This is a genomic window from Streptomyces sp. NPDC016640 (assembly GCF_043076215.1).
Lineage (GTDB): Bacteria > Actinomycetota > Actinomycetes > Streptomycetales > Streptomycetaceae > Streptomyces.
In genome coordinates, this window is record NZ_JBIBRG010000003.1 from 284,841 (window position 1) to 341,073 (window position 56,233).

The window sequence follows — 56,233 nt, forward strand, 5'->3', positions numbered from 1 at the left end:
TCACCGTGCCGATCTGGTACCAGTACGCGCCCGGCGGCGACGTGTGGATCATGACCGGTCTCGACTCCCGCAAGAACCGGCTGATCGGCGCGGCGGGCCGGTTCTCGCTCATGGTCGAGCGGACGGAACCCACCATCCGCTACGTCTCCGTCGAGGGCCCGGTCCTCGGCACCGCCCCGGCCACCCTCGAACAGCTCCGGGAGATCTCCGCCCGCTACCTCCCCGCCGGGAAGGTCGAGGGATACGTCGACTCCGCCTGGAAGAACCACGGCGAGCAGGTCGTCGTGCGCATGCGCCCCGAACGGTGGGTGTCGGCCGACCTCGGGTCGGTGTGAGCGGGCCGGACGCCCGACAATCGGTACATGGAACCCGATCTCCACGAGCTGCTGAGGTCCCTGCGGGTGTGGGACCCGGCGGTCACCGACCTTCCGCCGTTCGAGACGGACACGGCGCCCGCGGAGCCGCTGGCGCTGTTCACCCGGTGGTTCGCCGAGGCGGTGGCGGCCGGACAGGACGAGCCGCACACCATGACGCTGGCCACGGCGGACGCGGAGGGGCTGCCGGACGCACGGATCGTGGTGCTGCACGGCGCGGACGCGGACGGCTGGTCCTTCGCGACCCACGCGCACAGCCGCAAGGGCGGCCAGCTCACCGCCCGGCCGTACGCCGCGCTGGCCTTCTACTGGCCGGTGCTCGGCCGCCAGGTGCGGGTGCGCGGGCCCGTCGCCCCGGCGCCGGAGCGGGAGGCGCAGGCGGACCTGCACGCCCGCTCCACCGGGGCGCTGGCCGCCGCGCTGACCGGCAGGCAGAGCGCCCCCCTCGGCTCGGCCGAGGAGCTGGCCCGGGCCTCGGAGAGCGCCTGGGAGCGGGCGCGGCGGGAGCCGGGGACCCCGGCGCCGTCCTGGACCCTGTACCGGCTGCGGCCGCGGGAGGTGGAGTTCTTCCAGGGCGACGCCCGCCGGCGGCATGTGCGGCTGCGCTACCGGCGCGGGGAACGCGAGTGGGTCAGGGAGTTGCTGTGGCCGTGACCGGGGGCGGGCCGGGCTCCGGGTCGGTCGCGAGGCGGGCGTGCGGACGGGCGTCGCGGAAGGCGTCGCGGCGCCCGGCCGCGAAGACCGCCCCGTGCACGGTCCCCTCGTACCGGAAGCCGCACCGCCCGGCGATCCGGCAGGACGCCTCGTGCCCCGGCGCGTGGCTCGGCCCCAGCCGGTGCAGGCCGAGTCCGGTCAGGGCCCGGCGCGCGGCGAGCAGCAGGGCCCGGGGGGCGACCGCCCGGCCGCGCGCCTCGGAAAGGACCCGGTGGCCGGCCGTGGCGCGCCGCGGTACCGGGTGGATCTCGTCGACGCCGACGTGCCCGAGCGCCGCACCGGTGGCGGCGTCGGCGATCCGGAAGGACGCCCCCGTGCCGTCCGTGTCGCGCAGCGCGCCCCGGCGCAGCGACCGCCGGGCCCCGTCCGGATCCGTGACCGGCCGCAGCGGGGTGTTCCAGCGCCGGAACTCCGGGTCCGTGAGGCCGCGCAGCCACACCTGCGCGCCGGCCCGGGACTCCGGGTCCCAGGGGCGCAGGTGCAGGCCGTGACCGCGGAGTCCGGGGAGGGGCTGGGGCCGGGCGCGCCCGGGTGAGGAGGACATGGGGACATTCGAACCCGCGATCCTCACAGGCGTGATCAATCCGCAACCAATTCCGGTCTTGACCGAGACCCATCAACCAGGGGCGGGATTACGCTCGCGCTCATGGCCGACTCCTCCACATCAGCCCAGCCCACCCCGCCCCACCGGGCGGAACGCCCCGTCTACGTCATCGGCGGCGGCCCGGGCGGGCTCTCCGTCGCCCGCGCCCTGCGCGCCCGGGGGATACGGGCCGTCGTCCTGGAGCGGTCCGACCGGGTGGGGGACTCCTGGCGGCGCCACTACGACCGGCTGCGCCTGCACACCACCCGCCGGCTGTCCGCCCTGCCCGGTCTGCCGATGCCGCGCCGGTTCGGACGGTGGCCGGCCCGCGACGACGTGGTCCGTTACCTGGAGAAGTACGCCGAGCACCACCGCCTGGAGATCGTCACCGGCGTCGAGGTCTCCCGGGTCGAACGCGCCCCGGACGGCACCGGCTGGCTGCTGCACGCCACCGGGGGGCGCGAGCTGACCGGCGCCGCGGTCGTCGTCGCCACCGGCCACAACCACACGCCCCGCGTCCCCGACTGGCCCGGCCGGGACACCTACACCGGTGAGTTCCTGCACGCCTCCGCCTACCGCGACGCCAAGCCCTTCGCCGGCCGGGACGTGCTCGTCGTGGGCGTCGGCAACACCGGCGCCGAGATCGCCGTGGACCTGGTGGAGGGGGGCGCCTCCCGGGTGCGGCTGGCGGTGCGCACCCCTCCGCACATCGTGCGCCGCTCGACCGCGGGCTGGCCGGCGCAGTACTCCGCCGTCCTGGTGCGCCGTCTGCCGGTCGGCCTCGTCAACCGGCTGTGCCGGATCCAGGCGAGGGTCGCGCTGCCGGACCTGTCGGCCCACGGCCTCCCGCGCCCCGGATCCGGCCTCTACAGCCGGGTGCTGGAGGGTGCCATCCCCGTGCAGGACGTCGGCCTCGTCGACGCCGTGCGCAGGGGAGCCGTGGAGATCGTGGCCGCCGTGGAGGGCTTCGAGGACGGCGAGGTCGTCCTGGCCGACGGCGGCCGCGTCGGCCCGGACGCGGTCGTCGCGGCCACCGGCTACGTCCGCGGCCTGGAGCGCCTGGTCGGCCACCTCGGCGTCCTCGACGACCGCGGCAGACCGGCCGTCCACGGCGCCCGCACCCCCGGCGACGCCCCCGGCCTCTACTTCACCGGCTTCACCAACCCCATCAGCGGCAACCTGCGCGAACTGGCCCTGGACGCCGAGAAGATAGCCCGCGCGGTGGCCCGCTCCGGGGCGGAGTTCTCCCGGCTGCCCGGGTGACGGCCCCGCGCGGCGCCCCGCGACGGCCCCACGCGGCGCCCCCCACGGGGCTGACGGACTGCCGGCCTCAGGCGGCCGCGAGTGCCGGTGCGGCCGGCCGGCGGCGGATCACCAGGGCCATCAGGGCCGCCGCCGCGCACAGCGCTCCCGAGGCGTACCAGACGACGTCGTAGGAGCCGAAGGCGTCGCGCGCGGCGCCGCCGAGGAAGGCCACGAGGGCGGCGCCCACCTGGTGGGAGGCGAGGACCCAGCCGAAGACGATCGGGCTGTCGTCGCCGTAGTGTTCGCGGCACAGGGCGAGGGTGGGCGGCACGGTGGCGACCCAGTCCAGGCCGTAGAAGACGATGAAGAAGACCATCGGCGGGTGGACGCCCGGCGCCAGCAGGATGGGCAGGAAGAGCAGCGAGACACCGCGCAGGGCGTAGTAGACGGCGAGCAGGCGGCGGGCGTCGAAGCGGTCGGTGAACCAGCCGGAGGCCACCGTGCCGACGACGTCGAAGACGCCGATGACGGCCAGCAGGGAGGCGGCGGTCGTGACCGGCATGCCGTGGTCGTGGGACGCGGGCACGAAGTGGGTCTGGATCAGGCCGTTGGTCGAGGCGCCGCAGATCGCGAAGGTGCCGGCGAGCAGCCAGAAGGGGCCGGTGCGCACCGCCGACGACAGGACCTCGACCGTGCGCCGGGCGGCGCCCGGGACGGGCGCGGGCTTGGGCACGAACTCCCGCGCGCCGTACGGCTTCAGGCCCACGTCGGCCGGGTGGTCGTGCAGCAGCAGCCAGACGAACGGGACCACCGCGAGGGCGGCGAGCGCCACGGTGACGGCCGCCGGACGCCAGTCGTGCGTGTCGACGATCCAGGACAGCACGGGCAGGAAGATCAGCTGTCCGGAGGCGGACGCGGCGGTGAGGATGCCGGTGACCAGTCCGCGCCGCTCGGTGAACCAGCGGTTGGTGACGGTCGCGGCGAAGGCCAGCGCCATGGAACCGGAGCCGAGGCCCACCAGCAGGCCCCAGCACAGCATCAGCTGCCAGGCCGCGGTCATCCACACGGTCAGGCCCGAGCCGAGCGCGATCACGGTGAGGGCGACCGCGACCACCCGCCGGATGCCGTAGCGGTCCATCAGCGCCGCGGCGAAGGGCGCGGTGAGGCCGTACAGCACGAGGTTCACGGAGACCGCCGCGCCGACGGTGCCGCGGGACCAGCCGAACTCCTCGTGCAGCGGGTCCATGAACAGACCCGGTACGGAACGGAAGGCGGCGGCGCCGATGATCGTCACGAACGTGACGGCGGCGACGGACCACGCGCGGTGGAAGCGGGTGCGGGCCGGCCCGCGGCCGTCCGCGGGCGGTTCCACGGCGGCGGCTGTCTCGCTGGTCTGGGTCACGCCCTCGAGCTTCCGGGGCCGGGGCCCCCTTCATCGAGTGGCCCGGAGGACAGTATTCGTTAGGATCGGGCCATGGATCCGGTCGCGCCCACGCCCCCGTCCGCCGGTTTCCGGCCCCATCGCGTCGTCGTCCTCGCCCTGGACGGGCTGCTCCCCTTCGAACTGGGCATCCCGCACCGCATTTTCGGCCGCCCCCGGGACGGGCGGGGGCGGCGCCTGTACGAGGTGGTCACCTGTTCGGTCCGGCCGCCCGGACCGGTCGAGACCGACGCCGACTTCGCCGTCCACGTCGCCCACGGCCCGGAGGCCCTCGCCACCGCGGACACGGTGATCGTCCCCGCCTCCTACGAGCTCGGCCCGGTCTACGAGCGCGGCGAGCTGACCGACGACCTGGCCGCCGCCCTCGCCTTCGTCCGCCCCGGCACCCGGCTCGCCTCCATCTGCACCGGCGTGTACGTCCTCGCCGCCGCCGGTCGCCTCGACGGCCGCCCCGCGACCACCCACTGGGCCGACGCCGAGCGTCTGCAGCGGCTCTTCCCCCGGGTGGACGTCGACCCGGACGTGCTGTTCGTCGACGACGGCGACATCCTGACCTCCGCGGGCGTCGCGGCGGGCATCGACCTGTGCCTGCACATGGTGCGGCGCGACCACGGGGCCGCCGTCGCCAACGAGGTGGCCCGGCGCACGGTGGTGCCGCCGCACCGGGACGGCGGGCAGGCGCAGTACATCCGGCGACCGGTGCCCGATCCGCAGCAGGCGTCCACGGGCGGTGCCCGCGCCTGGGCACTGGGCCGGCTGCACGAACCGATCCAGCTGCGCGACATGGCCGCGCGGGAGGCGATGTCGGTACGCACCTTCACGCGCCGCTTCCGGGAGGAGTCGGGTGTCAGCCCTGGGCAGTGGCTGACGCAGCAGCGGGTGGAGCGGGCCCGGCACCTGCTGGAGTCCACCGACCTGTCCGTGGACCAGGTGGCCCGCGACGCCGGCTTCGGCACGGCCCAGTCGATGCGGCAGCACCTCCAGGCGGCGCTGGGGGTGACACCGACGGCGTACCGGCGGACCTTCCGGGAGCGGGCGGCGGCGGCCCGGCACCCCCGCGCCGACCGCGCCCCGAACCGCGCGACGGCCGGACCCCGAGTTCCGTGACCGCCGCACCCCGAGCCCCGCGGGCCGTGCCCGACCGCGCGGTCCGCCCCAGGTCGTCCACACGCTGTGGACAGACCGGGGTGCCGCGCGGGCCCACCGGTGGCGGTGCGGCGCCGACCGCCCCGAGCACGGCAGCGCCGCACCGCCCTTCCGGTTTCGGCGCTCCCGCCCGGGTTGCCCTCGGCCCTGAGGGAACCGACGCCGAATCACGACCCACACTCGCCGAGGACTCCCGTCGTCGAGCCCTCGCCGTCCCCTCGCGGCGAATCGTTGACGAACAGCGTGATCAAACAGTCACGGCGAGTCAACACCGGTTCGGGTGAGATTGCGGAGAGTGGGGCATATGCCCTGTTCGTCGGCACCGCGCACGGAAGCACACCCGGCGCATCGACGCATGCGCGGCCCCGCACGACCGGCCGGCCGTGCACCCCCTGCACCGGCGGGGCGCGGGGGACCGCGCGATCAACGGCGACCGACCCGCGCGCTCACACCACTTCGTACGCCAGCCCGTCGTACACCGTCGTGCCGCCGTCGCAGGCCGCCCGCGCGATCTTGGATGTGCGCGCGCAGCGGTCCAGTTCGCACCAGATGCGCTTGCCGGCTCCCTCGGAGCTCCAGCCCCAGCGGTCCGCCAGACCGTCGACCAGGGCGAGCCCGCGTCCGCCGGTCGCCTCGCCGTCCACGCAGCGCGGCACCGGCGCCCGGTCGCTGCGGTCGGCCACCTCCAGGCGCACGGTGACCTCCTCGGCCGCCTCCGTCCCCGCGCCCGGCAGGGACATCCGCAGCACGGCCGGACAGCCGGTGTGCACCACCGCGTTGGTGACGAGCTCCGAGACCAGCAGGACCAGCGTCTCGGCGAGCGGTTCGTCGGCCCCTATGCCGGACACGGCCAGGCGCGAGCGGACCCACCGCCGGGCCCGTCCCACCTCAGCGGGGTCGGGCCGGATCTCCAGCTGCACTTGAAGCACCTGCACCGCTCACACCATCCGAACCGGCGGACACTTGGGCTCGCGCCTCACGAGGGCCACGATCGTAGCCATTTTCTGCATGGCCGGAACAGCGGCCGGGACAGGAGTCACGGAACGTGAATTCCCTGCGGGAAAGCATGGTTGACGTACAGTCACGCCAACAAGCGCTTCGGGCATATTCCAGCGCGAAGAAGTGCCTGTGCGGCATACTGTGCGGCGCCCGCGCCGGGAAGTCGCACAGCCGACGGCATCCTGCCTGGTCACACGGCAAGCGACCGCGGACACCAGCGGATACGGAGTCGTCTCGGGGACGACTCCGCCGCAGTGCGCGCACCTGACGACTCGCATCCCGCACAAGGTACCGGAGGGGACGCCCGACTCCGGGCCGTGACGAGCCGCGCACAGGACACGAGCTGGTATCGACGCACCGTGATCATGGAAATGCCACAATGCGCGACCGGAGAGCCGTTCCGGAGCGGTCATTACCGGGCGGTCACTACGGAACGGCCATTCGGGAACGGCCATTCGGGAACGCCTATTCAGGGACGGTCATTCGGGGACGGTCATTCGGGGACGGTGAAGTAGCGGGCGAAGGCCCGCACGATCTCTTCCTCGCCGATCCTGCCGTCGCCGTCGGTGTCCAGCGAGGCGGCGGCCGCTCGGGCGGTGTCCCCGGGGACACCGAGCGCCCCGAGGACGCGGGCGGCGTCCTCGACCGTGGTCGTGTCGTCGGCACCGTCGCCGGCGACGGCGACCGCCGCGTGCAGGAAGGGGCGGGCGATCTCGGCGAACCGCTCCGGGTTGTCCCGCAGCCGCTTGAGCGCGCCGTTCACGAACTCCTCGCGCGTGATGCGCTGGTCGCCGTCCCGGTCCGCGATCCCCGCCATGCCCTGCCAGAACGCCTCGGCGCCGATGTACAGGGCCTGGCCCCGGTCGGAGCGGGCCGCGGTGCCGAACTCGGCGAGCAGGGCCTTGGCCGCTGCGCTGAAGTCCTCGCGGTCGATGTAGCCGTTGCCGTCCTGGTCGAAGGTGGCGAACCGGGCCGCGATCCTGCGCTCGTACTCGCTGGTGACCATGTCTTCTCGGGCCGCCTTAGGTCAGTGGGTCGTCTCGCTGGGAGCGTACGTGGTGCCGCGCCGCGCGGGGCGCGGAAGCGGCGCTTGTGCCAGGACCGGGGGAATTCCGGGACAAACGTGTGGCCCGTGAGGGGCGGGCGGCCCCTCACGCCGACAGGGGGCTGGAGTCCTCGCCGACCGCGGCCGTCACGTCCGGGTGTATCTCGAAGAGCCGGCGGACGCCGAGGGCGCCGAGCACCTTGTTGACGTGGCTGCCGTCGGCGGCTCCCCGCGCGGGGAGGATCAGCCGCAGGCTGCCCTGGCAGGAGCGCAGCAGCCGGCGCGCGGCGATGAGCACGCCGACCCCGCTGGAATCGCAGAACCACACGCCGGAGAGGTCGAGGACGAGGCGGTGCCCGCCCTCGGCCACCACGTCGTGCACCCGCTGGCGCAGCACCGGGGACGTCACCAGGTCGAGCTCGCCCGACACCTGGAGCACGGTCCATCCGCCGTGCTCTCGGTCGGTCACTGTGAAGGTCACCACCACGCCCTTCGCTCACCGAAACGGAAGCAGTGCCTACGCTTCCTTGCAGCGCGGCTGCCCACCGGCCGTTCCCTGAAACACGGCCCGAGAAACGGTTACCGACCGGAAAGGGCTTGTTTTAGTCGCCCTCGATCTAATTCGATCCAATTCGATCGGTTCCGATCGGCGTGCGGGTGGGTAGACCGGGTCCGGACGGCGTCCGACGTGCGCGGGTGGCCCTTTACCACCCGCGGCCCGGCCGGGGGCGCACATTGCCGCAAAGGGGCGTGCGTCGTGGTACGTGCCGACTACATTCGTGGGGTCGTCGGCCACCCGCCGGACCCGGACGGGCGGCCGGCCCGGGGCCTGGGGGACGAACAGGGGGTGAGGGGCCGCATGGCGCACAGGGACGTACCGGCCCGCTGGGACCGCAAGATGCAGCAGCGGCTCGCGCGGGGTGAGGCGGCCGCCCTCGGCGAGCTCTACGACCGGTTCGCCTCCCTCGTGCACGGCCTCGCCCAGCGGGTCGTCGACGACGAGCACGCGGCCGACGCCATCACCCGCGACGTCTTCGCGCACGTCTGGGAGCACCCGGACGCCTACGACCCCCGGCAGGGCGCGCTGCGCACCTGGCTCGCCGTGCTGACCAACCGGCTGGCCGTGCAGCGGCTGCGCACCACCGGGACGGCGGCCCTGGCGCGGGGCGGCCCCGGCACCGCGGAGGACCTCGAGCACAGGGCGCGCCACGCCTCGGTGGCCGCCCGCGCCGACTACATCGTCCAGGCGATGCCCGTGCCGCTGCGGGCCGCCCTGGAGCTGGCGTACTTCACGCGCCGGGACTACCACCAGACCGCCCGCGACCTGGGCGTCACCGACGACGAGGCCCGGCGCCGGCTCCGGCTGGGCCTGCAGTTGCTGGCCACCGCCCACGACACCGAGGCCCCGGACACCCCGCCCCGCGTCGGGGGTGCCGCATGAGCGGCCGCCCGCGCGAGCCGCACCAGGACGGCGTCCGGACGCACGACGGCCGCCCCGGACCCCACGACGGCCACGGGACGGCCGGGGAGCGCCACGGGCGCACGGCCACGGACACGCACCCCGCAAACGGGCCGGACGCCACGCCTCTCGTGCTGGAGCACCACGTGCTGAAGTCGCTGCTGGGCGCCTGGGCCCTGGCCGCCTGCGGGCCGGCGGAGGCGGAGGCCGTCGAGGAGCACCTCGGCGCCTGCGGACCCTGCGCGGACGAGGCGCTGCGGCTGCGCGAGGCGGTCGGTCTGCTCCGGCGGCCCGAGACCCTGGACCTGGACCCCGGCCTGCGCGCCCGCGTCCTGGGGACCTGCCTGAAGCGGCGCCCGCCGCGCATCCCCGTGCCGGAGTGGGCCGCCGCCTACGACGCCGAGACCGCCCGGCTGGACGCGCTGCTCCAGGACTTCGGCGACTCCGAGTGGCACGCGCCGGTGCGGCTGCGCTGGTACGAGGCCGACACGGCGAGCACCCGCCGGACCACGGTCGCCGGGGTCATCGCGCACCTGATGACGGTGGACGGGCTGGTCGCGGTCGCCCTCGGCCTCGACGACCCGCTCGGCGACGTGGCCCCCGCCCGGCCCACCCCGTGGGACCGCACCGAGGCGTACTGGCGGGCCGCCCACTCCCCGCCCACCCGCTCCGTGCGCACGCCCTGGCGGGAGCAGAGCCACGACCTGGTGCGGACCGTGTCCTTCACCAGCGGCACCGGGCGGCTGCCGGTGTCCTACGGCGACTGGGAACTGCCGCTGCGTGACGCCATGCTGGACCGGGCCTTCGAGTGCTGGGTGCACGCGGAGGACATCGCCGAGGCGGTGGACTACCCCTACGAGCCGCCCACCGGGCGGCACCTGCACGGCATCGTCGAGCTGGCCGCGCGCATGCTCCCGGCCGTGCTGGAGCACCGCCGGCTGCACGGGCTGGCCTCCCCCGTGGAGCGGCACCTGGTCCCCGCCGGCGCACCGGGGCGCAGCCTGCGGCTGGAGATCGAGGGATCCGGCGGAGGGGAGTGGCTGATCCCGCTGGACTCCCCCGCCGCGACGGGGTCCGAGGAGCACGAGGTGGCCCATGTGGCGCTGGACGGCGCGGAGTTCTGCCGGCTGGCCGCGGGCCATGTGCCGCCGATGGAGGCGGCCGCCGGCCAGGAGGGTGACCGCGAGGCGATCAGGGACGTCCTGCTGGCGGCGGCGAGCATGAGCCGGCTGTAGGGCGGCTGCGCGCGGGACGCCGGAGCGTCCACGGTGCGGGGCCCGCCGCGGGTGACCGGTGGTCGCCCGCGGACGCCCACGGGACGGGGCCCCGGCTTCTCAGGCGAAGACCACCGTCCGCCGCCCGTTCAGTAGGATCCTCCGCTCGGCGTGCCACTTGACCGCCCGCGCCAGCGCCTGGCACTCCACGTCGCGGCCGATGGCGACGAGCTGGTCGGGGGTGACGTCGTGGCCCACCCGCTCGACCTCCTGCTCGATGATCGGGCCCTCGTCGAGGTCGGCGGTCACGTAGTGCGCGGTGGCACCGATGAGCTTCACTCCGCGCGCGTGCGCCTGGTGGTAGGGCTTCGCGCCCTTGAAGCTCGGCAGGAAGGAGTGGTGGATGTTGATGATCCGCCCGGAGAGCCGCTTGCACAGGTCGTCGGAGAGGACCTGCATGTAACGGGCGAGGACGACGAGTTCCACCTCCTCCTCGCGCACGATCTCCAGCAGCTTCGCCTCGGCCTCCGGCTTGCTGTCCCTGGTCACCGGGATGTGGTGGAAGGGGATGTTGTACGAAGCCACCAACTCGGCGAAGTCGGTGTGATTGGACACCACGCCGGCGATCTCCACGGGCAGCGCGCCGATCCGCGCGCGGAAGAGCAGGTCGTTCAGGCAGTGCCCGAACCTGCTGACCATGAGCAGGATGCGCATCTTCTCGTCGGCCCGGTTGATCTGCCAGTCCATGTGGAAGGCGTCACCGATCGCCGCGAAGCTCGCCCGCAGCTTCTCGACGGTCACCGGGGCGTCCGCCGAGAAGTGGACGCGCATGAAGAACAGTCCCGTGTCGTGGTCGCCGAACTGCTGGCTGTCCTCGATGTTGCAGCCGGTCATGAACAGATAGCTCGACACGGCGTGCACGATGCCCTGCTTGTCCGGGCAGGACAGGGTGAGGACGTACTGTTCGGCCGGGACCGCGGCTCGGGTGGACTGCTCGCTCATGCTGAAAAGGGTCGCACACGCGGGGTCACGGCCGGCCGGCCGTTCCGCTAGGCGGACCGCGTCAGGATCTGCAACACCTCGAGGGTGCTCGGCGGGGCGTCGGGGTCGTCGCCGTCGCTCGCCGCCATCCGCACGTGCGCGTCCCGGGCGGCGCGCACCGCGTCCGGCCACCCGTCGCTCTCGAGATAGGCGGTCACCGGGGCGTCGGGGCCGACCTGGTGCATGATCCGCAGCACGCGCAGCACCGCGGTGTCGACGAGCGCCGCCTCCTGGGAGTCACGGAAGATCGTGCCGACGTACTTCTCGGCGGACCAGTTGTCCAGCCAGGTGTCCTCGACGAGCCGGTAGACGGCGTCGGTCACGTCACCGTAACCGGGCACCCCCGCCAGCCAGACGTCCCGCTGGAAGGCGGGATCGGAGAGCATGTGCAGCGCGGAGCGCACATTGCTGCGCCAGCGCCACCACGGCATGTCGTTGAGTGGCATGCCGCCCATGGTGAAGGAGCGACGGCCGCGACGGGAAGAGTTCTCCGAACCTTGCACGGTCGTCGATCGTACGTTTCCGCGTCCCGCCGGTCACACCGGGCCCCGTAATTCACCTCCACGCCACCGGTCATTGGCCGAGGGTCACACCGGGATTGACCATGTGACGGAATCGTGCGTGAGCATGACCGGCAGGCGACAGACCCGCAGCACGTTTCTCCTCCGCCTCCTCACCCGGCAGGTCAGAGCCGGCGCCCTGACCACGGGCGCGCTGGTCGCGTGCGCGTCGCTCGCGGCCGGCTGCGGTGTCGTCCCCGGTACCACGGGGGGTTCCGGGGACGGCGCCATCACGGTGATGACGTGGGCGCCCCAGGACACCGAGGCCACCAACAAGCCCGGGATGCCCGCGTTCGCCCAGGCCTACGCCCGCTGGGTCAACTCCCGGGGCGGCGTCAACGGCCGCCGCCTCAACGTGCTGACCTGCAACGACCGGAACGACCCCGTGGCCGCCGCACGGTGCGCCCGGCGCGCGGTGCAGGAGGACGCCGTCGCGGTCGTCGGCTCCTACAGCCAGTACACGGACTCCTTCATGCCCACCCTGGAGGGCGCCGGCATCCCGTACATCGGCGGCTACGGCATCACCAACGACGAGTTCACCAGCCCGCTGTCCTACCCCGTCAACGGCGGCCAGCCGGCGCTGCTGGCGGGTCTCGGCCGCGCCCTCGCCGACACCTGCGGCCCGGTCACCCTGGTCCGGCCCGACACCATCGCGGGCGACCAGCTGCCGCCGCTGCTCGACTCGGGCCTGCGGGCGGGCGGGCACGCGCTCTCCGGTGACCAGCGCGCGGCGGAGGACGCCACCTCCTACGACGGACAGGCCCGGCAGGCCCTGGAGCGCGCCACCGCCGACCCGGCCGCGCGGGGCTGCGTGGTGCCCACCCTCGGCGACCGCACGAACACCTTCATGGACTCCTTCCGGCGGGCTCGCGCCGACTACCCCGAGGTGCGGACCGCGACCGTGCTGGGCAGCGTCGACCAGTCGACGATCAACGCGGCCGGCGGGGCGTCCGGCCCCTACGAGGGGGCGTACGTCACCGGCTGGTACCCGGCGGCGAGCGACGCGCGCTGGGACCCGATGAAGAAGGTGATCAGGAAGGAGGCGTTCGGTGACAACCGGATCGACCCCGCCGACGCCGGGGTGCAGACCACCTGGATCGCCTACACCGTGTTCCAGCAGGTCGTGGAGTCGCTCGGCGACGGCGAGGTGAGCGCCGACACCGTGAGCGAGGCGCTGGACGGCGGGCTGGAGGTCGGCACGGGCGGGCTCACGCCCACCCTGCGGTGGAAGTTCCAGGACGAACTCGCCGCCGTCGGCTTCCCCCGGCTGGTCAACGCGAACATGACCCTGCAGGTGGTCGAGGACGGGCGGCTGGTGGCGGCCCGCAAGGGCTTCACCGACGTGACGAAGACGCTGCGGGAGGCGGACCTGGCCTGATCCGCCCGGCCCGGCGGCCGGGCGGGGCGGATCGGCCGGTCGTTCCCCGGCGCCGGGTCAGAGCTGGGTCGGCTGGCGTTCGGTCAGGCCGTACTGCCTGGCGATCGCGTTCCACAGCTTGGCGGCCTCGGCCTTCTCGGCGGTCGCGGTGCCGCTGGCCCGGTTGCCGGCCTGGGTCTGGCCGGTCGTGCGGGCCTGCCCCTTCTTGCAGTACTTGCCCTTGGCCCCGGCGACCTGGTCGGCCCAGGCCGCGTAGTGGTCGTCGGCCGAGGCCGACGCCTGCCAGGCCTTGGTGAGCGCGGTGGTCAGCGCCTGGTGGTCGGGCAACTTGTCCACCGACAGTCCGGAGAGGTCGGTCACCAGCTGCTTGCGCTGTCCGGCCGCGTCCCGCAGGTCCTGGGCCGCCTGACCGAGGTCGCGGCAGGCCTTCACATCGCCGACCGCGTTGACCACGGCGGTCCGGCTGTCGCCGCTGTCGGCCAGCAGCTTGTCCAGCTCGACGGCCTGCTGACGGACCGGGTCGACGGACGGCGAGGCGGAGGTCTCCCCACCGGCCGTCGCGCCGGCGGACACGGGCCGGTCGCCGCCGTCGTCGTCACCGCCCCCGCTGCCGAGCAGGGCACCCGCGCCGACCCCGAGGACGGCGATGGCGACGCCGACCGCGGCGATGAGCGGCACCCGCGAACCGGTACGGCCACCGCCGCGCCCGCCCCGGCCGCCGCCCGCGGCGGGCCGGGTGGCCGTGGGGGGCTGTCCGTGCCCCGCGGCCGGGACGGACCGGGTGGCCGCGGCCGGGCCGGCGGTGTCGCTGCGGAAGAGGTTGTCGAACTCGGCGGGGGGCTGCCGGTTGCCGTCGCCGGGCGGGGCGCCGTAGGGCTGCCCGGCGACGGGCGCCATGAACCGGGTGGCCTCGGCGTCGGGGTTGCCGGCGGGCGGCCGGGGCCCGGCGCCCGGGCCGGGCGCACCCTGCGCGCGTCCCAGGAAACGGGTCGTCTCGGAGTCGTGCGCGGCGGGCATCTCCGGCGGCAGCGCGCCCGGGCCCACCGGGGGTATGTACTGCGTCGCCCCCTCGTCGATGCCGCCGCCGGCCACCGGCGGCAGGAACTGGGTGGCGCCCTCCGGCCCGCCGGGGGCGGCGGGCGGCAGGGCTCCGGCGGACGGGGAGCCGTACGCGTCCCGGCCGGGTGCGCCGTAGGGGTCGTGGGCGCCGTGCGGGCCGTCCGGGCCCGGGTGGCCGCCGTAGGAGTCGTGGGCGCCGTGCCGGCCGTCCGGGCCCGGCTGGCCGCCGTACCCCGCGCCCGGCTGCGCGCCGCCGCCGACGTCGTACGGGCCGCCGTGGGCCGGGTCGGACGCGCCCTCGGGGGGCAGCGCGCCGGGGCCCGGCGCGGACGGGGCGGGCGCGCCCCAGGAGGACTGCTCCGGGGTGCCCCAGCGCGCGTCGGCGGGGGACTGCCAGTCCTGGCCGGGCGGCGGGGCCGGCGCCTGCTGGTCGGGGCCCCACGGGGTGCCCCAGGTCTGGCCGCCGGGCGGGGCCGAGGCGGGGAACCCGCTGCCGGAGGACCGGCCGTCCACGCCGCCGGCGGGGGCGACCGGTCCGGACGTCATGCCCGGCAGCAGGGGTTCACCACCGTCGGAGGGCAGCACGATGCCTTCGCGCGCGGGGCGCGCCGAGGGCTCCTCGCCCTGTCCACTCTGCGTCACCGGGACTCCTACCCATGGGGGACCTTGTGAATCGTCGGCTCACGCTACCGGGTCCCCGGAGCCCGGTGCCACGCAGCACAGAACCCGACCTCCTGCCCTGTGAGCGCGGTAACAAAACCGGGTCACCGCACGCTGCTTACGCCACCCCCTCCGCGCCGCCCCGGTCTCACGCCGCCGCCTGGAGCTCCATCCGCGCCCCGAACTCCCGTACCACCGACTCCTCCCGGTACGGTTCGAGGCGCTGCTGGAGGTCCTCCAGGTATTCGGCGCCCCGGTCGGACCGGAGGCCGTCGAGCAGTCCCACCGCCTTCAGGCCCGTGGCGCAGGCCTGTTCGATCTCGCGCTGCTGCACCTGCGCGGTGGCCAGCAGCACGTAGCCGATCGCCCGCCGCCGCGCCCGCGACCCGGGATGCCCGGCCAGTGCCTCCCGGGCGCACCGCGCGGCGTCCTCCGCCTGGCCGAGGTCCCGGTGGCAGTGCGCCAGCTCGTCGGCGAGGTAGGCCTCGTCGAAGTGCGCGATCCACGCCGGGTCGTCGCCCGAGCCCGGATCGGCCGCCTCCATCGCGTTCACCGCGCGCCCGGCCGCCGTGCGCGCCGCGTGCGCGTCGCCCATCAGCGCGTGGCCGCGCGCCTCCGCCGCGTGGAACATCGACTCCGCGCGCGGCGTCACCCGGCCCCGCGCGCCCTCCTGCGCCGCACGCGCCAACTGCGCGATCTCGCGCGGGTTTCCGAGCTGGGCGGCCAGATGGCTCATGGAGGCGGCGAGCACGTACCCGCCGTAGCCGCGGTCCCCGGCCGCCTGCGCCAGCCGCAGCGCCTGGATGTAGTAGCGCTGGGCCAGGCCCGGCTGACCGGTGTCGACGGCCATGTACCCGGCGAGTTCGGTCAGCCGCGCGACCGCCGCGAACAGATCACGCCCCACGGCCTCGCGGTACGACCCCGCCAGCAGCCCCGAGACGACGCTGTTGAGGTAGTGCACCACCACCGGGCGCACATGCCCGCTGCCGTACTGGTGGTCCAGGTCCACCAGCGCCTGCGTCATGGACCGGACGGCCCCCACGTCGGACTGTCCCACGCGCGGCCCGCCGGAGCGCGCCACCTGCCCGTCGGGCGCGGTGATCAGCCAGTCGCGGCTCGGCTCGACCAGCGCGGAGGCGGCGACGGAGGAGCCGGACAGGAAGTCCCGCCGGCCCACGTCGCTGCGCCACAGCTCGCAGACCTGCTCGACGGCGCCCGGCACCGTCGGCGAGAACTGGAGGCCGACGCCGGAGGCGAGGTTCTTGCCGTTGGCCATGCCGATCTCGTCGATCGTGACCGTACGGCCCAGCTTGCGGCCCAGTGCCTCCGCGATGATCGCCGGTGCCTGGCCCCGCGGCTGCTGCCCGCGCAGCCAGCGGGCCACCGACGTCTTGTCGTAGCGCAGATCGAGACCGTGTTCGACGCCGCACATGTTGACCCTGCGGGCCAGTCCGGCGTTGGAGCAGCCGGCTTCCTGGATGAGCGCCTGCAGCCGTTCGTTCGGCTGCCGCGCGACGAGAGGCCTTGCGGCCATGGCGTACCCCCTGAGGCTGCGGTGCCTGCCCACGCACCGGGTTGACGTTCTTCCGCGGCCGTACTTCTCACGTCCCGGCGAGAAAGATCCGGCCGTGAGGATCGATGCCCCGCCGAACTACCGACAATGCGGGACATGTGAGGATTGCCGGGGCGGCGACGGTCGCCGGCCCTTCTCCTGGCTACCCCGCGGCGGGTGCGGATCCTCTCGCGCGCCCCCGCGGATGCACCCATGCGCCCCGAACACGGAACCGGTGCCCCTCCCCCGCGCATACGCGCGGGCGTAACCCCTGGTGACGGCCGTAGTTGTGTTCATCGTGGAAGAGACGCTCGCGGGCACCGACGCCGTACAGATCCCGAAGCAGCGCGGGGAGTCGCTGCTGGACACCGCAGTTCGCTACGCCGGGGAACGGCACTGGGACGTCGTCCCGGGCACCTGGCTGGAGGCCGTCGGCGGAGTGCACCGCTGCTCCTGCGGTGACGCCGCGTGCCCGGCGCCCGGCGCGCACCCGGCCCGGCCGGACTGGGAGGCCCGGGCGACCGGCAGCGCCACCGTCGCCCGTCGCCTGTGGCAGGAGCGGCCGACCGCCTCGATCCTGCTGCCCACGGGCCGGACGTTCGACGCGATCTCCGTCCCGGAGTCGGCCGGGTTCCTGGCGCTCGCCCGGATGGAGCGGATGGGACTGACGCTCGGACCGGTGACGCTGACGCCGGACCGGCGCATGGAGTTCTTCGTACTGCCGGGCGCGCCGGTGAAGGTGCCGGAACTGGTGCGCAGGCTGGGGTGGTCGCTGCCGTCGCTCGACCTGACCGTGCGGGGTGAGGGCGACTGCGTCGCCGCGCCCCCCACGCGGTTCGGGTCCCGGGGGGCGGTGCAGTGGGTGTGCCGGCCCACGCGGGCGAACCGGTGGCTGCCGGACACGGAGGAACTGATCTCGCCGTTGGCCTACGCGTGCGGCAGGGACCGGTAGGCGCCCGCCGCCCCGCGGGGCTCGCGCGGTGCGGCGGCCGCGGGTCCGCGGCGGCCCGTCGCGCGGCCGACCGCGCCCTCGAGGCCTGCCGTGCTCCCCGTAGTGTTCGTGCTGACGGAGGGAGACGTGGTGATGACTGTCGCCGTGAGCGTTCGGGGGCTCTGGAAGCGGTTCGGACAGCAGGTCGCGGTGGGCGGGATCGATCTGGAGCTGCCCGCGGGGCGGTTCATCGGCCTGGTCGGTCCGAACGGGGCCGGGAAGACCACCACGCTGTCCATGGTGACCGGACTGCTGCGGCCGGACCAGGGCACCGTCGAGGTCGTCGGGCACGACGTGTGGCGCGACCCCGTGGAGGTGAAGGCCAGGATCGGGGTGCTGCCCGAGGGACTGCGGCTGTTCGAGCGGCTGTCCGGGCGCGAACTGCTCGCCTACACCGGCCGGTTGCGCGGGCTGCCCGGCTCCGAGGTCGACAAGCGGGCCACCCAGCTCCTCGACGTCCTGGACCTGGCCGGCGCCCAGCACAAGCTCGTCGTCGACTACTCGACCGGCATGCGCAAGAAGATAGGCCTCGCCGCCGCCCTGCTGCACAACCCCGAGGTCCTGTTCCTGGACGAGCCGTTCGAGGGCGTCGACCCGGTCTCCGCGCAGACCGTCCGGGGCGTCCTGGAGCGGTACACGGCCTCCGGCGCCACGGTCGTGTTCTCCTCCCACGTCATGGAGCTCGTCGAGTCGCTGTGCGACTGGGTGGCCGTGCTGGCCGGGGGCCGCATCCGTGCCCACGGTCCGCTCGCCGAGGTGCGCGGTGACGCGCCCACGCTGCAGCGGGCGTTCCTCGAACTCGTCGGCGCGGACGGCCGCGACACCGGCTCGGACCTGGACTGGCTGGGCGGGGGCTCCCGGTGAGCGCCCCCGCGATCACCCCTGTCGTCGTCCGGCTGAAGCTGTCCCTGCTGCGCAACGGGCTGCGGCAGTCGGGTGGGCGCAAGGCGGCGTACATCGCCTCCGCGGCCGTCGCGCTGCTGTTCGCCGCGCTCCAGCTCATCGGCCTGATCGCGCTGCGCGGCTTCGGTCACGTCGAGTCGCTGACCGTGCTGCTGGTGGCGGTGCTGGGACTGGGCTGGGCGGTGATGCCGCTGTTCTTCCCCGGCGGCGACGAGACCCTCGACCCGACCCGGCTGGTGATGCTGCCGCTGCGGCCGCGGCCCCTGGTGCGGGCCCTGCTCACGGCCTCGCTGGTCGGCATCGGGCCGCTGTTCACGCTGTGCCTGCTCGTCGGCTCCGTGATCGCCGTGGCGCACGGCGGGGCGGCGTCCGCCGTGGGCGTCCTCGCCGTCCCGCTGGCGCTGCTGGTGTGCGTGGCCCTCGCGCGGGCGGTCGCCGCCGCCAACGTACGGCTGCTGACCAGCCGCAGGGGACGGGACCTCGCGGTGCTCAGCGGACTGGTGATCGCGGTCGGCGCGCAGCTGGTCAACTTCGGCGCTCAGCGCCTGGGTTCCTCCGGCCTGGAGCAGCTCGCCCCGGCCGGGGACGTGCTGCGGTGGGTCCCGCCGGCGTCGGCGGTCGGCGCGGTGCACTCGGCGGGCGAGGGGGCCTACGGCGTCGCCGTGGCGCAACTGGCTTTGAGCGCGGCGGCGTTGGCGGGACTGCTGGCACTGTGGTCGCGGTCACTGACCCGGCTGATGACCTCGCCGGACGGTTCCACCCTGCGGGCCGGTGACACGGCGGTCCGCGACCGCGCGCCGGGCGGCCTCGCCCGGCTGCTGCCCCCGGGCCGCACCGGTACGGCCATGGAGCGCAGCCTGCGGTACGCCTGGCGCGACCCGAAGACGAAGGCCGCGTGGGTGACCTCGCTGGCGGTCGGTCTGATCGTGCCGGTGTTCAACGCCTGGCAGGGCACCGGCTCGGTCTACTTCGCCTGCTTCGCCGCCGGGATGCTCGGCATCCTGATGTACAACCAGTTCGGGCAGGACACCTCCGCGTTCTGGATGGTCGCGATGACGATCTCCTCGCCCCGGGACGCCTACGCCGAACTCCGCGCCCGCGCGCTGGCCCTGCTGCTGATCACCCTTCCCTACGCCACGCTCGTCACGGTCCTGACGACCGCCCTGCTGGACGACTGGTCCCGGCTGCCGGAGGCGCTGGGCCTGTCCTTCGCGCTGCTGGGGGCGATGCTGGCGACGGGCGCGTGGACCTCGGCCCGTTTCCCCTACTCGATCCCGCAGGAGGGGTACAAGAACGTCGCCCCGGGGCAGACCGGGCTGGCCTGGATCTCCATCTTCGGCGGCATGATCGCGGCGGCCGTCCTGTGCGCGCCGGTCATCGCCCTCACGATCTGGCTGCGGGTGCGCGGGAGCGGTGACGAGCCGCTGTGGCCGGTGCTGCCGGCGGGCGCGGCCCACGGGGCCGTCCTGGCCCTGCTGGGCCTGCGCCTCGCCGCCCCGCTGACCGCGCGCCGGCTGCCGGAGATCCTGACAGCGGTCGGCAAGGGCTGACCGACAGCGGTCGGCAAGGGCTGACCGTCCCGCCGCACGAGCGGCCCCGGAGCCGCCACACGGGTGGCTCCGGGGGCGCCGGGCGGGTGGCGCAGGGGCGCCGCGCGGATGACACCGGCCCCGCCGGGTGGGGCGGAAGGCGTCGCGCGCCGGGGGTCAGGAGTCGTCGAGGGTCTCCAGGAAGGGTTCGATGGCGGCCAGCCAGGTCTCCGGCTGGTCGTAGTGGACCAGGTGGCCCGCGTCGGCGACCTCCGCGTACCGGCCGTGGGGCAGGACCCGCACCATCTCCTGGGCCTCCGCGCGGCCCAGTTCGCCGTCGAGACCGCGGACCACCAGGGCGGGGCACCGCACCTGGGCCAGTTCCTCCCAGTGCGCGTCGTACACCCAGGCCTCGCGGGAACGGAGCATCTGGTCCGGGTCGAAGACCGGGCGCCAGCCATCGGGCGACTCGGCCATCACCTCGGCGTAGAACTCGCCGCGGACCGGGTTGGGCCGCTCCACCCAGGGGTCGTCCTCGCCGAACCACTTGCGCACGTCGGCGAGCGTGGCGAACGGAACCGGCCAGGCCTTGAACCACTCCGCCCACACGCGCTGCGAGGCCGCTCCGAGGGCGGAGGCCCGCATGTCGCAGATGACCAGTCCCCGGACCAGGTCGGGGCGCTTGGCGGCCAGCTGCCAGGCGGTCAGCGCGCCCATCGCGTGGCCGATGAGGACGGTGGGGCCGAGGTCGAGCTGTTCGAGGGCGGCCTCGGCGTCGTTCACGTAGGCGTCACGGGTGAAGGACGCCTCCGGAGGCTTGTCGCTGCGGCCGTGGCCGCGCTGGTCCAGGGCGACCGCGCGGTAGCGCGCGGAGAGCCGGCGGGCGGTGGGCGCCCAGTGCGAGGCGCGGCCCATCAGGCCGTGGAGCAACAGCACGCCCGGGGCGTTCCGCGCGGGGCCGCCCTCGGGGCCGGCGCCGTCCTTGGGCGGGTCGCCGAACTCCCAGGCGGCGAGCCGTACCCCGTCGTCCGCCCCGGTCACGTCGATGCGTCGCGCCATGTGCCTGGCCCCCCAAGCTCGCTGCCTGCCGCTGACTGACTGCTGCCTTCTGTCTTCTGCCTTCTGCCCGTGCTGGTTCTGCCTGTTGCTGCAATCCGCACATTATCGAATGCATATTCGAAGATGCGTTCTCGCCCGGAAACACCGCTCGTTCGAGTGACCCTCTTCGGGGATTGATCGCCGCGGCTCGGGGGAGATCTTCAGCGGGGGGCGGACCGCTCGGGGAAAACGGTCCGAGGGGAATGACCCTGAGAGCTCGGGGCTCCGGGTCAGCACAGGGGATGACGGGCCCCGGCGCCGTACGGCGCCGGGGCTCCTCACGTGGTCACGGCACATCGTCCCCGCCCCTCCCCGGCCGGCTGATCGCTGTCGGGACCGGCCAAAGACCCCTCAGGTCATATGCCCCACGCGACAGCGTCGCACGCGAACCGGGCGAGCGCTGCGATTCGGCGGACCGGGCGGTGGAACCGGCGCGTTCCGGTCACCGGTCAGGGCTTGGCCACGAACACGTGGGAGGCCACGTCCGTCCGCAGCTCGGCGGCCTCGCCGCTGCTGCCCACCAGCACACCGCCCGCCGACTCCGTCACGCTCACCACCGAGCCGGGCTGCACGCCGGCCCGGCGCAGCGTGTACATCAGCTGCGCATCCGTCTGGATCGGCTCGCCGATGCGGCGCACCACGACCGTCTTGCCCCCGGCGCCCGGATCGAGGTCGGCCAGCGACACCATCCCCTCGTCCAGGAACGGATGGGCGCCGTCCTTCTCGCCCAGCTCCTCCAGGCCCGGGATCGGGTTGCCGTACGGCGACTCGGTCGGGTGCCTCAGCAGCTCCAGCACGCGGCGCTCGACGGCCTCGCTCATCACGTGCTCCCAGCGGCAGGCCTCGGCGTGGACCTGCTCCCACTCCAGGCCGATCACGTCGACCAGGAGACACTCGGCGAGGCGGTGCTTGCGCATCACGCGCGTCGCCAGCCGGCGCCCCTCGTCGGTGAGTTCCAGGTGCCGGTCGGCGGCGACGGACACCAGTCCGTCGCGCTCCATCCGCGCCACCGTCTGGCTGACCGTGGGCCCGCTCTGGTCGAGACGCTCGGCGATCCGGGCGCGCATGGGGACCACACCTTCCTCCTCCAGCTCGAGGATGGTGCGGAGATACATCTCCGTGGTGTCGATCAGTCCGGACATACATGCCCCTTGATGAGATCTGCGGATGGCTCTGCCGGAGGCTGGACGGCTCACCGGCGCGTGCGCTGGCCCAGGCCTCAATTCTTACGCATGCGACCGGCAAGCGGGCCGCGCCGGGGAAACGGGGGCCGTACGGGGGCGGGCCGTGCCGCCGGGCGCCGTATTGACACGGCACTGGTCCAGACCGCACGGTGATCCGCGACACTCCACCCCGAAGGGATGCCGCATGAGCGACCGCACGCCGGCCGGTCAGTTCCTCGACGCCGCGATCGACCTGCTGCGGCGGATCCGCGACGAGGAGGCCGGGCCGATCGAGGCGGCGGGCACGCTGATCGCCGACACGGTCGCGGACGGCGGTCGCCTCTTCGCCTTCGGTGCCGGGCACTCCTCGCTCGCCGCGCAGGACGTCGTCTACCGCGCGGGCGGGCTCGCCCTGATGAACCTGCTGCCGGTGCCGGGCATGGTCGGGGTCGACGTGATGCCGGCCACGCTGGGCTCCGCGCTGGAACGCGTCGACGGGCTGGCGACCGTCGTGCTCGAGACGTCCCCGCTCCGCGCGGGCGACACCTTGGTGATCGTCTCCCTGTCCGGGCGCAACGCGCTGCCCGTGGAGATGGCCATGAAGGCCCGCGAGCTGGGCGTGCGGGTCATCGGCGTGACCTCGGTGGCGTACGCGACGCGGACGACGTCGCGGCACTCCTCCGGGACCTACCTGAAGGACCACTGCGATCTCGTCCTGGACTCCCGGATCGCGGTCGGTGACGCGGAGCTCACGCTCGACAACGTGCCGGCGCCCTTCGCGCCCGCGTCCACGGTCGTCACCTCGGCCCTCCTCCAGGCCGTCATGGCCACCGCCGCCGCCACCCTCGCCGACCGGGGCGTCGAGCCCCCGCTGCTGCGCTCCGGCAACGTGGACGGCGGCCACGAGTGGAACGCGCGCGTCCTGGAGCAGTACGGCGACCGGATCTTCTACCAGCGCTGAGCGGCACGGAACCCACCGCGGCCGGCGCACACCGGCGGGCCCGCGGTCACCACCCGGCGGGGCGGGCCGGCGGCCGGGGCGTCAAGCGACCGGGGACGAGCGGCCGGACGGTCAGCGGTCCGTGTCGAGGAGGGCCGACAGGTCGAGGGCCGTGGCGATGCGTATCGCGACGTCCTCCGCGTACACGGCGTCGGCGCGTTCGAACGCGGTGCGGCCCGCCCCGCGCAGAAACGTCACGGCACCCAGCGTGCGGCCCCGGCTGCGCAGCACCGTGCACAGGGCGTGCACGCTGTCCGCCGGCCACTGCCGCGACAGCGCCCACGTCCGCGCCGCCTCGGCGCCCACGGACCCCGCGCTCGCCCGCACCGACCCGGACCGCTGCACGCACTGCACCGCCGGGTGCCCCTCGCCGTACCGCACCGGCAGTCCCGCCCGCCCGACGAGCCGGCTGGGCCCCGGGGCGCCGGACGGGGTGGCGGCGATCCGCACCAGCCGCACCCGCGCGGCGCCCTCCGTCCCCGCGTCCGCCGCCACGTCGGCCACGCGGTCGATCAGCGCGTGGTCGGCGAACCCGGCGAGCGCGAAGTCCAGATGGACCGTCACCGCCTCCGCCGGGTCCTCGCACTCCGCCGCCGCGCGCGCCGCGCGGTGCAGCTGCTGCGCGCGGAACCGCAGCAGCGACGCCTCCTGCTCACCCTGACGGGACTCGGTCACGTCCTGGAACATCCAGCCGACCCCGAGCGGAACCGGTTCTTCCGCCAGTGGTGACGCCAGCCGCACGAAACCGCTGCGCCAGCACCGCCTGCGTTCGCCCTCCGGCGTGCGCACACTCACCCACAGCTCGGCGGGCGCGGGCGGCGCGCCCTCCGCGAGCACATGGGTGAGCGCGCTCTCCAGTTCCTCCACGCCCCGCGCCAGCAGCTCCCCCAGCGGCCGCCCCAGCACGGACGTCCGGCCCGCGCCCAGCGCCCGCGCGGCGTGCGCGTTCACGACCGCGGGCCGCAGATCGGCGTCGACCAGGACGACACCCCAGCTCGCGTCCTCCAGCAGCGCCTCGCTCAGCGCGATCGACCGCTCCAGGTCGATCTGCGTGTGCACCTCGCTGAACGCGCAGTACACCCCGGCCGGCTTCCCCTCCGGACCGCGCACGGCGGCGGACTGGGTGCGCACCAGCACCCGGCCGCCGTCCTTCGTCAGCAGCGCGAACTCCTCCACCTGCCGGCCCGGCGCGTCCATGGCCGACATCAGCCGCGCCTCGACCTCCTCGGCGTCCGCGCTGCGCACGGCCCACCCGGCGAACCCGGCCCGGCCCACCGCCTCGGCCGCGGTCCACCCGAGGATCCGCTCCGCCTCACGGTTCCAGTGCGTGACGACCCCGGCGGCGTCGAAGGCGCACAGGGCGGCGTCCATGCCGTCCAGCAGCGCGGCGAGGAGGTCGGAGCCGTCCGGGCCCTCCCGCGCGGGCTCGGGCTCGTCCGGCCCCAGCTCGTCGGTGATCCCACTATGCCGGGAAGCACTCACCTGGAACCCCCTGCAGGCTGCGTCCGCACGTACGGTACGACGGTTCACTCACGTGCAATCATTCAACTTGAACGTGACTCAGCGCACATCGAGTTCCCACAAGACGGAAAAAATCGTCGTCCGCCGCCCCGCGCGGGCGGGCCGGGCGCCGGCGCCTCCCCGCGCGGGGCTCAGCGGCTCTCGAGCCGGGTCCAGAAGCGGTGGACGATCTCGTCGACGTAGCGCCGTCCGTTCTCGCCGGAGGCGGCGCCGCCGGCCCGGCTGAGGGTGGCGGCCATGAGGGTCTGGTACTCGTCGTGCATGGCGCGCAGCGTGCTCTTCAGCTGGCGGCGCTCCATGGACAGCAGGTCGGCGATCTCGCGGATGTGGGCCTGCCAGCGGGTGGAGACCGCTTCGGTGAGCAGCCGGGCCAGTTCCGCCTCGCCGCCGGTGATGGACAGCAGGGCCCGGGGCGGCAGCTCGAGGGCGGCTCCGAGGAGGGCCGCCTCCCGCCGGCCGCCGCTCCAGTGGCCGGTCTCCTCCATGAAGAGGTAGGCGTCGAGGGTGAGACCGGCGGCGCGTGCGACGTCCTCGGGGGGGATCCCGCGCGCGATGCGGTACTCCCGCAGGGTGCGCGGGGCACCCATGAGGTCGCGGGGGGCGCACCACAGGGCACCGGCCAGGGCGGTGAGTTCGTGGGCGTCGGGGACGGCGAGGCCCCGTTCCCACGCGGTGATGTGGTCGGGGGTGATGTGGGTCATGCCGTAGGAGGCGCGCATGCCGTACGCGACGTGGCCGGGGGCCATCCCGACCTTCTCGCGCAGGATGCGGGCGGCGCGTGCGCTGAAGGGGAGTGGAGGATGCACGGTGGGAGAGTAGGGAGCGACGCAGGGTGAACACCACGGCCCCTGTCGTCTGCATCCCGTTATGGCGGGAAGGTCGCCGCCGATTCTGTAGGAAGCAACGGAGATCATTGCGCCCGCAACTGCCTTTTCCTGCAAGGGCGTTGACCTGGAGGCCCTGCTCCGTAGGATCCGCTCGCAGGCTGCCGCGGGTGGGACCGCGTTCCGGGTTGGCACGCTCCCCGGCGGCTTTGTGGTGCTTCCCTCCCCCGCGCACGCCCAGGAGATACCCATGCAGACCATGACGACCGGCCCGGTCGACCCCGCGCCGCCCAGAGACGGCGGCGCCCTCGACCGGTTCTTCCGCATCAGCGAACGCGGCTCGACCTACGGTCGTGAGATACGCGGCGGTTTCGCGACGTTCTTCACGATGGCGTACATCCTCGTGCTCAACCCGATCATCCTCGGCAGCACCGAGGACAAGTTCGGGGACAAGCTCGACGCCGCCCAGCTGGCGACCGCCACGACGCTGGTGGCCGCCGTGATGACCCTGATCATGGGTGTGGCCGGCAATCTGCCGCTCGCCCTGGCCGCGGGACTGGGCCTCAACGCCGTCGTCGCCTTCCAGATCGCCCCCCTGATGAGCTGGGACGACGCGATGGGGCTCGTCGTGCTCGAGGGCCTGCTGATCTGCGTCCTGGTGCTGACCGGTCTGCGCGAGGCCGTCATGCACGCCATCCCGCAGCCGCTCAAACAGGCCATCAGCGTCGGCATCGGCATGTTCATCGCCTTCATCGGCTTCGTCGACGCCGGGTTCGTCACGCGCATCCCGGACGCGGCGGGCACCACCGTGCCCGTCCAGCTCGGCACCGGCAGCCTCACCGGCTGGCCCATGCTCGTGTTCTGCCTCGGCGTGCTGCTGACGGTCGTCCTCATGGCCCGCAAGGTGCGCGGCGCCATCCTCATCAGCATCGTGGCGATGACCCTCCTCGCCATCGTCGTCAACGAGCTCGCCGACGTGAAGTCCTGGGGCCTGACCGCGCCCGAGCTGCCGGACAAGCCCGTCGCCGCGCCCGACTTCGGGCTCCTGGGCCAGTTCGACCTGCTCGGCGCGTTCGGCCAGGTCAGCGTGCTCACCGTCGTCCTGCTGATCTTCACGCTCATCCTGTCCGACTTCTTCGACACCATGGGCACCGTCGTCGGCGTCACGGCCGAGGCCGGACTGCTCGACGAGCGCGGACAGGTCCCCGGCCTGGGGCGGGTCCTGCTGATCGACAGCGCGGCCGCCGTCGCGGGCGGCGCGACCTCCTCCTCCTCGGCCACCACCTACATCGAGTCCGCCGCCGGTGTCGGCGAGGGCGCCCGGACCGGCTTCGCCAACCTCGTCACCGGCGGCCTGTTCGCCTTCGCCCTCTTCCTCACGCCCGTGCTGACCATCGTGCCGATGCAGGCCGCCTCCCCCGCCCTCATCGCGGTCGGCTTCCTGATGATGACGCAGGTCAGGCACATCGACTGGAACCGCTTCGACCTCGCCATCCCGGCCTTCCTGACCATCGTCGTCATGCCGTTCACCTACTCCATCAGCAACGGCATCGGCGCCGGCTTCATCGCCTACGTGGTCATCAAGGCCTGCCTGGGCAAGGCCCGCGAGGTGCACTGGCTGCTCTGGGGCACCGCGGCGCTCTTCCTCGCCTACTTCGCCATCGAGCCGGTCAAGCAGCTCCTCGGCATCTGACCGCGGTGGACCGCCTCCGGCGACCCGTTCGAAAAAAGTGGTTGATTCGGGGCGAGGCACTTCTTAGAGTGGCGGTACTTCGGAAAGGAGGTGGTTCGGCAGATGTACGCATACCGGACGGAAGAGGTGGCTGCGGGCTGACGGCCCGTCGTCGTACTCGGTTCGATGCCGGACCGGCGTGTGCGAGAAGCACGCAGCCGGCCTAATCCAACGCAGTCACCCGACCCGCGAGTCGCCGGTAACGTCCGGCCGGCTCCTCCCCAGGGAGGAACCAGACTCGCGGGTCGTCTGCGTTTTCCGGGGTCCCGCGCTCAGCGGGCGATGTCCGCGTAGCCCTCGATCTCGCGCGGGTCGCGGCTGCCCGGGCCGACGTAACGGGCCGAGGGGCGGACCAGACGGCCGGTGCGCTTCTGCTCCAGGATGTGGGCGGACCAGCCCGCCGTGCGCGCACAGGTGAACATCGAGGTGAACATGGGGGCCGGGACCTCGGCGAAGTCCAGCACGATGGCGGCCCAGAACTCGACGTTGGTGGCGAGCACCCGGTCGGGGCGGCGGGCGTGGAGCTCGGCCAGGGCGGCCTTCTCCAGGGCCTCGGCGACCTCGAAGCGCGGGGCGCCCAGTTCACGGGCGGTGCGGCGCAGGACGCGGGCGCGGGGGTCCTCCGCGCGGTAGACGCGGTGCCCGAAGCCCATGAGGCGCTCGCCCCGGTCCAGGGCCTGCCTGACGTACCCCTCGGCGTCCCCGGTGCGCTCGATCTCCTCGATCATGTGCAGCACGCGGGAGGGGGCTCCGCCGTGCAGCGGGCCCGACATCGCCCCGACGGCGCCCGACAGGGCCGCCGCGACGTCCGCGCCCGTCGAGGCGATGACGCGGGCGGTGAACGTGGAGGCGTTCATGCCGTGCTCGGCGGCCGACGTCCAGTAGGCGTCGACGGCCGCGACGTGCCGCGGGTCGGGCTCGCCGCGCCAGCGGATCATGAACCGTTCGACGACGGACTCGGCCCTGTCGATCTCGCGCTGCGGCACCATGGGCCGGCCCTGGCCGCGCGCGGACTGGGCGACGTAGGACAAGGCCATGACGGCGGCGCGGGCGAGGTCGTCGCGGGCCTGCCCCTCGTCGATGTCCAGGAGGGGTTTCAGGCCCCAGGCGGGCGCCAGCATGGCGAGCGCGGACTGCACGTCGACGCGGATGTCGCCGGAGTGCACGGGGATCGGGAACGGCTCGGCGGGCGGCAGTCCGGGGTTGAACGCCCCGTCGACGAGCAGTCCCCAGACGTTGCCGAAGGAGACGTGACCGACCAGGTCCTCGATGTCGACGCCCCGGTACCGCAGGGCGCCGCCCTCCTTGTCCGGTTCGGCGATCTCCGTCTCGAACGCGACGACTCCTTCGAGCCCGGGTACGAAGTCGGACATCTGGCGGCTCCTTGTGAGGTGGGTGACAGATGGTGGTGTGGGGTGGGACGACCATGTGCCGGCGGTCGGCGGAAGCGGCGGCGCACGTCCGGTGGATCCACGGTCCGTTCGAACGGACTCGCGGTCCGGGGCGTCACCCCTGTGATGCCCGGTCGGCGGTCACCCAACCGGATCAGTGCCAGCACGATATCCCCGGGTGCCATCTTTGGGGAGAGGTCGCGGCACTCAGTGCCACCACGTGACGAAGGACACCGCTCTCCCCAGGGCTTCGCGCATGCGGCAGGATGACGGCGTGACCGACCGAGACGCCGTCCCCCTCGATCCCGCCTCGATGCGCAAGCAGTACCGGACCGAGGGGCTCTCCGAGACCGACCTGGCCGCCACTCCCGTCGAGCAGTTCGCGCGCTGGTTCGGACAGGCCGCGACGGACGGTGGGCTGTTCGAACCGAATGCCATGATCGTCTCCACGGCGGACGCGGAGGGACGGCCCAGCTCGCGCACGGTGCTGCTGAAGCACTTCGACGGCGACGGGTTCGTCTTCTACACGAACTACGGCTCCCGCAAGGCCCGTGACCTGGCCGAGAACCCGCACGTCTCGCTGCTGTTCCCCTGGCATCCGATGGCCCGGCAGGTCATCGTCACCGGCACCGCGCGCCGCACCGGCCGCGACGAGACGGCCGCCTACTTCCGTACCCGTCCGCACGGCTCCCAGCTGGGCGCGTGGGCCAGCGGCCAGTCCTCGGTGATCGCCGGCCGCGCGGAGCTCGACGCGTCCTACGCCGACCTGGTGGCCCGCTACCCGGAGCACGAGCGGGTACCGGTGCCACCGCACTGGGGCGGCTTCCGGGTGACCCCGCGGGAGGTGGAGTTCTGGCAGGGCAGGGAGAACCGGCTGCACGACCGCCTGCGGTACGTCGCCGGGGCGGGCGGGGGCTGGCGGGTGGAACGGCTCGCCCCGTGACGCGGGCTCCCTCCCCGTGCGGGCGCACCCCGTGCGCCGGCGGCCGGCGGCCCGGGGGGCGCCTCAGTCCAGCGCTTCCTCCAGCAGCGCCGCCCACTGCGCCACCACCCGCTCCCGGCGGGCCCCGTCGTCGGTGAGGAGGTTGGCGAGGCCCAGGCCCCGGGCCATGTCGAGGAGGCCCTGGACGGTTTCGCGGACGCCGGGGCGGGACTCGTCGGCGCCGAGGAGTTCGACGGCGGTGCGGTGGGACTCGCGGCCGACGCGCAGCTCCAGCTCGGTCACGCGCGGGCGCAGCTGTTCCTCGTTGGAGGCGGCGACCCAGAGGTGGAGCGCCGCGCGGAAGACGGGGCCGGTGTAGAGGCCGACGAGGGCGGCGATCACCGCGCGGCGGTCGCCGGCCGCGGCGCCCTCCGGGAAGAGGGCGCGCAGGGCGGTGGAGCGCTCCTCGGCGACGTACTCGACGGCGGCCGTGAAGAGGTCCTCACGGGTCGGGAAGTGGTGCTGGGCGGCCCCCCGGGAGACGCCGGCGCGTTCGGCGACGACGGAGACCGTGGAGCCCGCCCAGCCGTGTTCCGCGAGGCAGGCCACGGCGGCCTCCAGGAGCCGCTGCCGGGTGGCCCGGCTGCGGTCCTGCTTGGGAACTCGTTCCGCACGGTCGGCCGTGCTCACACCACCCATTGCGGATCCCGTCGTTCGAGGAAGGCCGTCATCCCCTCGCGCGCGTGGGCGGAGGCGAAGAGGCGCGCCGAGAGCGCGGTCAGGTCGGCCGCGTCCCGGTCGAAGGTCTGCAGCACCTTAGCCGTGAGCAGCCGTTTCGTCTCGGCCAGGGCTTCGGGGGCGGCCCTGCGCAGCCCGTCGAGGATCGGCGCGAGGATCTCGTCCACGTCGTCGCCGGCAGCGGTGAGCAGGCCGATGCGGGCGGCCTCGGCGGTGTCGAGGCGCTCCCCGGTGAGGCAGTAGCGGGCCAGCGCGCGCGGGTCGGTGCGGGGCAGCAGCGGCAGCGAGATCACGGCGGGCGCGACCCCGATGCGGACCTCGGTGAAGGCGAACGTCGCCGCGCGGGAGGCGACGGCGACGTCGCAGGCCGCGAGCAGGCCGAGGCCGCCCGCGCGGACGTGCCCGGTGACCCGCGCGAGGACCGGTTTCGGCAGCTCGACGATCTGCCGCAGCAGGTCCGCCAGTGCCTCGGGGGCGGGGGGATCGCGCAGGTCCGCGCCCGCGCTGAAGGTGGTGCCGGTGTGGGTGAGGACCACCGCGCGGACGCCGGTGTCCCCGCCCGCGTCGCTCAGCGCGTCGGACAGTTCGCCGACGAGGGCGGCGGACAGGGCGTTGCGGTGGTGCGGGGCGTCGAGGGAGAGCGTTTCGACGCCCCGCACGCGTGTGCGGCCGATCGGGGTCACGAGGGCTCCCCGCGGGCCGTGCGGAGTCCACGGCGCGGGATCTTTCCGGAGGCGGCGCGCGGGACGCCGTCGGTGGAGGTGACGTGCCGCACCCGCTCGTACGGGGCGACGCGTTCGGCGACGTACGTCATGACCTCGCCCCCGGCGGGCGCGGCGGCCCGCCGGGGGAACCGGCCGGCCTGCTCGTGGGCGAGGGCGGTGCCGCCGGCCGGTGCCGGGGTGCTCCCGGACCCGGCGGCCCGGGCGGGCACCGCGTCGTGGAGGGGGAGTCCGACGGGCTCGACGTCTGCGTACTCGCTGCGGGACACGGTTCCTCCAGGACGGCCGTACGGGCCTGGCCGACGCGGCACTAGTACGACTTGGGGAGGCCCAGGGTCCGGTGGGCGACGTAGTTGAGGATCATCTCCCGGCTCACCGGGGCGATGCGGGACACGCGCGCGGACGTGATCAGCGACGCGAGGCCGAACTCGCGGGTGAGGCCGTTGCCGCCGAGGGTGTGCACGGCCTGGTCGACCGCCCTCACACAGGCCTCGCCGGCCGCGTACTTGGCCATGTTGGCGGCCTCGCCCGCGCCCGTGTCGTCACCGGCGTCGTAGAGGTGGGCGGCCTTCTGCATCATCAGGCGGGCCAGTTCGAGGTCGATGTGCGCCTGGGCGAGGGGATGGGCGATCGCCTGGTGGGAGCCGATGGGGGCGTCCCACACCGTGCGCTCGCGCGCGTACTCGACGGCGCGGGCGAGCGCGTAACGGCCCATGCCGATCGCGAACGCGGCGGTCATGACGCGTTCGGGGTTGAGACCGGCGAAGAGCTGGAGCAGGCCCGCGTCCTCTCCCCCGCGGCCGGAGGCGTGGGAGGCGCCCCCGCCGACGAGCGCGTCGGCGGGCAGCCGCACGTCGTCGAGGATCAGCTCGAACTGCTTCTCGACGGCGGTGAGTTCCATGTCGATCTTGTGGCGCTCGAACCCGGGGGTGTCGCGCGGGACGATGAACAGGCAGGGCTTGAGGCGTCCGGTACGGGCGTCCTGCGTGCGGCCGACGACGAGGGTGGCGTCGGCGATGTCGACGCCGCTGACGAAGACCTTGCGGCCGGTGAGGAGCCAGTCGGTGCCGTCCTTGCGTGCCGTCGTGGTGATGCGGTGGCTGTTGGAGCCGGCGTCGGGCTCGGTGATGCCGAAGGCCATGGTGCGGGTGCCGTCGGCCAGCGCCGGGAGCCACTCCCGTTTCTGGTTCTCGGTGCCGAACCGGGCGATCACCGTGCCGCAGATCGCCGGTGAGACCACCAGCAGGAGGAGCGGGCAGCCGGCTGCGCCGAGTTCCTCCAGGACGATGGAGAGTTCGCAGATCCCGCCGCCTCCGCCGCCGTATGCCTCCGGCAGGCTGACGCCCAGGTAGCCGAGCTCGGCGGCCTCTCGCCAGAGTTCTTCCGGGGGGTCGCCCCCGGCGATGGTGCGGGTGATGTAGGCGCGGCCGTATTTGGTGCCCAGGGCGGCCACGGCCGCTCGGAGGGCCTGGTGCTCCTCTGATTCGATCACGGGCATGGGCGCTCCTGGGAGGAAGGGGCTTCGCGTCGTGCGGAGGGGGGTCGCCGGGGTCGCCCACGCGGTTCCCCGCGCTCCTGGGGGGTTTCCTCCACGACCGCCAGGAGGGCACCGACCTCCACCTGCTGTCCCGGTGTCGCGTGGAGGGCGCTCAGCGTCCCCGTGGCCGGGGCCGTGATCCTGTGCTGCATCTTCATCGCCTCCAGCCAGAGGAGGGGTTGTCCGGCCTCCACCGCGGCGCCCTCGGTCAGGCCCTCGGCGAGGCGGACGACCGTGCCCGGCATGGGGGCCAGGAGGGAACCGGGGGCGTGCCGGGTGGTGGGGGCGGGGAAGCGGGGCAGGGCGGTGAGGGCGGTGGCGCCCACGTACACCCGGTCGCCGTAGCGGCTGACCTCGTAGCGGCGGCGTACGCCGTCCACTTCGAGGATCACGAGACCGGCGTCCACGTGTGTCACGCGGGCGGTGTCGGCCTCGAGGCCCTCGCGCGTGTGCCGGTAGCGGACCTCGTGCTCCTCGCCCGCCATCGCGTACCGCTTGATCTGCGGTTGTGCGGGCAGGTTGCGCCAGCCGCCGAAGCGGGAGCGGCCGTGGGCGTCGGCGAGGGCGGCGGCGAGCGGGGCGTGCGGGTCCGGGGCCGGTGCGGTCAGTTCGGGCAGGTGCCGGTCGTAGAAGCCGGTGTCCATGCGGCCTTCCGTGAACTCCTCGTGCCGCAGGGAGCGGACGAGGAGGTCCCGGTTGGTGACGGGGCCGTGGATCACCGCGCGGTCCAGTGCCGAGGCCAGCTTGCGGATCGCCTCCGCGCGGGTGGGCGCGTGGGCGACGGCCTTGGCGATCAGGGGGTCGTAGTGGACGCCGATGTCGTCGCCGTCCGTGCAGCCGGTGTCCAGGCGCACGGAGCCGGGGACGGCGAGGCGGTGCAGACGGCCGGTCTGCGGCGCCCACTCCCTGGCCGGGTCCTCGGCGTAGAGGCGGGCCTCCACGGCGTGTCCACGCGGGCGTGGCGGGTCGTCGTCCAGGGCGTGGCCCTCGGCGACGCGGATCTGCTCGGCGACGAGATCGACACCGAACACGGCCTCCGTCACCGGGTGTTCCACCTGGAGGCGGGTGTTCATCTCCAGGAAGTGCGCCCGGCCGCCGGCGACGAGGAACTCCACGGTGCCGGCGCCGACGTAGGAGACGGCACCCGCGGCGCGTACGGCGAGGGCGTGGAGTTCCTCGGTGAGCCGCGCGGTCAGCCCGGGTGCCGGGGCCTCCTCGATCACCTTCTGGTGGCGGCGCTGGAGGGAGCAGTCGCGGGTGCCGAGCGCCCACACCGTGCCGTGCGCGTCGGCGAGGATCTGCACCTCGACGTGGCGTCCGCCCGCGTCACCGCCGAGGTACGGCTCGACGAACACCTCGCCGTCGCCGAAGGCGCTCGCGGCCTCCGCGCGGGCGGCGGCCAGTGCGCCGTCCAGGTCCGCGAGGCGCCGTACGACGCGCATCCCGCGCCCGCCGCCGCCCGCCGCCGCCTTCACCAGCACCGGCAGATCGGCCCCGGTGACCTCGCGCAGGGGCTCGATCCCCATCAGCTCCTTGGCGCGCGTCTTGGACGCCATCGCCTCGATCGCCTCCGGGGGCGGCCCGATCCACACCAGGCCGGCGTCCTGGACGGCACGCGCGAAGCCGGCGTTCTCGGAGAGGAAGCCGTAGCCGGGGTGCACGGCGTCCGCGCCGGCCGCGCGGGCGGCCCTCACGATCAGGTCGCCGCGCAGGTACGTGTCGGCGGGCGCCGCCCCCGGGAGTCGTACCGCCGTGTCCGCCAGGCGCGCGTGGCGGGCGTTCTCGTCGGCGTCCGAGTGGACGGCGACCGTCCGGATTCCCAGCTCACGGCAGGTGCGGGCGATGCGGCAGGCGATCTCGCCCCGGTTCGCCACCAGTACGGAAGTAATCACGGGCCTCACATCCGGAAGACGCCGAAGCCACCGCGCGCGCCCTCGTAGGGCGCGGTGTGGACGGCCGACAGGCACAGGCCGAGGACGGTGCGGGTGTCGCGCGGGTCGATGACGCCGTCGTCGTACAGCCGCCCGGAGAGGAACAGGGGCAGCGACTCGGACTCGATCTGCCGCTCCACCATGGTGCGCAGCGCCGCGTCCGCCTCGTCGTCGTACGGCCGCCCCTTCGCCGCCGCCGACTGCCGGGCGACGATGGAGAGCACCCCGGCGAGCTGCTGGGGGCCCATGACGGCGGACTTGGCGCCGGGCCAGGAGAACAGGAACCGCGGGTCGTACGCGCGCCCGCACATGCCGTAGTGCCCGGCGCCGTAGGAGGCGCCCATGAGGACGGACAGGTGCGGGACGCGCGAGTTGCTCACCGCGTTGATCATCATCGCGCCGTGCTTGATGATGCCGCCCTGCTCGTACTCCCGGCCGACCATGTAGCCGGTGGTGTTGTGCAGGAAGAGGAGCGGGATGTCGCGCTGGTTGGCGAGCTGGACGAACTGGGCGGCCTTCTGGGACTCCTCGCTGAAGAGGACCCCCCGGGCGTTGGCGAGGATGCCGACGGGATAGCCGTGCAGGGTCGCCCAGCCGGTGGTCAGGCCGGCCCCGTACAGCGGCTTGAACTCGTCGAAGTCGGAGGCGTCGACGATCCGCGCGATGACCTCGCGCGGGTCGAAGGGGATCCGGAGGTCGCCGGGGACGATGCCGAGGAGTTCGTCCTCGTCGTACTCGGGCGGGGCGGCCGGTCCCGGATCGGCGTACGCCTTGCGGTGGTTCAGCCGGGCGACGACCCGGCGGGCCAGGCGGAGCGCGTCCCGCTCGTCGACGGCGAGGTGATCGGCGAGGCCCGACACGCGCGCGTGCATCTCGGCGCCGCCCAGGGACTCCTCGTCGCTCTCCTCCCCGGTGGCCATCCTCACCAGCGGCGGACCGCCGAGGAACACCTTCGCCCGCTCCCTGACCATGATCACGTGGTCGGACATGCCGGGGACGTACGCGCCTCCGGCGGTGGAGTTGCCGAAGACGACGGCGATCGTCGGGATGCCGGCCGCCGACAGCCGGGTCAGGTCCCGGAAGATCGCGCCGCCCGGGACGAAGATCTCCTTCTGCGAGGGCAGGTCGGCGCCGCCGGACTCCACCAGGCTGATCACGGGCAGCCGGTTGGCGAGCGCGATGTCGTCGGCGCGCAGGGTCTTCCGCAGGCTCCACGGGTTGCCGGCACCGCCGCGCACGGTCGGGTCGTTGGCGGTGATCAGGCACTCCACGCCCTCGACGACACCGATGCCGGTGACCAGGGAGGCGCCGACCGCGTACTCGCTCCCCCAGGCGGCCAGCGGGGACAGTTCCAGGAAGGGCGTGTCGGGGTCGAGGAGCAGCTCGACGCGCTCGCGGGCGAGGAGCTTGCCGCGTCCGCGGTGCCGCTCCACGTACGTGGCGCCGCCGCCCGCGAGGGCCTTGGCGTGCTCGGCGTCGAGTTCGGCCAGCTTGGCGAGCATGGCCTCGCGGTGTTCCCGGTACTCGGGGCCGGCCGTGTCCAGGGCGGATCCGAGGAGCGTCACAGCGGGGCCTCCGGGATGTGCGGGAGCGTCACAGCAGGACCTCCGGGATGTCGAGGTGCCGGGAGCGCAGCCATTCGCCGAGCGCCTTGGCCTGCGGATCGAAGCGGGCCCGCGCGGCGGCGCCCTCGCCGAGGATCCCCTCGACGACGAAGTTCAGGGCGCGCAGGCGGGGCAGCACGTGCCGGGTGACGGGCAGGTGGGCGGCTTCGGGGATCAGCTTCCGGAACCGCTCCGCGGTCAGCTCGTGCGCGAGCCACCGCCAGGCGTCGTCGCCGCGGACCCACACCCCGACGTTGGCGTTCCCGCCCTTGTCCCCGCTGCGGGCACCGGCGACGAGGCCGAGCGGCGCTCTTCGCGCGGGTCCCGCGGGCAGCGGCTCGGGGAGGGCGGGCTCCGGTGCGTCGTCGAGTGCGGCGGTGTCGGTGGGCGGGTCCACGGCGATCCGGCGTCCGTCGTGGAGGACGGCCACATGGTCGACGTCACCATGGGGGACGTACACAGCCTCGAAGACCCCATAGAGGGAGCCCTTCCCCGGTGGCGCCAGCACATGGAATCCGGGGTAGCTCCCCAGCGCCAGCTCGACGGCGGCCCCGCTCAGCGCCCGCCCGACCGCCTCCCGCGCCGGATCCCGTACGACGAGCCGCAGCAGGGCGCTCGCGGTCTCCTCGGTGCCGGCGTCGGGACGGTCGGTGCGCGCCAGGTTCCAGCGCACCTCGGCGGGCGGCGCCCCGGCGAGCGCGTCCGCCATCTGCTCCCGCACCAGCGCCGCCTTGGCCTCGATGTCGAGCCCGGTCAGGACGAACACGACCTCGCCCCGGAAACCGCCGGGCCGGTTGAGCCCCACCTTCAGCGTCGGCGGCGGGGGCTCCCCCCGGACCCCCTCGACGCGCACCCGGTCGGGGCCGTCCCGGCCGAGCCGTACGGTGTCCAGCCGGGCGGTGACGTCGGGCCCGGCGTACCGGGCACCGCCCGTCTCGTACAGCAGCTGGGCGGTGACGGTGCCGGTGTCGACGAAGCCGCCGGTGCCGGGATGCTTGGTGATGACGCTGCTGCCGTCGGCGTGGATCTCGGCGAGCGGGAACCCGGGCCGCCGCAGACCCGCGAAGGCCCCGGATTCCCTGCCGTCGTTGAAGAAGGCGTAGTTGCCGCCGGTGGCCTGTGTCCCGCACTCCAGCACGTGTCCGGCGACGACGGCCCCCGCGAGCCGGTCGTGGTCCGTCGCCGCCCAGCCGAAGTGGGCGGCGGCGGGCCCGGTGACGAGGGCCGCGTCGGTGACCCGCCCGGTCACCACGATGTCGGCGCCCGCGCGCAGACAGGCGGCGATCCCGAACCCGCCGAGGTAGGCGTGGGCGGCGAGGCTGCCGGGGTACCGCGCGGTGAGGTCGTCGCCCTCGACGTGGGCGACCCGTACCGGGATCCCGAGCCGCCCGGCCAGCTTCCGCACGGCGTCGGCGGCCCCGGCCGGGTTGAGCCCGCCCGCGTTGGTGACGATGCGCACGCCCCGCTCGTGGACGAGGCCGAGGCAGTCCGCCAGCTGCCGCGGGAAGGTGCGGGCGTATCCGGCGGAGGGGTCCTTCAGCCGGTCGCGGGCGAGGACGAGCATGGTCGGCTCGGCGAGGTAGTCGCCGGTGAGGACGTCGACCCCGCCGCCGGTGAGCATCTCGCGCAGGGCGTCGAGGCGGTCGCCGTAGAAGCCGGAGAAGTTCCCGATGCGCAGGGGTGTCGCGGTCACCGCGCGGTGTCCCCCTTCGGCGCGCGTCCGTCCCCGGGCGGGCCGGCGAAGGCCTGGGCGATGTCGAGCCAGCGGTCGGCGTCGGGGCCCTCGGCGGTGAGGGCGAGATCCGCGCGGTGGGCGCGCCGGGTGACCAGGAGGCAGAAGTCGAGGGCGGGGCCGGTGACGCGCTGGGGGGCGTCCTCGGGTCCGTGGACCCACGGCTCACCGCCGCCCGGTGCGACGAGTTCGACCCGGAAGGGGCCGGCGGGCGGGGTGAGTCCATGCACCCCGAAGGCGAAGTCCCTGGTGCGCACCCCGAGCCACGCCACATGCCTGAGCCGCGCGCTGGGTGGCCGCACCACACCGAGCGTGTCCGCCACGTCCAGCCCATGGGCCCAGGTCTCCATGAGACGGGCGGTGGCCATCGAGGCGGCGGACATGGGCGGCCCGTACCAGGGGAAGCGCGCCCCGGGCGGCCCCGAGCGCAGCGCCTTCTCCAGCGCGGCGCGCCCCTCGCGCCACCGCGCGAGCAGTTCGGCGGGCGCGAGCCGCGCGTACGCCTCGGCGCCCTCGTCCACGAAGGTGTGCGGGGCGGCGAGGGCCTTCTCCGCCAGCGCCCGGAACCCGTCCGCGTCGGTGACGGCGAGCAGGGCGCAGTGGTCGGTCCAGACGAGGTGGGCGATCTGGTGGGCCACGCTCCAGCCCGGGGCGGGCGTCCGCAGCGTCCACCGCTGCGCGTCCAGCCCGGCCACCAGCCGGTCGAGCTCCTCGCTCTCCTCACGCAGATCGTCGATCACGGGCGTCGGATCGGGCACGGGGCACTCCCCTCGGACACGGGCACGGACACGGCGGTGTCCGGCGCGGCTGCCTGGAGCATGGCAGCGGGCCGAGAAACAAGCAAGCGTGCTTGCATGAAATGTGGAGGGGACGGTGCGGCCCGCGCTCCGTGGACTCGGCCGACGCCGCGTACACCCGGCACCCCCGCGGCCCCCTGGGCAGAGCCCGTGCACCGGGCACTTCGGTCCGTACCCGCGGTCGGACCCCGGCGGGCGTCCACGCTCCCGGAGGGCGAGCGGGAGGCGGCCCGGAGGGGGTGCCTGCTCGGGCCGCCCGGAGAGGGTGCCTACTCGGGCCGCCCGGAGAGGGGTCCTGCTCGGGCCGCCCGGAGACCTGGCGCGCCCCGCCGCGCCCGGCGACCGTCAGGGGCCGGCCCCCGCCCCCTTCGCGCGCCCCCGCCCCACCTGGGTCCGCACCGCTCCCATGCTGGCCGCGATGACCAGGGCGATGGCGGCGGCCTCCGGGGTGGAGAGGGTCTGGTCGAGGATCAGGAAGCCGGCGGTCGCGGCGAGGGCCGGTTCCAGGCTCATCAGGATCGCGAAGGTGGAGGCGGGCAGGCGGCGCAGGGCCAGCAGTTCCAGGGTGTACGGGAGCACCGAGGACAGCAGCGCGACCGCCGCGCCCAGGGCGAGGACCGTCGGGTCGAGCAGCTTCGTACCGGATTCGACGATGCCCAGCGGCAGGAACAGCACCGCCGCCACCGCCATCGCGAGGGCCAGCCCGTCGGCCTGCGGGAAGCGGCGGCCCGTACGGGCGCTGAAGACGATGTACGCCGCCCACATGGCCCCGGCGCCCAGGGCGAAGGCGACGCCCAGGGGGTCGAGACCGCTGAAGCCGCCGCCGCCCAGGAGGAAGACACCGGCGAGGGCGAGGGCCGCCCAGAGGAGGTTGACCGCGCGCCGGGAGGCCAGCACGGACAGGGCCAGCGGACCGAGGACCTCCAGCGTGACCGCCGGACCGAGCGGGATGCGGGCGACGGACTGGTAGAAGAGCCCGTTCATCGCGGCCATGGCGACACCGAAGACGACCACCGTCCCCCAGTCGGCGCGCGAGTGCCCGCGCAGCCGGGGCCGGCACAGCACCATCAGCACGATCGCCGCCACCAGCAGCCGCAGCGTCACGACCCCGAGCGCACCGGCGCGCGGCATCAGCGTCACCGCCAGTGCCCCGCCGAACTGCACGGAGATCCCTCCGGCGAGCACCAGTCCGACCGGGCCGAGGGAACCCCGCCCGCGCGGGGCACCGGCCGGCGCGGGCGCGTCCCCCCGACCCGTCGCGAGCGGGGCGGCCGGGGTGGCGGGGGTGGCAGCGCTGGGCGTGGTCACGGGGCCTTCCAGGGACGTGGTGCGGGGACGGGCAGGGGTGCTCGTCTCCGTGGATTGTGCAACTCGGTGAACCGTACAGTCCAGGGTAATGGACCAAGTCAGTACCGTGAAGCTCTTACATACCTGACGATGCGGCCCGCGCCCCTGCGCGGTCAACCCCGTCCGTCACGCGAACCCGACGCCTCCCGGGCGGGTGCGCGGCCGGTGGGCCGCACCACCTCGGGACGACCACGGGACGGTACCTTTCCCACCAGTGCCCCCCTCTTGTCCGTTCCCGCCGTCCGAGGCCCCGTGCGACGACTTCTCACCCGTGTCTGGCGACTCCTGCGCCCTGTCCAGAGCCGCATCATGTGGTTGCTGAACGCCAAGTTCGTGGTCGGGGTGACCGGTGTCGTACGCGACGACGAGGGACGGGTCCTGCTGCTCCGGCACCGGATGTGGCCGCCGGACCGCCAGTGGGGCCTGCCCAGCGGCTTCGCGCACCAGGGCGAGGACTTCCGGCGGACCGTGGTGCGCGAAGTCAGGGAGGAGACGGGCCTCGACGTCGAGGCGGGCCGCCTGGTCATGCTGAACAGCGGCTTCCGCACCCGCCTGGAAGTGGCCTACGAGGCCCGTCTGCTGGGCGGCGAACTGCGCCTCGACCCCTCCGAGATCCTGGAGGCCCGCTGGTGCCGCCCGGACGACCTCCCCGAGGGCGCCCAGCCGGTGTGCGGCCCCCTGGTACGGGGCGAGACGGTTCCCTGAGGGCGCCGGCACGTGCGCACAGACGTCGGCCGGCACGTGTGCACAGGCGTCGGCCGGCACGTGCGCACAGACGTCACTGCGGGCGCTGCGCTCCGCCGTCGCCCTCGGGCCGCTCGGCGACGAACGAGCCGAGGCCCACCTCGGCACGGATCAGCCCTTCCCCCTTGAGGTGGGACAGCACCTTCTGGGCGGTCGACGCGGCGATGCCGGACTGGGCCGACGACTCGACCACCGGCGGAACACGAGCACCCACGGGACAGGTGCCGTCCGCGATGCGCGCGGAGACGGCGGCGGCCACCTGCCGCCGGACGGGCCGGGTGCGGTCGAGTCCGGGAGTCGTGCGTCGACCTGGGCAGGGACCTGCACGCCCACGCCCGGGAGCTCCTCCCGGGCACACCGCACGGCGGACTCCGCCACCTCGCCGCGTGCCTGACCGGGGCGCTCGCCGACGCGCCGCGGGTGGCGGAGAGCCGGGGCGGAGGCTGGAGCGGCTGATCTGAGCATGGTGCGAGCACAAGGGCGGCGGCTGCTCACTCCTTTCCGTCGAGGGCAGCCGCCAGCACCTCCGCCAGGTGCCTCCCCCGCACCCCCGCCAGCTGCTCCATCTGCGTCCGGCAGGAGAAGCCGTCGGCCAGGAGCACCGCCTCGTCCGGCGCCTCCCGCAGCGACGGCAGGAGCTGGTCCTCCGCGCAGGCCGCGGAGACCTCGTAGTGGCCGGTCTCGAAGCCGAAGTTGCCCGCCAGACCGCAGCAGCCGCCGCTCAGCTCGCCGCTCAGGCCCGCGGCGGCGCGCAGGGCACGGTCCGCCGAGTCGCCCAGCACCGCGTGCTGGTGGCAGTGGGTCTGGCCGACGACGGGGCGGTTCAGGGCCGGCGGGGTCCAGTCCGGGGCGTACCGCTCCAGGGCCTCCGCGAAGGTGACGACCCGCGCGGCGAGCCGTGCCGCGCGGGGGTCGTCGTGCAGCAGCTCCGGTGCGTCCGTGCGCAGGGCCGCCGCGCAGCTCGGTTCCAGGACGACCAGCGGGACGTCGGTGGCCAGCACCGGTTCCAGCAGATCCAGCGTGCGGCGCAGCACCGCGCGGGCGCGGTCGAGCTGGCCCGTGGAGATGTACGTCAGGCCGCAGCAGACCCGGCCCCGGCGGACCGTCAGCAGCGACAGCGCCGAGCGCGAGCGGGCGTCGCCCACCGGGCGGCGCCCGGCCGGCCGCAGCGTCGGAGGCAGCGTCACCCGCAGGCCGGCTGCCTCCAGCACGCGCACGGCCGCCCGGCCCACCGACGGCGACAGGTGCTCCGTGAACGTGTCCGGCCAGAGGACCACCGGCGTCCCCTGGCCGGAGGGCGCCCGCCGCCCCCGCCACCAGCGGGTGAAGGGCTCCTCCGCCACCCGGGGGATCTCCCGTTCCCGCGCGACGCCGCCCAGCCGTTTCGCCGCCCGGGCGAGCGGGCCCACGGAGGCCAGGCCGTTCACGACCCCCGCCGACCTCGTGCGCGCCACCCAGCCCAGCCACACCGGCAGCCACCCCATCACGTAGTGCGCGGCCGGGCGGCGGCGGCCCGCGTAGTGGTGGTGCAGGAACTCCGCCTTGTACGTGGCCATGTCGACCCCGACCGGGCAGTCCGAGCGGCAGCCCTTGCAGGACAGGCACAGGTCCAGCGCGTCCCGTACCTCCGTGGACCGCCAGCCGTCGGTCACCAGCTCGCCGGCGAGCATCTCGTGCAGCAGACGGGCGCGCCCGCGCGTGGAGTGCTCCTCCTCGCCGGTCGCCCGGAACGACGGGCACATCACCGCCGGCCCCGACACGGACGCCGTACGGCACTTGGCGACGCCCACACAGCGGCGCACCGCGGCCGGGAAGCCGCCGCCGTCGGCGGGATAGCCGAAGGCGACGTCCACCGGTCCGCGCGGGAGGACGGAGAAGCGGAGGCCGGCGTCCAGGGGCGCCGGGCGCACCAGCACGCCCGGGTTGAGCAGGTCGTCCGGGTCCCAGACGCCCTTCACGCGTTCGAAGAGGGCGACCGTCTCCGCGCCGTACATCCGCGGCAGCAGTTCCGCACGCGCCTGCCCGTCCCCGTGCTCCCCGGAGAGGGAACCGCCGTGCGCCACGACCAGATCGGCCAGCTCCTCCGAGAAACGCCGGAAACCGGCGATGCCCGGCCCGGTCAGCAGGTCGAAGTCGATGCGCACATGGATGCAGCCGTCGCCGAAATGCCCGTACGGAGTGCCGCGCAGCCCGTGGGAGACGAGCAGGGCGCGGAAGTCCCGCAGATACGCGCCAAGGCGGGCGGGCGGCACCGCGCAGTCCTCCCAGCCGGGCCAGGCCTCCGTGCCGTCCGGCATCCTGGTCGCCGTGCCGCTCGCGTCCTCCCGGACGCGCCACAGCGCGCGCTGCGGGGCGGGGTCGGTGACCACCAGGGCGTCCACGACGTCCGCCGCGCGGACGACCTCCTCCGCACGCGCGCGTGCCTCCGCCACCGTGTCCCCGCCGGTCTCCACGAACAGCCAGGCCCCGCCGCGCGGAAGGCCCGCGGCGGACGGCACCAGATCCGCCGCCATGCCCTCCACGGTCAACGGGCCCCACGGCAGCAGTCCGGCCGCGGCCTCCGCGGCCCCGCTCTCGTCGGCGTACCCCAGCACGGCGAGCGCCCGCGCGCGGGGGGCCCGTACGAGGTCCACGACCGCCTCCGTGAGCACGCCCAGCGTGCCCTCCGAACCGCAGAGGGAACGGGCGACGTCGGCGCCCTTCTCCGGCAGGAGGGCGTCCACGGCGTACCCGGAGATGCGGCGGGGCAGCTCCGGGAAGCCGGTGCGCAGCCGGGCCGGCTCGGCGTCCGCCAGTTCCCGCAGGCCCGCCGGGGCCCCGGACCAGCCCCGCCCCGGCCGGAGGCGCTCCCCGCGCGCGGTGACGACCGACAGCTCCCGCACGTTGTCCGCCGTCGTTCCCCAGGCCACCGAATGGGAGCCGCAGGAGTTGTTGCCGATCATGCCGCCGAGGGTGCAGCGGCTGTGCGTGGAGGGATCGGGCCCGAAGCACAGCCCGTGCGGGGCGGCGGCCTCCTGGAGGCGGTCGAGGACCAGGCCGGGCTGGACGACGGCCGTGCGTGCCTCCGGGTCGAGGGACAGCAGGCGGTTCATGTGCCGGGTGAAGTCGAGCACCACACCGGTGCCGGTCGCCTGCCCCGCGATCGACGTGCCGCCGCCGCGCGCCACCACCGGGACGCCGTGCGTCCGGCACACCGCCAGGGCCGCCGCCACGTCGTCGGCGTCCCGTGGCGCGACCACGCCGAGCGGCACCCGGCGGTAGTTGGAGGCGTCCATGGTGGTCAGCGCCCGCGCGGTCGTACCGAAGTCGACCTCGCCGCGCACGGCCGCCCGCAGCGCGGCCCGCAACTCCCGGAGATCCGTCATGCACTCAGGATGCCCACGTCGCGATCGCCCCTTGGCCGACAACCTACTTGAAAAAATGTGGCACAACCCCTCCCAAGTCGATCAGGGACTCACATATAGTGACCGCGAGTTGCGCGTAGTTGTCGGGCACTCGCTCGAGAAGCGACCCCGGATCCGGATCCGGCAACCCCCTGGACACGAGCGGGCCGTGCGGACGACGGTGCACACCCGCGGACCCGACCGAGGACCCTGATCGATGACCTTCCCCCCACTCCCCGGTGACCGCGCCGCCGCCCCCCGCGGCCCGCTGACCGTGCCGCTGCTCACCGCCGTACTCGCCGCGCTCGCGGTCACCGCCGCTGTGTTCCTCGGACCGGAGTCCGCGCGCGGTGCCCTCGCGGTGACCGGGACGGTCGCCGGCCTGCTGCTGTGCGCGGCGGCCACGGTGGCCGCCCGGGCCGTTTCGTCGGCGCGCGCGACGCGGACCCGCCTGAACACCGTCACCCAGGACCTCGGCCGGCTGCTCCAGGAGCGGAACCGGCTCACCGAGGAGCACACCGCCGAACTCGCACGGCTCACCCGGGAGCACGCCGCCGCGACCGCACGCCTCACCGAGGAGCACGCCGCCCACGTCGCACGGCTGGACGCCCGGCTGCGCGAGGCCGACGGCGCCCGCGCCGCCGCGCTGTCCGCGACCGCCAACGCCGCCGGCCGCATGCAGGCCCTGGCCACCGGCATGCTCGCGGACCTGCGCGCCATGGAGGAGAAGCACCACGACGAGGAGGTCCTCACCGACCTGCTCCACCTCGACCACCGCACCGCGCAGGCGGGCAGGCTCGCCGACTCCGTCGCCGTCCTCACCGGCGCCCGCTCGGGCCGCCGCTGGGCCCGCCCCATCGCCATGGAATCGATTCTGCGCGGCGCCATGGGCCGGATCAGCGGCTACCAGCGCATCCGCGTGCACGCCGCCAGCGACACCGCCGTCGCCGGGCACGCCGCCGAGGGCGTGATGCACGCGCTCGCCGAGCTCCTCGACAACGCCGCGAACTTCTCGCCGCCGACCGCCGAGGTCCACGTCTACGTCGAGGAGGTCCCGGCCGGCATCATCGTGTCCGTCGAGGACAGCGGACTCGTCATGAGCGAGGTCCAGCTGCGCCGCGCCGAACGCGCGGTCTCCGGCGGCACCACCGACCTCGGCGGCCTCACCGGCACCCGGCTCGGCCTGGCCGTGGTCGGCCGGCTGGCCCGGCGGTACGGCCTCAAGGTCTCCTACCGCCCCTCGGCCCGCGGCGGCACCAGCGTGCTGATGCTCGTCCCGCAGGAGATCCTCACGGCGACGGACGCGTCCGCGCCCCCGTCCACCGGCGCCGCACCGGCCGGCAAGGCCACCACCACGACCGCCGGTCCGACCGCACCGGCGGCCTCGTCCACCACGGCGGCACCAGCCACCACGCCGGCCACCGACACCGCCGAACCGGCGGCCGGGCCGACGGCCGCGGGCCTCCCCCGCCGGAGCCGTACGAAGGCCGAACCGGCCCCCGCCGCGGACACGCCCCACCCGGAAACAGGCCACCTCACCACGCCCGCCCCCGACGCGACGGAACCGGAAACGAGCCACCTCACCACGCGCGACACCGCCCCGGCGACCCCCACCACGCCCACTCCCGGCACCACGGCCCCCGGCACGACGGCCCCCGACCGCGACCCGGTGCCCACGCACGAGTCCCCGGACCGGGACACCGAAGCCGCCCCGCTGGTACTGCCCCGCCGCCGACGCGGCCGGACCCTCGCCGACGCCGAGCGCACGCGGTCCGCCGACCGCACCGCCGTCCCCCGCCCCGCCCCCACCGCCGAGGAGAGCCGGGCCCGCACGGCCCGCTTCAGCAGCTTCCGGCAGGCCGTCCGCCCCGCCGCCGCGCCCGACGCTCACTCCAGACCCGACACGGCCCCCACAGCCGAGCACATCCCCACGACCCCGGAAGGCGACACGACCTCATGACCGGCACGACGACCGTCGACGAGAAGCTCACCTGGCTGATAGAGGGCCTGCTGGAGCGCACGCCGGGCGCGCGACACGCGCTCGTGCTGTCCCGTGACGGCCTGAAACTGTGCCGCACCCCGGAGCTCTCCACCGACCAGGCCGACCAGCTGGCGGCGATCGCCGCCGGCATCCAGTCGCTGTCCCACGGCGCCTCGGTCGAGTTCGGCGACGGCAGCGGAGGCGTGCGCTCGGCGATGACCGAGTTCTACGGCGGCGTCCTCTTCATCGTGGAGGCCGGCCAGGGCGCGCACCTGGCCGTCGTCACCACCGAGGACGCGGACGCCGGCCTCGTCGGCCACAACATGAGCGAACTGGTGGAGCAGCTCGGCGAGCACCTGACCGCCCCGCCGCGCACCTCATGAGCAGGCCCGGCAGGGACGATGCCCCGGACCGGCTCTACACCCTCACCCAGGGGCGCAGCCGGTCCGGCCCCGACAACCCCTTCGACCTGGTGACCCTGGTCGTCGCCGAGTGCGATCCGGTGACCGGCATGCAGTCCGAGCACGCGGCGATCCTGCGGATGACCGAACGCCCCACGGCGGTCGTGGAGATCGCGGCCGAGCTGAAACTGCCCGTGAGCATCACCCGGATCCTGCTCTCCGACCTCCTCGCGGCGGGCCGGGTCAGCGCCCGTCACCCCCACAGGACCGCCGTTTACGACCCCGACATCCTGGAGCAGGTGCTCGTTGGACTCCGCAACCTCTGAGAGACGCACACCGCTGCGCGCCTCCGCCGACAACGGGCTGAAAATCGTGGTCGTGGGCGGCTTCGGCGCCGGCAAGACGACGATGGTCCGCTCGGTCAGCGAGATACGTCCCCTCACCACCGAGGAGACGATGACCCAGGCGGGCGAGGCGGTCGACGACGTCAGCGCGGTGCGCGGCAAGACCGCGACCACCGTCGCCTTCGACTTCGGCCGCATCTCGCTCGACGCGCGCAACGTGCTGTACCTGTTCGGCGCGCCCGGCCAGGAACGCTTCTGGTTCCTGTGGGACCGGCTGTTCTCCGGCGCCCTCGGCGCGGTCGTCCTCGTCGACACCCGCCGCATCGACGACTCCTGGTACGCCATCGACCGCCTGGAACGACACGGCACGCCCTTCATCGTGGCCTGCAACGACTTCGGCGGCCCCGCCTTCACCCCGGAGCAGATCCGCGACTCCCTCGACCTCGACCCGCACGTACCGCTGATCACCTGCGACGCGCGGTCCCGGGAGTCCGGCAAGCTGGTCCTGATCACGCTGGTGGAGCACATCCGGGCCCTGTACGCCGATCCCGCCCGAGCCCCCCGTCAGGAGCTGGTGTGAGCACCGCCCCCACTTCCGTCCCCGTCCCCCTCGACGGACCCCTGCTGCAGAGCGACCCGGCCAGGGCGTACCGGGAGATGCGGCGCGAGCACGGCAGCGTGGTCCCGGTACTGCTCGACGGCGGCATACCGGCCTGGCTGGTGCTCGGCTACCGCGAACTGCACCAGGTCACCGGCGACCCCGCGCTGTTCAGCCGCGACCCCGAGCTGTGGAACCGGTGGGACGACCTCCCCGACGACTGGCCGCTGCGCGCGATGATCAGCCGCAGGCAGCCGTCGATCCTGCACACGACTGGTGAGGACCACCGCCGGCGCGTCGCGATGCTGGTCGACGCGCTGGAGTCGGTGAACCCCTTCCAGCTCCGCGGCCACACGGAGAGGTTCGCGGACGAGCTGATCGACGGCATCTGCACCCGGGGCACCGCCGACATCGTCGGCGAGTACGCGATGCGGCTCCCGGTACGGGTCCTGGCCTGGCTCTTCGGCTTCGGCGACGAGGAGGGCCCGGGCCTGGTCACCGCCCTCAACGCCATAGCCGACGGCCGGGACCACGACCAGGCCGGCGGGATGCTCCTGCTCACGTCGATGACGCGGCTGGTGGCCGCCCGCCGGGACGAGCCCGCCGACGACGTGGTGTCCCGGATGCTCGCCGACCCCGCCGGTTACACCGACGAGGAGGTCATCCACGACCTGACGGTGATGCTGGGGGCCGGTCACCTGCCCACCGCCGACTGGATCGGCAACTCCCTGCGCCTGATGCTGACCGACAGCCGGTTCGCCGCGTCCCTGTTCGGCGGCCGCAACAGCATCGCCGAGGCGATGAACGAGGTGCTGTGGGAGGACACGCCCAACCAGAACGTGGCCGGCCGCTGGGCCTCCCGCGACACCCAGCTCGGCGGTCGCCGCGTCCGCGCCGGCGACCTGCTGCTGCTCGGCCTGCAGGGCGCCAACTCCGACCCCCAGGTCCGCACCGACAGTTCGGCGCTGACCGGCGGCAACAACGCCCACTTCTCCTTCGGCCACGGGGAGCACCGCTGCCCGTTCCCGGCGCAGGAGATCGCCGAGGTGATCGCGCGGACCGGCATCGAGGTCGTCCTGGACCGGCTGCCGGACATCGACCTGGCGGTGCCGGCCGCGTCCCTGACCCGCCGGCCGTCCCCGTTCATGCGGGGGCTGTCCGAACTCCCGGTCACCTTCACCCCCACCCCCGCCCTCAAGGGCACGCTCGCCTGACGGCGGGCGGCCCGCCGGCCGCCCGCCGCCCGTCTCAGCGGCCGGACGATGTTTCGCCCCGGTTTCACTCAGCCGCTAGGCTCCCGTCGTGGCTGAGATCCGGATTCCTGCTGACATCAAGCCCGCCGACGGTCGTTTCGGTGCGGGCCCCTCCAAGGTGCGGACGGAAGCGCTGGACGCGCTGGCCGCGACCGGTACGTCCCTGCTGGGCACCTCCCACCGCCAGGCCCCGGTCAAGAACCTGGTCGGCAGGGTGCGCGAGGGCGTCCGGGAACTGTTCCGGCTCCCCGACGGATACGAGGTGGTCCTCGGCAACGGCGGCTCCACCGCGTTCTGGGACATCGCGACCCACGGCCTGATCGAGAACAAGTCGCAGCACCTCAGCTTCGGCGAGTTCAGCTCCAAGTTCGCCAAGGCCGCCAAGCTCGCCCCCTGGCTGGCCGAGCCCACCGTCATCTCCGCCGACCCGGGCACGCACCCCGAGGCACAGGCGGAGGCGGGCGTGGACGTGTACGCGTTCACCCACAACGAGACCTCCACCGGCGTCGCCATGCCCCTCGAGCGGGTGGCCGGTGCCGACGAGGGCGCCCTCGTCCTCGTGGACGCCACCTCCGGCGCGGGCGGCCTGCCCGTCGACATCGCCGAGACGGACGTCTACTACTTCGCCCCGCAGAAGTCCTTCGCCTCCGACGGCGGCCTGTGGATCGGCGTGTTCTCCCCGGCCGCGATCGAGCGCGCCGAACGGATCCACGCCTCCGGCCGCCACGTCCCGGAGTTCTTCTCCCTCCCCACCGCGATCGACAACTCCCGCAAGAACCAGACGTACAACACCCCGGCCCTCGCCACCCTGTTCCTGCTGAACGAGCAGCTGGAGTGGATCAACGGCCAGGGCGGTCTCGACTGGTCCACGGCCCGCACGAAGGACTCCTCGACCCGCCTGTACGACTGGGCGGAGAGCGCGAAGTCCGCGGCCCCGTTCGTCACCGACCCGGCCAAGCGCTCCCAGGTCATCGGCACCATCGACTTCACGGACGAGGTCGACGCCGCCGCCGTCGCCAAGGTGCTGCGCGCCAACGGCATCGTCGACACCGAGCCCTACCGCAAGCTCGGCCGCAACCAGCTCCGGGTCGCGATGTTCCCGGCGATCGACCCGGCGGACGTCGAGGCGCTGACCAAGTGCGTCGACTACGTGATCGAGCGGCTCTGATCAGTCACACGTGAGCGAAAGGGCGCCCGGCGGTGATCCACCGGGCGCCCTTTCGCACGTGCGCCGCCTACACGAACTGACGGAGGAAGGCCCGCCAGCTCTCACGGGAGACGGTGAGCAGAGGACCGTCCTGCCGCTTGCTGTCACGGACGACCCGACCGCAGTCGGACGTGTCGGCCACTTCGACGCAGTCACCCTGCTGGCCGGAGTAGGACGACTTCCGGAAGGGACCCACAGCCTCGGTCACGATCAGTCTTCTTTCATGCTCCGCAATACGTCCCGGATGAGCCTCGCGCTCGCTTCCGGCGCCAACGCCGCTGATCGTAGTTGGTCGTACATATTCGCGTAAGCGGTCAGGTCTTCCGGGGCCTCAAGAACCGACGTTCCTCTCAGGTTCTCCAGCGTCACCGCTTCGACAACCGGCTCGGAATCGAAACTGAAGGAGGAGAACGCGGAGGTCGTAGCCGCCAGGGCTCCCGCACTGAAGGGCAACACCTGCACGGTGACGTTCTTTCTCTTCGCGAGTTCGAGAATGGCGGACAGCTGCTCCCTGTGGATCCCGACCTCCACCAGCGGATGCACCACGACCGCTTCCCAGAGGATGGCGGTGTACGACGCGCCGCCCTCCTCGATCTTCGCCTGCCGCCCCTCGCGTACCTTCACCAGCTGGCCGACCACCTCCGGGGCCACGTAATCAGGGCCTGCGGCGATGACTCCTTCCGCGTAGGCCGCTGTTTGCAGAAGCCCGGGGACGAGCACCGGCTGCCACTGCCGGATGTACGTCGCGTCGTCCTCCAGCGCGATGTGGTCCACGTAGTCCGGGCGCAGGTGCTCGGCGTGCTCCAGCCACCACCCACGCCGCTTCGACTGCTTCGCCAACGCCTCCAACTTCTCACGCACTTCGTCGTCGTCGACGCCGTACGCCTTCAACATGGCCCGGATTTCGATGGGGCGAGCGATGACGTGCCCGGTCTCGATACGGCTGACCCGGGTCTGGTGGGCCGCGATCACCTCGGCGGCCTGCGGCTGGTCGAGCCTGGCCGCCAACCGGTAGCGCCTGAGGGCAGCACCAAGTCGCCTGCTGCGTACGGTCGGTCGTCCACCTGTGGGCATCTCGGTCCCCCTTCGACAGATCACTGTAGAGCAAGGTACATACTGCACATACGTACGACAGCATGTATGCGACCTTTTGGATTGCGAGCTTCGCTTTTGCGGACCTAACCTCGGAGCGGCTCCAACGAACCGCGCACTTGACCTACGTCAGGAGGTACGGCACCCCCATGCCCGCAACCGAGACCTTCCGCATCCCCAAACACAGAAGGCACGTGGCGACCGCCCGGCAGCACGTGCGCAAAGCCCTCGCGGACTGGGGCGTCACCGACCAACTCGCCGACGCGGTCACCCTGCTGGCGAACGAACTCGTCACCAACGCCGTGACCCACTGCCGAATCTCCTTCGCCCAGGTCGAGGTCACCCTCACCCTGTGCGAACCGGAACTGGTCCTGGAGGTCACCGACCCGGACAGGAACCGGCTCCCCCGGCTCCACGACTCCGCCCCGGACGAGGAAGGCGGACGCGGACTCGCGCTCGTGGAGGCGTTGGCCGACGCCTGGGGCCATCGGCAGGAACCGTACGCGAAGTGCGTGTGGGCCCGTTTCACGCTCGCGCGGGCCGAGACACCGGAGAGGGCCCATGTTCCGGACGGTCCGTGACACGCTCGCCCGACTGCTCGCCCGGCCGCGCCCCGGCGGCCCCGCCGCGAACGGCCCCGCGCAGGAGGTCCGCGCACCGGACCCGTGCGTACGGCGGCTGCCGGACCCGCACGACGCGCGCTGGCGCCGCTGGTCGAAGCGGTGCCGTGCGGCGGGCCGCTACCTGCCCTTTCCGGCCGAGGAGGCGTGCTGGCACGTCCCGTCCCGCCCTCCGCCGCCTTCCTGGCACACCGACGACGACGTGGTCCGGCCGTACGTCGGCCGGGTGCCCGACGCGGAGTCGCGCCGGGCACCCATGCCGTACGCCGGCGGGTCGGACGTCAGCGGCTGAGCCGCTGGAAGCGTCGGACCGCGAGCGGCAGGAAGACCGCCGTGAGGATCACCGGCCACAGCCCCGCCATCAGCAGCGCGTGCTGCTCGATCCAGGAGTCGCCGCCGCCGGCCGGTGTGCCGAACAGGTCGCGGGCCGCCGCGGCCGTGGAGGAGATCGGGTTCCAGGCGGCCAGCCAGCCCAGCCAGTCCGGCATGAGCTGCGGGGCGACGAAGATGCTGGAGATCATCGTCAGCGGGAAGGCGACCGCGAACAGCCCGCCGGCCGCCTCCGGGTTCGGCACCAGCAACCCCAGCCAGACGCCGATCCAGATCAGCGCGAACCGCAGCCACAGCAGCAGCCCGAACGCCGCCAGGAAACCCCAGCCGCCGTCCGGCCGCCAGCCCATGGCCAGCGCGGTCAGCATCATGATGCCCAACTCCGCGCAGGCGACGATCAGATCGGTCACACCGCGCCCGGCGACCACCGCCGAGGAGGCCATCGGCATGGAGCGGAACCGGTCGATGACGCCCTTGGTGGAGTCGTAGACGACGACGGTCGCGGTGTTGATGAAGCCGAACGCCATGGTCATCACGAACATGCCCGGCATCAGGAAGTCCTTGTAGTCCCCGCCGCCCGGCACCTTCATCGCGCTGCCGAAGACATAGCCGTAGAGCAGCACGGAGAGGATCGGGAAGCCGAGCTGCCAGGCGATGTTGACGGGCTGGCGCCGGTAGTGGGTCAGGCCGCGGCGGACGATGTTGGCGACATCGGCGAGCAGCCAGTACAGCCGTCCGCGGCCGTCCGGGCCGGTCGTCAGGTCGAGGGCGCTCATGCCGTCGCCTCCTTCTCCGTGCGGTGTCCGGTCAGGCGCAGGAACACGTCGTCGAGGCTCGGCCTGCGCAGCCCGATGTCCTCCACCCGCACGCCCTCGTCCTGCAGGGTGCGCGCCACATCGGTGAGTGCGGCCACCCGGTCGGTCACGGAGGCATGCACCCGCAACTCGGTCTCGTTCGCCTCGGGTTCGCCGTCGGCGACCCGGGCGACCGCCTTCACCACGCGCGGGATCTCGGTGCGATCGGCGACCACCACCTCGATGCGGTCGCCGCCGACCAGGTCCTTCAGCCCGTCGGGAGTGTCGTCGGCGATGGCCCGTCCCTGGTCGATGACGGTGATCCGGGAGGCCAGCCTGTCGGCCTCCTCCAAATACTGGGTGGTGAGCAGCACGGTCGTGCCGTCGGCCACCAACGCGCGGACGGAGTCCCAGACCTCGCCCCGGCTGCGCGGGTCGAGTCCGGTCGTCGGCTCGTCCAGGAAGAGCACGGCCGGCGCGAGGATCATCGAGGCGGCGAGGTCGAGGCGGCGGCGCATGCCGCCGCTGTAACCGCCGACGCCCTTGTCGGCCGCGTCGGTGAGGTCGAACCGTTCCAGCAGTTCGACGGCCCGCGTCTTGGCGCGCCGGCCGCCCAGGTGGAACAGCCGGCCGAACATCTCCAGGTTCTGCCGCCCGGTAAGCACCTCGTCCACCGCCGCGTACTGCCCGGTGAGCCCGATCCGTGCCCGCACCTCGCGCGCCTGCCGGGCCACGTCGAGCCCGGCCACCGTGGCGCGGCCCCCGGCCGGCCGGACGAGCGTCGCCAGGATGCGCACGGCGGTGGTCTTGCCCGCGCCGTTCGGTCCCAGCAGTCCGTGCACCGTGCCCTCGCGGACGGCCAGGTCGAAGCCGTCCAGGGCACGCTTCTCGCCGTAACGCTTCTCCAGACCCTCGGCCCGGACCGCGTATCCGTCGTTCATGTTGTCCCCCTTCACACACAACCGAGTACACCGTACCCGATTACGCGTACGACGTACCCAGTTTCCCCACACGGATCTAGACTGCCCCCATGAGCAGCGGCAAGGGCGGTACGGAGACCAGCGGCAGCGGTGACATCGCCCGCACTCTTGACCTGCTATGGGACACCGGCCCGAGGCCCAGCCGCGGACCGAAACCGGGCCTGACGCTGGACCGCGTCGTGGAGGCCGCCGTCGAGGTCGCCGACCGGGAGGGCATCGACGCGCTGTCGATGCGCCGGATAGCCACCGAGCTCGGCACCGGCACGATGTCCCTGTACCGCTACGTGCCCGGCAAGGCCGAGTTGCTCGACCTGATGCTGGACCGCGTGCAGCGCCCCTCGGAGGACCCCGCCGACCTCGGCGACGGCGACTGGCGGTCGGCGCTGGAGGCCTTGGGCCGGGCCACGCTGGCCCTGTACCGCCGGCACCCCTGGCTGCTCCAGGTCAACCAGTCCCGCCCGGTCCTGGGCCCCTCCGCGCTGGACAGCATGGAGAAGGTGCTCTCCCGGATCAAGCCGATGGGCCTGTCCGACCCCGAACTGCTCTCCGCGATCGTCCTGGTCGACAGTTACGTCGTCGGCGCCGCCCGCACCCAGCTGTACCAGGCGGAGGCCGAGCACGGCTCGGGACTGACGGACGCGCAGTTCTGGGAGGCGCAGCGGCCGGCCCTGGAGAAGGCCATGAACAGCGGGCGCTACCCGGTCATGGCCGGTCTCTCCGAGGACACCTTCGGCTCCGACTTCGACCATTTCGAGTTCGGTCTGCAGCGCATCCTGGACGGGCTGGAGAACATCGTCGCCCGCCGCCTCGCGGAATGACGGGAGGGGACGGAGCGGCCGGCCCGGTACCGCGGGGTGCGGCCGGCCGGCGGCCGGTTCAGCGCCGCCGGCGGCGCCCCAGCCCGAACACGGCCGCGACGACCACGGCCACGGCGACGAGGGCACCGACCTGGACGCCGTCGCCCGTCCCACCGCCGGAGGCACCCTGCCCGCCCCGCGCGCCGGTCCCCCGCCCGCCGCCGGTCCCGCCCGGCACCTCCCGGGCCTCGACCGGACTCTCCGCACCCTCGCTGCCGTACATCAGCCGGGACCCGTCGGCGGAGTAGGTCACGGACTCCCCCTGCCCCTGGAGCGGCACGCTCAGCCGCTCCTTCCGCTCGGGCTTCCCGCCGTTCCAGTCGTAGTGGACGCCGCCGAAGTAGCCGCGTACGGCGAGCTGTCGCCCGTCCGGGGAGAGCGCGGCGTCGGTGGCCCACAGCTCGACGGGGGCGACCGGCCGGAAGACGTTGCTCCCGGACGCCGAGAGACGGGCGGGCCCCTCGTACAGGTGGCCGCCCTCCTCCTTCTTGTCGATGAGGTAGACGCGGCCGGTCCTGGGGTGCACGACCAGGGACTCGGCGTCGCGCGGCCCGTCGGAGTACTTCACGACGTACTGCGTGGCCCGCACGGTGGCGTCCCTCAGCTCCTCCGGCTCGGGCAGCTCGTAGATCCACACGTACGGCCACGAGCCCCCGAGGTTGTCCCCGATGTCGCCGACGAAGATCCTGTTGCCGGGCCCGACGGCGATGGCCTCGACGTCCCGGGGCGTGCCGACGCCGGTGAGGGTCAGGCGGGCGACGGTCTCGCCGGTCGCGCCGTCGACGGCGTAGAGGTAGGGGCCGTCGTCGCTGTCGTTGTGGGTCCAGTAGACGCCGGAGTGGAGGCGGGAGGCGGCGAGACCGCTGGACTCGGTGATGCGCGGGTCCTTCATCGTGAACCCGTCGTCGCCGTCGGCTGCGGAGGCGGGCACGGCGAGCGCGCCCACGAGGAGGGTCGCGGCGATCAGGGCGAGGGGTCGGCGCATGACCCAAGAGTGCCATTGCGGGGCGCACTCCACGGCGGGGCGGGGCCGCCTCGCCGCAGGTGTCGGGGCTCACATCGCGGTGACCGGGCCGATCACCGATGATGACCGGATGCTCAGGTTCATGCCCGTAGGCGACTCCATGACGATCGGGAGCGCGGGTGACCACACCTGGCGCTACCGCCTGTGGCAGCACCTGTGCACCACCTACGGCGACCCCTTCACCCTGGTCGGCCCGCGCGAGGCGCTGCACGACCCGGCGACGGACGCCCCCACGTCGCACGCGTACGCCGACCCGCGCTTCCCCCGCGCCCACCTGGCCGGCTGGGGCGAGGGCTGGCACCACATGGCCCCGCTGATCGGCGAGACCGTCCGCTCCTGCCGCGCGGACGTGCTCCTCGTGTCGCTGGGCCTGATCGACCTGGGCTTCTACACGAACGCCGAGCAGACGGCGGACAACGTCCGCGCCTTCGTCGCCGGGGCACGGTCCGCGAACCCGCGCATCCGCATGGCGGTGCTGCCGGTGATCCCGAACATCCGGGTGGAGGCCGATCCGGCCTTCGCCGAACAGGTCGCCCACTTCAACGAACTCCTGGCGAAGACCACCGTCGACCTGGACGAAGCGGGCTCCTCGCTGCTGCTCGTCCCGCCGCCCCCCTCGTACGACCTCCGCACCGACACCTACGACGGCACCCACCCCAACGCGAGCGGCGAA

Annotated in this window: 54 protein-coding genes (2 of these 54 only partly in view); 24 read left to right on the forward strand and 30 right to left on the reverse strand. The window is 73.8% G+C overall.

Features of this window, described 5'->3' with window-relative positions:
* Positions 1-335: the 3' portion of a pyridoxamine 5'-phosphate oxidase family protein gene (locus tag ACF07S_RS08155; RefSeq protein WP_391963940.1), read on the forward strand. 91 nt of this gene lie to the left of the window's left edge; the window shows 335 of its 426 coding nt (coding positions 92-426); the start codon falls outside the window, past its left edge; the stop codon is at positions 333-335.
* A gap of 27 nt (positions 336-362) precedes the next feature.
* Entirely contained in the window at positions 363-1,028 is a 666-nt protein-coding gene (locus ACF07S_RS08160; protein ID WP_391973722.1) for a pyridoxal 5'-phosphate synthase, read from the forward strand.
* Here the strand turns inward: ACF07S_RS08160 and ACF07S_RS08165 are convergent.
* Entirely contained in the window at positions 1,006-1,632 is a 627-nt protein-coding gene (locus tag ACF07S_RS08165; protein ID WP_391973723.1) for a GNAT family N-acetyltransferase, read from the reverse strand. The two genes, ACF07S_RS08160 and ACF07S_RS08165, sit on opposite strands and share 23 nt — an antisense overlap.
* Before the next feature lie 102 nt (positions 1,633-1,734).
* On the opposite strand from ACF07S_RS08165, the gene ACF07S_RS08170 reads away from it, so the two are divergent.
* On the forward strand, positions 1,735-2,934 hold the full coding sequence (locus tag ACF07S_RS08170) for a flavin-containing monooxygenase (RefSeq protein ID WP_391973724.1): 1,200 nt from the start codon (positions 1,735-1,737) through the stop codon (positions 2,932-2,934).
* Between the two features lie 67 nt (positions 2,935-3,001).
* Here ACF07S_RS08170 and ACF07S_RS08175 read toward each other — a convergent pair whose 3' ends face one another.
* Positions 3,002-4,318: an MFS transporter gene (locus ACF07S_RS08175; protein ID WP_391963723.1), complete on the reverse strand. Its 1,317-nt coding sequence runs from the start codon at positions 4,316-4,318 to the stop codon at positions 3,002-3,004.
* A 72-nt stretch (positions 4,319-4,390) separates the two neighbouring features.
* Between ACF07S_RS08175 and ACF07S_RS08180 the strand changes: the two genes are divergently transcribed.
* On the forward strand, positions 4,391-5,464 hold the full coding sequence (locus ACF07S_RS08180; RefSeq protein WP_391973725.1) for a GlxA family transcriptional regulator: 1,074 nt from the start codon (positions 4,391-4,393) through the stop codon (positions 5,462-5,464).
* Positions 5,465-5,949: 485 nt separating this feature from the next.
* Here the strand turns inward: ACF07S_RS08180 and ACF07S_RS08185 are convergent, their stop codons facing one another.
* The 3 genes from ACF07S_RS08185 to ACF07S_RS08195 all read right to left on the reverse strand — a co-directional run bounded on the left by ACF07S_RS08185 (position 5,950) and on the right by ACF07S_RS08195 (position 8,034).
* The gene (locus tag ACF07S_RS08185; RefSeq protein WP_391973815.1) at positions 5,950-6,423 is read right to left on the reverse strand and encodes an ATP-binding protein; all 474 of its coding nucleotides are present in this window, start codon (positions 6,421-6,423) and stop codon (positions 5,950-5,952) included.
* A gap of 572 nt (positions 6,424-6,995) precedes the next feature.
* Entirely contained in the window at positions 6,996-7,508 is a 513-nt protein-coding gene (locus ACF07S_RS08190; RefSeq protein ID WP_391963725.1) for an EF-hand domain-containing protein, read from the reverse strand.
* A gap of 145 nt (positions 7,509-7,653) precedes the next feature.
* Positions 7,654-8,034 (reverse strand): STAS domain-containing protein, encoded by a 381-nt coding sequence (locus tag ACF07S_RS08195; protein WP_391963726.1) that lies wholly within the window; start codon positions 8,032-8,034, stop codon positions 7,654-7,656.
* 372 nt (positions 8,035-8,406) lie between these two features.
* Between ACF07S_RS08195 and ACF07S_RS08200 the strand changes: the two genes are divergently transcribed.
* Entirely contained in the window at positions 8,407-8,988 is a 582-nt protein-coding gene (locus ACF07S_RS08200) for a sigma-70 family RNA polymerase sigma factor (protein ID WP_391963727.1), read from the forward strand.
* Positions 8,985-10,241: an MDMPI N domain containing protein gene (locus ACF07S_RS08205; protein ID WP_391973726.1), complete on the forward strand. Its 1,257-nt coding sequence runs from the start codon at positions 8,985-8,987 to the stop codon at positions 10,239-10,241. The genes ACF07S_RS08200 and ACF07S_RS08205 overlap by 4 nt, the downstream gene beginning before the upstream one ends.
* 99 nt (positions 10,242-10,340) lie before the next feature.
* Here ACF07S_RS08205 and purU read toward each other — a convergent pair whose 3' ends face one another.
* Both purU and ACF07S_RS08215 read right to left on the reverse strand, forming a co-directional pair.
* Positions 10,341-11,222 carry a formyltetrahydrofolate deformylase gene (gene purU / locus ACF07S_RS08210; RefSeq protein WP_391963729.1) on the reverse strand — a complete coding sequence of 294 codons (882 nt, stop codon included), beginning with the start codon at positions 11,220-11,222 and terminating at the stop codon, positions 10,341-10,343.
* 47 nt (positions 11,223-11,269) lie between these two features.
* Entirely contained in the window at positions 11,270-11,716 is a 447-nt protein-coding gene (locus ACF07S_RS08215) for a hypothetical protein (RefSeq protein ID WP_391963730.1), read from the reverse strand.
* Between the two features lie 172 nt (positions 11,717-11,888).
* Between ACF07S_RS08215 and ACF07S_RS08220 the strand changes: the two genes are divergently transcribed.
* On the forward strand, positions 11,889-13,199 hold the full coding sequence (locus ACF07S_RS08220; RefSeq protein WP_391963731.1) for an ABC transporter substrate-binding protein: 1,311 nt from the start codon (positions 11,889-11,891) through the stop codon (positions 13,197-13,199).
* 57 nt (positions 13,200-13,256) lie between these two features.
* On the opposite strand, the gene ACF07S_RS08225 is transcribed toward ACF07S_RS08220, so the two are convergent.
* Both ACF07S_RS08225 and ACF07S_RS08230 read right to left on the reverse strand, forming a co-directional pair.
* Positions 13,257-14,900 carry a hypothetical protein gene (locus tag ACF07S_RS08225; RefSeq protein WP_391973727.1) on the reverse strand — a complete coding sequence of 548 codons (1,644 nt, stop codon included), beginning with the start codon at positions 14,898-14,900 and terminating at the stop codon, positions 13,257-13,259.
* A 166-nt stretch (positions 14,901-15,066) separates the two neighbouring features.
* Complete coding sequence (locus tag ACF07S_RS08230; protein WP_391973728.1) at positions 15,067-16,452, reverse strand: transcriptional regulator; 1,386 nt, start codon at positions 16,450-16,452, stop codon at positions 15,067-15,069.
* Between the two features lie 307 nt (positions 16,453-16,759).
* Here ACF07S_RS08230 and ACF07S_RS08235 point away from each other — a divergent pair, with 307 nt between their 5' ends.
* The 3 genes from ACF07S_RS08235 to ACF07S_RS08245 all read left to right on the forward strand — a co-directional run bounded on the left by ACF07S_RS08235 (position 16,760) and on the right by ACF07S_RS08245 (position 19,914).
* Complete coding sequence (locus ACF07S_RS08235; RefSeq protein WP_391963734.1) at positions 16,760-17,422, forward strand: bifunctional DNA primase/polymerase; 663 nt, start codon at positions 16,760-16,762, stop codon at positions 17,420-17,422.
* A 132-nt stretch (positions 17,423-17,554) separates the two neighbouring features.
* A complete protein-coding gene (locus ACF07S_RS08240; protein ID WP_391963735.1) occupies positions 17,555-18,325 on the forward strand; it encodes an ABC transporter ATP-binding protein in 771 nt (256 codons plus the stop codon).
* Positions 18,322-19,914 (forward strand): transporter, encoded by a 1,593-nt coding sequence (locus ACF07S_RS08245; RefSeq protein ID WP_391973729.1) that lies wholly within the window; start codon positions 18,322-18,324, stop codon positions 19,912-19,914. Before ACF07S_RS08240 ends, ACF07S_RS08245 begins: the two co-directional genes overlap by 4 nt.
* A gap of 156 nt (positions 19,915-20,070) precedes the next feature.
* On the opposite strand, the gene ACF07S_RS08250 is transcribed toward ACF07S_RS08245, so the two are convergent.
* Together ACF07S_RS08250 and ACF07S_RS08255 are read right to left on the reverse strand one after the other, a co-directional pair.
* Positions 20,071-20,952, reverse strand: a complete 882-nt coding sequence (locus ACF07S_RS08250) for an alpha/beta fold hydrolase (protein WP_391963737.1) — start codon at positions 20,950-20,952, stop codon at positions 20,071-20,073.
* 488 nt (positions 20,953-21,440) lie between these two features.
* Positions 21,441-22,133 (reverse strand): metal-dependent transcriptional regulator, encoded by a 693-nt coding sequence (locus tag ACF07S_RS08255; RefSeq protein ID WP_391963738.1) that lies wholly within the window; start codon positions 22,131-22,133, stop codon positions 21,441-21,443.
* Positions 22,134-22,359: 226 nt separating this feature from the next.
* Here ACF07S_RS08255 and ACF07S_RS08260 point away from each other — a divergent pair, with 226 nt between their 5' ends.
* The gene (locus ACF07S_RS08260) at positions 22,360-23,115 is read left to right on the forward strand and encodes an SIS domain-containing protein (RefSeq protein WP_391973730.1); all 756 of its coding nucleotides are present in this window, start codon (positions 22,360-22,362) and stop codon (positions 23,113-23,115) included.
* 111 nt (positions 23,116-23,226) lie between these two features.
* On the opposite strand, the gene ACF07S_RS08265 is transcribed toward ACF07S_RS08260, so the two are convergent.
* Both ACF07S_RS08265 and ACF07S_RS08270 read right to left on the reverse strand, forming a co-directional pair.
* On the reverse strand, positions 23,227-24,636 hold the full coding sequence (locus ACF07S_RS08265) for a PAS domain-containing protein (RefSeq protein WP_391973731.1): 1,410 nt from the start codon (positions 24,634-24,636) through the stop codon (positions 23,227-23,229).
* A 170-nt stretch (positions 24,637-24,806) separates the two neighbouring features.
* Positions 24,807-25,481 (reverse strand): XRE family transcriptional regulator, encoded by a 675-nt coding sequence (locus ACF07S_RS08270; RefSeq protein ID WP_391963741.1) that lies wholly within the window; start codon positions 25,479-25,481, stop codon positions 24,807-24,809.
* 268 nt (positions 25,482-25,749) lie between these two features.
* Between ACF07S_RS08270 and ACF07S_RS08275 the strand changes: the two genes are divergently transcribed.
* Positions 25,750-27,192 (forward strand): NCS2 family permease, encoded by a 1,443-nt coding sequence (locus ACF07S_RS08275; RefSeq protein WP_391963742.1) that lies wholly within the window; start codon positions 25,750-25,752, stop codon positions 27,190-27,192.
* A gap of 311 nt (positions 27,193-27,503) precedes the next feature.
* Here the strand turns inward: ACF07S_RS08275 and ACF07S_RS08280 are convergent, their stop codons facing one another.
* A complete protein-coding gene (locus ACF07S_RS08280) occupies positions 27,504-28,604 on the reverse strand; it encodes a citrate synthase 2 (RefSeq protein ID WP_391963743.1) in 1,101 nt (366 codons plus the stop codon).
* 274 nt (positions 28,605-28,878) lie between these two features.
* On the opposite strand from ACF07S_RS08280, the gene pdxH reads away from it, so the two are divergent.
* Complete coding sequence (pdxH, locus tag ACF07S_RS08285; protein WP_391963744.1) at positions 28,879-29,565, forward strand: pyridoxamine 5'-phosphate oxidase; 687 nt, start codon at positions 28,879-28,881, stop codon at positions 29,563-29,565.
* A 63-nt stretch (positions 29,566-29,628) separates the two neighbouring features.
* On the opposite strand, the gene ACF07S_RS08290 is transcribed toward pdxH, so the two are convergent.
* From ACF07S_RS08290 to ACF07S_RS08330, 9 genes are all read right to left on the reverse strand, one after another.
* Positions 29,629-30,243: a TetR/AcrR family transcriptional regulator gene (locus tag ACF07S_RS08290; protein WP_391963745.1), complete on the reverse strand. Its 615-nt coding sequence runs from the start codon at positions 30,241-30,243 to the stop codon at positions 29,629-29,631.
* Positions 30,231-30,965 (reverse strand): enoyl-CoA hydratase family protein, encoded by a 735-nt coding sequence (locus tag ACF07S_RS08295; RefSeq protein WP_391963746.1) that lies wholly within the window; start codon positions 30,963-30,965, stop codon positions 30,231-30,233. Before ACF07S_RS08295 ends, ACF07S_RS08290 begins: the two co-directional genes overlap by 13 nt.
* Positions 30,962-31,273, reverse strand: coding sequence for a hypothetical protein (locus tag ACF07S_RS08300; protein ID WP_391963958.1), 312 nt, complete (start codon positions 31,271-31,273; stop codon positions 30,962-30,964). The genes ACF07S_RS08295 and ACF07S_RS08300 overlap by 4 nt, the downstream gene beginning before the upstream one ends.
* A 41-nt stretch (positions 31,274-31,314) precedes the next feature.
* Positions 31,315-32,502 carry an acyl-CoA dehydrogenase family protein gene (locus ACF07S_RS08305; RefSeq protein ID WP_391963747.1) on the reverse strand — a complete coding sequence of 396 codons (1,188 nt, stop codon included), beginning with the start codon at positions 32,500-32,502 and terminating at the stop codon, positions 31,315-31,317.
* The gene (locus ACF07S_RS08310; RefSeq protein WP_391973732.1) at positions 32,493-34,433 is read right to left on the reverse strand and encodes an acetyl/propionyl/methylcrotonyl-CoA carboxylase subunit alpha; all 1,941 of its coding nucleotides are present in this window, start codon (positions 34,431-34,433) and stop codon (positions 32,493-32,495) included. The genes ACF07S_RS08305 and ACF07S_RS08310 overlap by 10 nt, the downstream gene beginning before the upstream one ends.
* 5 nt (positions 34,434-34,438) lie before the next feature.
* Positions 34,439-36,037 (reverse strand): acyl-CoA carboxylase subunit beta, encoded by a 1,599-nt coding sequence (locus ACF07S_RS08315; protein ID WP_391973733.1) that lies wholly within the window; start codon positions 36,035-36,037, stop codon positions 34,439-34,441.
* Positions 36,038-36,065: 28 nt separating this feature from the next.
* On the reverse strand, positions 36,066-37,769 hold the full coding sequence (locus tag ACF07S_RS08320; protein WP_391973734.1) for an acyclic terpene utilization AtuA family protein: 1,704 nt from the start codon (positions 37,767-37,769) through the stop codon (positions 36,066-36,068).
* Positions 37,766-38,566: a TIGR03084 family metal-binding protein gene (locus ACF07S_RS08325; protein WP_391963751.1), complete on the reverse strand. Its 801-nt coding sequence runs from the start codon at positions 38,564-38,566 to the stop codon at positions 37,766-37,768. The genes ACF07S_RS08320 and ACF07S_RS08325 overlap by 4 nt, the downstream gene beginning before the upstream one ends.
* A 384-nt stretch (positions 38,567-38,950) precedes the next feature.
* Positions 38,951-39,913, reverse strand: a complete 963-nt coding sequence (locus tag ACF07S_RS08330) for a DMT family transporter (protein ID WP_391973735.1) — start codon at positions 39,911-39,913, stop codon at positions 38,951-38,953.
* A gap of 291 nt (positions 39,914-40,204) precedes the next feature.
* Between ACF07S_RS08330 and ACF07S_RS08335 the strand changes: the two genes are divergently transcribed.
* Positions 40,205-40,657: an NUDIX hydrolase gene (locus ACF07S_RS08335; protein ID WP_391963753.1), complete on the forward strand. Its 453-nt coding sequence runs from the start codon at positions 40,205-40,207 to the stop codon at positions 40,655-40,657.
* 73 nt (positions 40,658-40,730) lie between these two features.
* On the opposite strand, the gene ACF07S_RS08340 is transcribed toward ACF07S_RS08335, so the two are convergent.
* Together ACF07S_RS08340 and ACF07S_RS08345 are read right to left on the reverse strand one after the other, a co-directional pair.
* Positions 40,731-41,054, reverse strand: coding sequence for a GntR family transcriptional regulator (locus ACF07S_RS08340; protein ID WP_391973736.1), 324 nt, complete (start codon positions 41,052-41,054; stop codon positions 40,731-40,733).
* 133 nt (positions 41,055-41,187) lie between these two features.
* On the reverse strand, positions 41,188-44,061 hold the full coding sequence (locus ACF07S_RS08345; protein WP_391973737.1) for an FAD-binding and (Fe-S)-binding domain-containing protein: 2,874 nt from the start codon (positions 44,059-44,061) through the stop codon (positions 41,188-41,190).
* 235 nt (positions 44,062-44,296) lie between these two features.
* Here ACF07S_RS08345 and ACF07S_RS08350 point away from each other — a divergent pair, with 235 nt between their 5' ends.
* The 6 genes from ACF07S_RS08350 to serC all read left to right on the forward strand — a co-directional run bounded on the left by ACF07S_RS08350 (position 44,297) and on the right by serC (position 49,824).
* On the forward strand, positions 44,297-46,039 hold the full coding sequence (locus ACF07S_RS08350; protein ID WP_391973738.1) for an ATP-binding protein: 1,743 nt from the start codon (positions 44,297-44,299) through the stop codon (positions 46,037-46,039).
* Entirely contained in the window at positions 46,036-46,443 is a 408-nt protein-coding gene (locus tag ACF07S_RS08355) for a roadblock/LC7 domain-containing protein (protein WP_391963757.1), read from the forward strand. Before ACF07S_RS08350 ends, ACF07S_RS08355 begins: the two co-directional genes overlap by 4 nt.
* Positions 46,440-46,787 carry a DUF742 domain-containing protein gene (locus tag ACF07S_RS08360; protein ID WP_391973739.1) on the forward strand — a complete coding sequence of 116 codons (348 nt, stop codon included), beginning with the start codon at positions 46,440-46,442 and terminating at the stop codon, positions 46,785-46,787. The genes ACF07S_RS08355 and ACF07S_RS08360 overlap by 4 nt, the downstream gene beginning before the upstream one ends.
* Complete coding sequence (locus ACF07S_RS08365) at positions 46,768-47,385, forward strand: ATP/GTP-binding protein (protein ID WP_391973740.1); 618 nt, start codon at positions 46,768-46,770, stop codon at positions 47,383-47,385. Before ACF07S_RS08360 ends, ACF07S_RS08365 begins: the two co-directional genes overlap by 20 nt.
* A complete protein-coding gene (locus ACF07S_RS08370; RefSeq protein ID WP_391963760.1) occupies positions 47,382-48,617 on the forward strand; it encodes a cytochrome P450 in 1,236 nt (411 codons plus the stop codon). The genes ACF07S_RS08365 and ACF07S_RS08370 overlap by 4 nt, the downstream gene beginning before the upstream one ends.
* 88 nt (positions 48,618-48,705) lie before the next feature.
* Positions 48,706-49,824 carry a phosphoserine transaminase gene (gene serC, locus ACF07S_RS08375; protein ID WP_391963761.1) on the forward strand — a complete coding sequence of 373 codons (1,119 nt, stop codon included), beginning with the start codon at positions 48,706-48,708 and terminating at the stop codon, positions 49,822-49,824.
* Positions 49,825-49,891: 67 nt separating this feature from the next.
* Here the strand turns inward: serC and ACF07S_RS08380 are convergent, their stop codons facing one another.
* Positions 49,892-50,071, reverse strand: a complete 180-nt coding sequence (locus ACF07S_RS08380; RefSeq protein WP_391963762.1) for a DUF397 domain-containing protein — start codon at positions 50,069-50,071, stop codon at positions 49,892-49,894.
* A 2-nt stretch (positions 50,072-50,073) separates the two neighbouring features.
* Positions 50,074-50,937, reverse strand: coding sequence for a helix-turn-helix domain-containing protein (locus ACF07S_RS08385; RefSeq protein ID WP_391963763.1), 864 nt, complete (start codon positions 50,935-50,937; stop codon positions 50,074-50,076).
* 167 nt (positions 50,938-51,104) lie between these two features.
* On the opposite strand from ACF07S_RS08385, the gene ACF07S_RS08390 reads away from it, so the two are divergent.
* Entirely contained in the window at positions 51,105-51,536 is a 432-nt protein-coding gene (locus tag ACF07S_RS08390) for an ATP-binding protein (RefSeq protein WP_391963764.1), read from the forward strand.
* Positions 51,517-51,867 carry a hypothetical protein gene (locus ACF07S_RS08395; protein WP_391963765.1) on the forward strand — a complete coding sequence of 117 codons (351 nt, stop codon included), beginning with the start codon at positions 51,517-51,519 and terminating at the stop codon, positions 51,865-51,867. The genes ACF07S_RS08390 and ACF07S_RS08395 overlap by 20 nt, the downstream gene beginning before the upstream one ends.
* On the opposite strand, the gene ACF07S_RS08400 is transcribed toward ACF07S_RS08395, so the two are convergent.
* Positions 51,857-52,681 (reverse strand): ABC transporter permease, encoded by an 825-nt coding sequence (locus tag ACF07S_RS08400; RefSeq protein WP_391973741.1) that lies wholly within the window; start codon positions 52,679-52,681, stop codon positions 51,857-51,859. The two genes, ACF07S_RS08395 and ACF07S_RS08400, sit on opposite strands and share 11 nt — an antisense overlap.
* A complete protein-coding gene (locus tag ACF07S_RS08405; RefSeq protein WP_391963767.1) occupies positions 52,678-53,640 on the reverse strand; it encodes an ATP-binding cassette domain-containing protein in 963 nt (320 codons plus the stop codon). Before ACF07S_RS08405 ends, ACF07S_RS08400 begins: the two co-directional genes overlap by 4 nt.
* Before the next feature lie 89 nt (positions 53,641-53,729).
* Between ACF07S_RS08405 and ACF07S_RS08410 the strand changes: the two genes are divergently transcribed.
* A complete protein-coding gene (locus ACF07S_RS08410) occupies positions 53,730-54,497 on the forward strand; it encodes a TetR/AcrR family transcriptional regulator (protein ID WP_391963768.1) in 768 nt (255 codons plus the stop codon).
* Between the two features lie 58 nt (positions 54,498-54,555).
* On the opposite strand, the gene ACF07S_RS08415 is transcribed toward ACF07S_RS08410, so the two are convergent.
* On the reverse strand, positions 54,556-55,521 hold the full coding sequence (locus ACF07S_RS08415; protein WP_391963769.1) for a WD40 repeat domain-containing protein: 966 nt from the start codon (positions 55,519-55,521) through the stop codon (positions 54,556-54,558).
* Positions 55,522-55,630: 109 nt separating this feature from the next.
* Here ACF07S_RS08415 and ACF07S_RS08420 point away from each other — a divergent pair, with 109 nt between their 5' ends.
* Positions 55,631-56,233: the 5' portion of a GDSL-type esterase/lipase family protein gene (locus ACF07S_RS08420; protein WP_391963770.1), read on the forward strand. 75 nt of this gene lie beyond the right edge of the window; 603 of the gene's 678 nt are visible here — the first part of the coding sequence; its start codon is at positions 55,631-55,633; the stop codon falls past the right edge of the window.

Coding starts and splice junctions, on each gene's coding strand:
- ACF07S_RS08160 (WP_391973722.1), top strand. CDS start 363: ATGGAACCCGATCTCCACGAGCTGCTGAGGTCCCTGCGGGTGTGGGAC.
- ACF07S_RS08165 (WP_391973723.1), bottom strand. CDS start 1,632: ATGTCCTCCTCACCCGGGCGCGCCCGGCCCCAGCCCCTCCCCGGACTC.
- ACF07S_RS08170 (WP_391973724.1), top strand. CDS start 1,735: ATGGCCGACTCCTCCACATCAGCCCAGCCCACCCCGCCCCACCGGGCG.
- ACF07S_RS08180 (WP_391973725.1), top strand. CDS start 4,391: ATGGATCCGGTCGCGCCCACGCCCCCGTCCGCCGGTTTCCGGCCCCAT.
- ACF07S_RS08190 (WP_391963725.1), bottom strand. CDS start 7,508: ATGGTCACCAGCGAGTACGAGCGCAGGATCGCGGCCCGGTTCGCCACC.
- ACF07S_RS08200 (WP_391963727.1), top strand. CDS start 8,407: ATGGCGCACAGGGACGTACCGGCCCGCTGGGACCGCAAGATGCAGCAG.
- ACF07S_RS08205 (WP_391973726.1), top strand. CDS start 8,985: ATGAGCGGCCGCCCGCGCGAGCCGCACCAGGACGGCGTCCGGACGCAC.
- purU (WP_391963729.1), bottom strand. CDS start 11,222: ATGAGCGAGCAGTCCACCCGAGCCGCGGTCCCGGCCGAACAGTACGTC.
- ACF07S_RS08215 (WP_391963730.1), bottom strand. CDS start 11,716: ATGGGCGGCATGCCACTCAACGACATGCCGTGGTGGCGCTGGCGCAGC.
- ACF07S_RS08220 (WP_391963731.1), top strand. CDS start 11,889: ATGACCGGCAGGCGACAGACCCGCAGCACGTTTCTCCTCCGCCTCCTC.
- ACF07S_RS08230 (WP_391973728.1), bottom strand. CDS start 16,452: ATGGCCGCAAGGCCTCTCGTCGCGCGGCAGCCGAACGAACGGCTGCAG.
- ACF07S_RS08240 (WP_391963735.1), top strand. CDS start 17,555: ATGACTGTCGCCGTGAGCGTTCGGGGGCTCTGGAAGCGGTTCGGACAG.
- ACF07S_RS08250 (WP_391963737.1), bottom strand. CDS start 20,952: ATGGCGCGACGCATCGACGTGACCGGGGCGGACGACGGGGTACGGCTC.
- ACF07S_RS08255 (WP_391963738.1), bottom strand. CDS start 22,133: ATGTCCGGACTGATCGACACCACGGAGATGTATCTCCGCACCATCCTC.
- ACF07S_RS08260 (WP_391973730.1), top strand. CDS start 22,360: ATGAGCGACCGCACGCCGGCCGGTCAGTTCCTCGACGCCGCGATCGAC.
- ACF07S_RS08275 (WP_391963742.1), top strand. CDS start 25,750: ATGCAGACCATGACGACCGGCCCGGTCGACCCCGCGCCGCCCAGAGAC.
- ACF07S_RS08280 (WP_391963743.1), bottom strand. CDS start 28,604: ATGTCCGACTTCGTACCCGGGCTCGAAGGAGTCGTCGCGTTCGAGACG.
- pdxH (WP_391963744.1), top strand. CDS start 28,879: ATGCGGCAGGATGACGGCGTGACCGACCGAGACGCCGTCCCCCTCGAT.
- ACF07S_RS08290 (WP_391963745.1), bottom strand. CDS start 30,243: ATGGGTGGTGTGAGCACGGCCGACCGTGCGGAACGAGTTCCCAAGCAG.
- ACF07S_RS08305 (WP_391963747.1), bottom strand. CDS start 32,502: ATGCCCGTGATCGAATCAGAGGAGCACCAGGCCCTCCGAGCGGCCGTG.
- ACF07S_RS08345 (WP_391973737.1), bottom strand. CDS start 44,061: ATGACGGATCTCCGGGAGTTGCGGGCCGCGCTGCGGGCGGCCGTGCGC.
- ACF07S_RS08350 (WP_391973738.1), top strand. CDS start 44,297: ATGACCTTCCCCCCACTCCCCGGTGACCGCGCCGCCGCCCCCCGCGGC.
- ACF07S_RS08355 (WP_391963757.1), top strand. CDS start 46,036: ATGACCGGCACGACGACCGTCGACGAGAAGCTCACCTGGCTGATAGAG.
- ACF07S_RS08360 (WP_391973739.1), top strand. CDS start 46,440: ATGAGCAGGCCCGGCAGGGACGATGCCCCGGACCGGCTCTACACCCTC.
- ACF07S_RS08385 (WP_391963763.1), bottom strand. CDS start 50,937: ATGCCCACAGGTGGACGACCGACCGTACGCAGCAGGCGACTTGGTGCT.
- ACF07S_RS08390 (WP_391963764.1), top strand. CDS start 51,105: ATGCCCGCAACCGAGACCTTCCGCATCCCCAAACACAGAAGGCACGTG.
- ACF07S_RS08395 (WP_391963765.1), top strand. CDS start 51,517: ATGTTCCGGACGGTCCGTGACACGCTCGCCCGACTGCTCGCCCGGCCG.
- ACF07S_RS08400 (WP_391973741.1), bottom strand. CDS start 52,681: ATGAGCGCCCTCGACCTGACGACCGGCCCGGACGGCCGCGGACGGCTG.
- ACF07S_RS08405 (WP_391963767.1), bottom strand. CDS start 53,640: ATGAACGACGGATACGCGGTCCGGGCCGAGGGTCTGGAGAAGCGTTAC.
- ACF07S_RS08410 (WP_391963768.1), top strand. CDS start 53,730: ATGAGCAGCGGCAAGGGCGGTACGGAGACCAGCGGCAGCGGTGACATC.
- ACF07S_RS08415 (WP_391963769.1), bottom strand. CDS start 55,521: ATGCGCCGACCCCTCGCCCTGATCGCCGCGACCCTCCTCGTGGGCGCG.